Genomic DNA, 50,579 nt, shown 5'->3' with positions numbered 1-50,579 from the left:
GAGGGTGTCTTCCGCGAAGCTCCAGCGGAGCGGAAGACACCCTCAACCCCCGCAAGCCGGGGGGCGTGGGGGGTCGCCCCCCCACACACACAGAGCGGAAGACACCCTCAACCCCCGCAAGCCGGGGGGCGTGGGGGGTCGCCCCCCACAATGTCAGGCCCGAACGACGATCGTGTTGCAGATCTTGTCGGCGAAGGTCTGCTTGCGGTCGTCCCACAGCGGCCAGAGGAAGCCGATGTAGCACAGGAAGCTGTCGGCGATGTGGGCGATCTTGCGGACGAACGCCATGCCGAAGCCGATGGGCTGGCCGGTCTGCGCGCTCACCAGGCGGATGCCCATCTGGCGCTTGCCGATGGACTGGCCGGTGGTGCCCTCCTGGTAGCAGATCCACAGGCCGCCCGCGATGGACAGCGCCATGCCGACCAGCATGAACAGCAGGCCGAGCACCGCGGCGCCGCCGCTGCCGGAGCTGGTCAGCAGCATGCTGAGCAGGTAGAGGACGAAGACCGGACCGGCGAAGATCAGGTAGTCGATGATGTAGCCACCGGCACGCGAGCCCCACTCGGCCAGCTGGCCGGTCGAGCCGTAGTGGTGGTGGTGGACCTCCTGGTAGCCCGGCTGGGCGGGAGGCTGCTGGCCGTAACCCGGCTGCGCGGGGGGCTGCTGGCCGTATCCGGGCTGCGCCGGGGGCTGGCCGTAGCCCGGCTGCGCGGGCGGCTGGCCGTAACCGGGCTGCGCCGGGGGCTGGCCGTAGCCGGGCTGGGCCGGGGGCTGCTGGCCGTACCCGGGCTGTTGCTGCCCGTAGCCCGGCTGCTGACCGTACGGGTCGTAGGGGTTACCCACACTTGCTCCTTTTTGATTGACCCTGTGGTTATGTGACGCCCGCCGGACCCGGTGGGCTCCGCAAGTCTGGCCGAGGTTCGACTTCGGCTCAAACCCGCAGGACGTCCAACCGGACGAGCTGCCACAGCTCCGACCCCACGAGGGCGGTGCCGAGCATCCAGGCACGGGTCTTCGGCTGGAGTGCCCACCACCGTCGTCCCAGGCCCAGCGGTGCGGCGGCGACGGCGATCGCGCCGGTCAGGGCGACCGGGTTCGCGAGGACGGCCTGGACCGGACGGCCCGAGCCGAGCTCGATGAACACGGTCGTGCCCCCGCACATGGGACACGGGATTCCGGTGAGCGCCCGTAGGGGACAGAGCACGCCGGGGTCGTTGACGCGGTGGATCCATGACGCGCCGATGGCCGCGACGGCCATCGCCGCAACGCGCAGCGCCGTCCCCAGGGGGCCGTGCCGCGCTGCGGTGAGGGTCCGGCTGACGATCCCGCCGAGCGCACCTTGCGGTGCACCGGTGGCCGCCGCCCCGGGCGCTCCCCCCAACGAATCCTCCGCCTCGATGACATACAGGTGAGTGCACCCGTATATCGGGTGCACCCGGAGGCAGGTCAAGTGCGGGCAACGATCCGCGACAGGACCGTTACGGAGTGCACGGCGACTCCACCCCAGGGGTAAGAGTAAGACAAATGGGCAGGTACGTGGGCACTCTTTCTTGCTAAGAGTTTCATGAATCGTCGGCGGCGCACGCGTGGGGGAAAGCAGGGGCGCGAGAGGAACGCGCGCGGAACGCGCCGGCCGAGTTCACGGTGCCACGTACCGAGATCACGATGCCACGTACGGGGAGGACCCGACGTGCGGTGAGAACCCGACGTGCGGTGAGGGCCCCGGTGCGACGCGAGGCCCCGGGGGCGTCAGCTCTGCGCGGCGGCGCCGACCACAAGCGGACCGCCGGGGGCGGGCAGGTGCTCGGCCTCGACGACGTCGGCGATGACCGCGGTGATGTTGTCGGGGCCGCCGTTGTCGCGGGCCAGCTCGATCAGCCGGTCGACGGCGCGCTGCGGATCGGCCTCCGCCGACACGACCTCGTAGATCGCCTGCGCGTCGACCGGGCCGCTCAGGCCGTCCGAGCACAGCAGGTACCGGTCGCCGAGCCGGGCCTCGCGCAGGCGCAGGTCGGGCTCGCGGTCCTCCCGGCCGTCCAGCACCCGGTACAGCACGTGGGAGAGCCGCGACGTCTCGGCGGGGTCGGCCTGCTGGCCGGCCTGCTCCGCCTCCGCCTTCAGCAGCTCGTCCATCGTGTGGTCCTGGGTCATCTGGAACAGCTCGCCGTCGCGGAGCAGATAGCCGCGCGAGTCGCCGACGTGCGCCAGTGCCACGGACTCCCCGGACCAGAGCATCGCGGTGAGCGTGGTGCCCATCCGGCTGAGGTCGGGACGTTCCTCGCGGACGATGCGGAGCTTCTCGTTGGCCTCGGCCACCGCGCGGCCCAGCATGTCAACAAGATCGTCCTTGGGGGCAGCGGTGTCCAGCGAGCGCAGTGAGCCGATGACGGTCGAGCTCGCGACCTCGCCGCCCGCATACCCGCCCATGCCGTCCGCGACCGCGATCAACCACGCACCGGCGTACCCCGAGTCCTCGTTGTTCTCGCGGTTGCACCCGATGTCGCTGCCTGCTGCGTACCTGATTGCTACGTTCATACCAATTTCGATGACGATCCTGTCAGAGGAGTTGTATCAGTAGCGGACAGTGGATTCCCCGGTTTCCCCGGCGGAGCCGGACGATCCGACACCGTGCCGGACCGCGTACAGCGCCGCCTGCGTCCGATCCTGGACTCCCAGTTTCATGAGCAGATTACTGACGTGCGTCTTGACCGTCTTCTCGGACACCACGAGCGCGCGCGCGATCTCCCGGTTGGACCTGCCCCGCGCGATGTGCACGAGCACCTCCCGTTCCCGTTCGGTCAGCGCGGCCATGCCGCGGTCGTCGTCCCGCTCCGCCGTCCCGTCCCGCAGCATCGCCTCGGCCGCGTCCGGCGCGAACAGGACGTGCCCGTCGTTGACCGCCCGGATCGCCTGGACGAGCGCCTGCGGGTCGACGTCCTTGTACAGGTACCCGGCCGCACCCGCCTGCACGGCCGGCAGCACGTGGCCCCGCTCCGTGACGCTGGTGAGGACCAGGACCCGTGCCTTCACCCCACGAGCCCGCAGCTCCGTCAGCGCGGCCAGACCGTCGGCGCCCGGCATCTTGAGGTCCATGAGCACGATATCGGGCTCCAGCGATTCGGCCAGTGTCACGGCCGACGCGCCGTCCTCGGCCTCGCCGACGACCTCGATGTCGTCCTGGATGCCGAGGAACGTGCGCAGCCCCTGCCGGACGACCGGATGGTCGTCGGCGATGAGCACCTTGATGACACCCGGCTCCGCCATCACAGCGCCACCTCCAGCCGGACGGTCGTGCCCCGGCCGGGCACGGCGTCGATCGTGAGCTCACCGCCGATGGAGTGCGCCCTGGCGCGCATGGAGGCGAGCCCCAGCCCGCCCTGGGGCTCGGTGTCGGACGCGTCGAAACCGGTCCCGTCGTCGGCGACCTCCAGCACGGCCTGGCCGTCCGCCGTGGCGAGCCGTACCTCCACCGTGCTCGCGCGGGCGTGTCGCAGCGCGTTGTAGAGCGCCTCCTGGGTGATGCGGAACGCGACGGCCTCGTGCTCCTCCGGCAGGACGACGGCCTCGTCGGCGGAGAAGAGCACCTCGGCCTCGTGCGCCCGGTCGAGGACCTCGACGTGCTTGCGCAGCGACGCGACCAGGCCGTCCGCGAGGTCGGCGGGGCGCAGCTCGAAGATCACGGCGCGCAGCTCGGCGAGGGCCTCGGCGGCGAGCCGCTCGACCTGCGCGAGCTCCTGGACGGTCCGCGCCGGGTCGCGCTCGGCCAGCGCGGACGCCGTGCGCGCCGTCAGCCGCAGCGAGAACAGCTTCTGCGCGACGGCGTCGTGCAGCTCGCGGGCCAGCCGGTTGCGCTCCGCGACGACGGTCAGCTCGCGGTTGTGCTCGTAGAGGCGGGCGTTCGCCATCGCGATCGCGGCGTGCGCGGCGAACAGGGTGAGGAGTTCCTCGTCGCCCTCGGTGAAGCCGCCCGGGGTGCGCTTGTTGGCCAGGAAGACGATGCCGAGCACGTCCTCGCCGTCGCGTATCGGCACGCCCAGGAAGTCCTTCAGGACAGGGTGCGCGACCGGCCAGCCCTCGAACTCCGGCTCCCGGCGGATGTCGCCGAGCCGCTTCGGCACGTCGCCCTTCAGCATCGCGGCGAGCATGCCGTGCTGGCGGGGCAGCGGGCCGATCCGCTCCCACTCCTCCTCCGACACGCCCTCGACGACGAACTCGGCGAACGACCCCTCGTCGTCGGGCACGCCGAGCGCCGCGTAGCGGGCGTCCAGCAGCTGCGCCGCCGCCCGCACGATGACCTGCAGCACCTCGTGCACGGACAGGTGCCGGGTCACCGCGAGCACGGCGGAGCTGACGGCGTGCAGGGTCGCGCCCTGGTCGCCGCGGCACCCGTCGTCGGTCTGCATCCCGGCCTCTCGTCCTCCCGGGCCGCCCCTCGCGAGCGGCCCGGATGAGCTCCCCGCGGTGCTCACTGCTGAAGACCGTACTCTCTGGGCGGGTCTTCCCGAATCAGCCTGGACGAGTATCCCCGCCGCCGGAGCGGGACCCGGGTCCTACGACCATCAGACGAGCCGCCGGGGAACCGGCGGCCGATGCCGCCGGACGCCCCGGATTCCTAGCGTCGGTGACATGAAGACGGCACTGATCACAGGAGGCTCCCGGGGCCTCGGGCGGGCGCTCGCCGCCGAGCTGGCGCGGGACGGCTGGACGCTCGTCATCGACGGCCGCGACCCCGTCGCGCTGGCGGCCGCCGCCGCGGAGACGGGCGCGACCGGCATCGCCGGGGACGTCGCCGACCCCGCGCACCGGGCCGTCCTCGTCCAGGCCGTGTCCGGCGGGCTCGACCTGCTCGTCAACAACGCGAGCACCCTCGGGCCCACGCCAATGCCCCGGCTGGACGCGCTGCCGGTGGCCGACCTCGCGGACACGCTCGCGACGAACGTGCTGGCGCCGCTCGCCCTGATCCAGGAGGTCCTGCCGAGCCTGCGGGGGCGGCGCGGCGCGATCCTCAACATCACGTCGGACGCGGCCGTGGAGGGCTACGGGACGTGGGGCGGCTACGGGACGTCCAAAGCGGCGCTGGAGCAGCTGTCGAACGTCCTCGCGGCCGAGGAGCCCGACGTGGCCGTGTGGTGGGCGGACCCCGGCGAGATGAACACGGACATGCTGCGCGCGGCCGGCGAGGACGCGGACGCCGCGCCCCCGCCCGCCGAGGCCGCCGCCGCCCTGCACCGGCTGATCGCCGACCGCCGCCCGAGCGGCAGGTACCGCGCCTCCGACCTGGTGAGCGAGCGATGACGGCCGTCCTGGACCATGATCGCGTGGCTGATTCGGGGCGAAGTGTCCTTTCTGCAGGTTTTCGTGGTCCGACGTTCGGGATCGTGCTGGTCGTCACGCTGCTGGCGTTCGAGAGCATGGCCGTCGGCACCGTCATGCCGGTGGTCGCGTCCGACCTGGACGGCCTGGCGCTGTACGCGTGGGGGTTCAGCGCGACGCTGATCAGCAGCCTGCTGTCCACGGTCCTGGCGGGCGGCTGGGTGGACCGGTCCGGCCCGGCGCGGCCGCTCATGATCGGGCTGAGCACGTTCGTCGTCGGGCTCGTGGTCGCGGGCGCGGCGCCGACCATGGGCGTCTTCGTCGCCGGCCGCGCGGTGCAGGGCCTCGGCACCGGCGTCTCGCTCGTCGCGATCTACGTGGTGATCGCCCGCGTGTACCCGGAGGCGCTGCGGCCGCGGGTGTTCGCGGCGCTGTCGGCGGCGTGGGTGCTGCCGTCGCTGATCGGCCCGGCGGTCGGCGGCGCGGTGGCCGAGCACGCCGGCTGGCGGTGGGTGTTCCTCGGGCTGATCCCGCTGGTGATCCCGCCCGCGCTGCTGCTGGTGCCCGTGATCCGCCGCATCAAGCCGGTGGACGCCGCCTCTGGGGCCGGCGCAGGGGCGAGCAAGGGGCGGTACGTCGCCGCCGTGGCCGTGGCGGGCGGCGCCGGCGTCCTCCTGTACGGCCTCGACGGCGCGGGCTGGGTGATGCTCCCCGCCGCCGTGGCGGGCCTCGCCGGGCTCGCGTACGGCCTCCCCCGGCTGCTGCCCGCCGGGACGCTCCGGCTGCGCCGCGGCCTGCCCAGCGTCGTCCTCGTCCGGGGCCTGCTGGCGGGCGCGTTCGTCGGCACCGACGTGTTCATCCCGCTGGCGCTGACGAAGCTGCACCACTTCAGCCCGACGCAGGCGGGCATCGTCCTCACGGTCGGCGCGCTCGGCTGGTCGGCCGCGGCGCAGATCCAGGGCCGCTCGCGGCGCCCCCGCGAGTTCTACGCCCTCCTCGGCGCCGTGCTCGTCACCGCCGGGATCGTCCTCGCCGCCGTCGCGCTGCAGCTGTCCGGCTGGCTCGCCGCCCCCGCGTGGATCGTCGGCGGCGCCGGGATGGGCTTCGCGATCGGCAGCCTGTCCGTCCTGCTCCTCGCCCTGTCCCCGGAGGACGAGCAGGGCGTCAACTCGTCCGCGCTCCAGATCAGCGACACCCTCGGCTCCTCCCTCGTGGTCGGCGCCGCGGGCGCGCTCGTCACCGGCTTCGGCGTCGACCGGCTCGGCACCGGGCTCGCCGTCGCCGGCGTGCTGTTCGCCGCGATCGCCCTCCTCGGGGTCGTCGCCGCTCTCCGGCTGGAGGTCTCGAAATGACCGTCGACTTCACCCTGCCGCCCGCCCTCGAAGCCCACGAGCCGCCGGAGGCGCGCGGCCGGACCCGGGACGGCGTCCGCCTCCTGGTGTCGCGGCGCGCGTCCGGCGCGGTCTCCCACCACGCGTTCCGCGACCTGCCGGCGCTGCTCGACCCCGGCGACCTGCTCGTCGTGAACACCTCGGCGACGCTGCCCGCCGCCGTCCGGCTCGACCGGATCAGCGTGCACTTCTCCACCCCGGTGCCCGGCGGCGACGACCGGCTGTGGCTCGTCGAGCTGCGCCGCCTCGCCGGGAAGGCCAGCCGCCCCTACGCCGGCGGCTGCCCCGGCGAGTGGATCCCGCTGCCCGGCGGCGCCACCCTCACCCTCGTCGAGCGGCACACCCGCCGGCTGTGGCGGGCACGGCTCAGCACCGACGTCGTGCCCTACCTGCGGCGCCACGGGACGCCGATCAGGTACGGGTACGTCCGCCGCGACTGGCCGGCCGCCGCCTACCAGACCGCGTTCGCCCACGACCGGACGACCGGCAGCGCCGAGATGCCGAGCGCGGGCCGCCCGTTCACGCCCGAACTGGTGACGGAGCTGGTCTCGCGCGGCGTCCTGATCGCCCCGATCACGCTGCACACCGGCGTCGCGTCCCCCGAGGCGCACGAGCCGCCGTACGCCGAGCGCTACCGCGTCCCGGAGCCGACCGCGGCGCTGGTCGAGCACGTCCGCGCGCGGGGCCGGCGGGTGATCGCCGTCGGCACGACCGCCGTCCGCGCCCTGGAGACGGCCGTGGACGCCTCGGGACGCGTCCGCCCGTCCTCCGGGTGGACCGAGCACCTCGTGACGCCGGAGGGCGGCGTCCGAGCCGTGGACGGCCTCCTCACCGGCCTGCACGAGCCCGCGTCGTCGCACCTGCAGATGCTCACCGCCATCGCGGGCCGCGACCTGCTGGCCACCACCTACGCGGCGGCCCTGGCCGAGCGGTACCTGTGGCACGAGTTCGGCGACCTCAACCTGATCATGTAGCCGTCTCGCATGCCGGACCTGCCGCACGCCCCCCACGTCAGGGCCGGTACCGTGAAAACAGTTATGGACGGGTCAGCACAGCGCACGCTCCTCATCACACTCACCGGACGCGACCGCCCCGGCGTGACCTCGCGCCTGTTCCGGACGCTCGCCGACTTCCCGCTCACGGTCGCCGACGTGGAGCAGGTCGTCATCCGCGGCCGGCTCGTCCTCGGGGTCCTGCTCGCCTACAGCGAGGGCGCCGACATCGGCCGCGTCTGGAACGCCGCCGAGCACGTCGCGAACGACCTCGACATGGAGATCGAACTCTCCACGGGCCGCAACCGGCGGATGCCGAAGCGCACCGGGCGGCTGCACGTCACCGTCCTCGGCGCCCCGCTGAAGCCCGCCGCCATGGCCGGGATCTCCGGGCGGATCTCCGCGCACGGCGCCAACATCGACCGCATCGAGCGGCTCGCCCAGACCCCCGTCACCTGCATCGAGATGGACGTCTCCGGCGCCGACCCGGACGCGCTCCGCGCCGCCCTCACCGCCGAGGCCGCCGAGCAGCAGGTCGACGTCGCCGTCCAGCAGAGCGGGCTGAGCCGGCGCGCCAAGCGGCTGATCGTCATGGACGTCGACTCCACCCTCATCCAGGGCGAGGTCATCGAGCTGCTCGCCGAGCACGCCGGCTGCCTCGACGAGGTCGCCAAGGTCACCGAGGCCGCGATGCGCGGCGAACTCGACTTCGAGGGGTCCCTCCGCGAGCGCGTGGCGCTGCTCGCCGGGCTCGACGCCGCCGCCATCGACGACGTCCGCGAGAAGCTTCGGCTCGCCGCCGGCGCCCGCACCATGGTCCGCACGCTGAAGCGCCTCGACTACAAGTTCGCGATCGTCTCCGGCGGCTTCACCCAGGTCACCGACGCCCTCGTCGACGACCTCGGCATCGACTACTCCGCCGCGAACACGCTGGAGATCGTCGACGGCAAGCTCACCGGCCGCGTCACCGGCCGCGTCATCGACCGCGCGGGCAAGGCCACCGCGCTGGAGCGCTTCGCCCGCGAGGCCGGCATCCCGATCAGCCAGACGGTCGCGATCGGCGACGGCGCCAACGACCTCGACATGCTCCAGGCCGCGGGCCTCGGCATCGCCTACAACGCCAAGCCGGTCGTCCGCGAGGCCGCCGACACCGCCGTCAACGTCCCCTACCTCGACACGATCGTCTTCCTCCTCGGCATCTCCCGCGAGGAGGTCGAGGCGGCCGACGCCGCCGACGCCGCGGCCGACCGCCCGAACCCCGCCGCGTAGGCCCGCCGCCCCGCCAGGGGCCGCCGGCGAGACCGTCCTCGCGGCGCGCCTCGCCTGGACGCACGGGCTCCCGCTGGACGACCTCCTGCCCGCCCTGCGGGAACTCGCCGCGACCGACACGGCGGACTTCGACGGCTGCGAGCGGCGGATCGGCGCGGCCGAGATCGTCCTGGACCTCACCGGCGACACCGCCACCGCGCTGCGCACCGCCGAGGCGGTGCTGGCGGACGGCCGCGCGCCCGCGATCCGAGCCGCCCGGCTCGCCGGACGGCTCGGCGCGGAGGCCGCCGCCCTCGTGCCCGCCCTGCGCGCGATGGACGACGACGTCACGTTCCACTACCCGGCCGCCCTCGCGATCAGGGAGATCACCGGGGAGAGCGGTCCACTGGTCGACGCCGTCGCCCGCCGGCTCCTGGAGCACGGCGCGGGCCCCTGGCTCACCGAGGCCGCCCGCGAACTGGGCGACGCGTTCGAACCCCTCGTCCCGGGCCTGCGCCGGCAGGCGGGCATGGACCGCAACACCCTCCCGCCGACGTCCCTCGACACCCTCATCCCCGGGGACCTGGAGCAGCTGTCCGTCCTCGCGGACGTGCTCGCCGCCTGGGACGGCCGCGACCGCCCGGCCGATCCGGGCCTTTAGGCAGTGATCATCGGGGTACGGGTGAGGCGTGGGGAGAGGGCTCTCCGCGGGCGAGCAAGTGAAGGCGGAGGGACCGGCGGTGCTGCAGCGTGCGCGGGAGGCGTACGTTCAGGCGAACGGGCAGGCGACGCCCATGTACGGGGTCGCCGCGGCCGTCGCGGTGGCGGTGCCGCTGATCGCCGGGGCGCTGACCGGGCACGCCGCGCAGGGCTCCATGATCGCGCTCGGCGCGTACCTGGTGGCGCTGCGGGCGCCTGAGGGGCCCTACGGGGCGCAGGCCCGCAGCCTCACCGTCGGGGTGCTGGTCGTCGCGGTCGGGGCCGCGGTCGGCGGGCTGCTCAGCGGGCACCTGTGGCCGACCGTGATCGTGGTGCCGCCGCTGATCGCGCTCGGCGTCGCGGTGCCGCGGATCGGGTCCACGGCCGGGCTGGCGGTACTGCTCAGCGCCGTCCGGCCGCCGTCCGCCGACGTGATCGACATCGGGCTGCTGGAGCTGATCGGCGGCCTGTTCACCGCCGGGCTGCTGCTCGCACCGTGGCCCGCGCGGCGGCTGCGCCCGCTGCGCGCCTCGCTCAGCGAGTGCGCCGACGCCGTCGCCGAGGCGCTCGACGCGGTCGCCGAGGACGTCGCCCCGCACGACGCCGGACCGCTCGACGCCGTCGAGATCACCAACCCGGACCTGCGCGCCGTCACCCGGATCCCCGACTGGGAGGCCAAGCGGCGGGCCGCGTCCGAGTCGCTCACCGAGGCCCGCGCGACCTACCGCCTCTACCGGACGGGACGCGGCCGCAGCGACCCCACCCGTCCCGAACGGCTCATCGACGCGCTCGGCCGCGTCCTCCACGAGACGGTGACACTGCAGGCCGTCCTGGAGGCGGCGAAGAACTATCCGCCGGACCGCGAGTGGCAGCTGGAGACGCAGACCGCGATCTCCGCGCTCGCCGCGCGGCTGCGGCTGCTCGCCGGGGCCGTCGCGACGGCGGGCGAGGCGCCGCTCGGCCGGGAGGAGTCCGCGGCCGTCCGGCGGATGGGGCGGGCGGCCGAGCAGATCCGGCGCGCCGGGCTCGCCGGCGACGAGGACCTCGTCGCGGTCGCGCTGATCGGCCAGGTGCGCCGCTCCATCGACCGCATCGCGGGCGAGGTCGCCTCGACCCGCCGGATCGTCGCGAGCGGCCTGCGGATCGGGTTCGCGCCGCCGCACCTGCCCGGCGGCCTCGACCCGCTGCCGGCGTGGGACCGGATGGGGCACGCCGTCCGCACCCGGTCCCCGGCGTTCCGGCAGGTGGCGCGTGTGTTCGTCACGGCGGTCGTGTCGATGGCGCTGGCCGCCGCGCTCGGCCTCTCGCACGGGCACTGGCTGACGATCACCGCGATGCTGAGCCTGCGCGCCACCTACGGCGAGACCGTCGACCGGCTCGTGCAGCGCGTCGGCGGCACCGCGGCCGGGTCCGCCGTCGCCGCGGTCATCCTCACCCTGGCGCCGGGGCAGCTCACCGTCGCCGTGATCGCCTTCGCGTTCGCGATGGCCGGATTCGCGATGCGGTCGGTGAACTTCGCCTACTGGGCGCTGTTCGGCACGCCGCTCGCGATGATGCTGCTCGACTTCTCCACCCCCGCCGGCTGGGCCACCGCGGGGGAGCGGATCGCGCTGACCATCGCCGGGACCGCGCTGTCGTACCTCGCCGTCCGGCTGCTGTGGCCCGCCGGGCACCTGGAGCGACTGCCCACGCAGCTGAACCGGCTGCTGCGCACCCACGCCGACCTCGTCCGGGCGACGGCGGACGTCCTCGCGGGCGAGCAGGTCCGGCTACCGCACGACACGATCGTCGCGGCGGAGCGGGCGGCGGAGGCCGTCGCCGAGACCCGCACCCGGCTCGGCCACGAGCGGCTGCCCGACACCGAGCTGATCAACGAACTGCGGACCGCCGTGGACGCCGCGCACCGCACCCGCGACCACCTCATCGCCGTCGCGCGGCTGTCCCGGGAGAAGGCCGTCGACACCGGGCCCGTCCCCGAGATCCTCGACCGGCTCGCCGACGAGTTCGAGGAGACCGCCGTGCTGCTGGAGGAGCCGGAGGAGCTCGACCCGAAGCACGTCCCGCCGGTCGAGGAGCTGGGCGAGGAGCTCGCCGACCTCGACTCGCACCTGTCCACGCTCACCCGGCGGCGCCGCGCCGAGATCAAGGCGGGCATCGACCGCGACGAGGTCACCCCGCTCCGGCAGGCGCTGCTGCAGGTGTCGGGCACCCGCTACACGATCAGGTCGCTGCGCCGGGACGCCGGGACGGTCGTCGAGTCGTCTCTCATCGCCGCGGCGCCCCGCCCCTGAGGTCAGTCCTTCGGCGTGCGGACGGTGCGGAGCGTCCCGAGGCCGGGCCGCACCTCGCTCCACGCGCCCGGCAGGTCGATCACCGCGAGCGCGCAGGTGGGGAACGTGGCCGGCGACTCCCCGGTCAGGTCGTGGACGAACTGGTGCACGGACGGGTTGTGCCCGACCAGCAGCAGCGTCCCGGCGTCCTCCGGGGCCTCGGCGACGAGGCCGAGCAGCTCGTCCGGGTCGTTGGCGTAGATCACCGGCTCGTAGTCCGCCGGCGCGTCCACCGCCAGCAGGTCGAGCGTCTCCCGCGTGCGGGCCGCCGGCGAGCAGAGCACCCGGCCGGGGACGAGTCCGTTCGCGCGCAGCCACTCCCCGGCCGCCGCGGCGTCGCGGCGCCCGCGGTCGTTGAGGACGCGGTCGATGTCGGCCGTGCCGAACCCGGCGACGGCCTTCGCGTGCCGGAGCACGATGAGCGTGGGCATGACCGCAACACTAGGCGGGCGGTCACGGCGCGGCGAGCGCCGCCAGCCCCCACAGCACGAGAAGGATGCCGAGCATCCCGCAGATCACGAGGGCGAACCCCTTGGGCCCCGACATCGCCGGCTTGCCGCCGCCGCTCGTCACAGCGCCTCCCGATGGTCCCGTCCGGGGCCGGAGACGTCCGGCCCTCCCCCTCAAGCGTACGGCCGCCCACCCATGCTCCGAACCCGCCCCCGCCCGAGCCGGTGACCAGCGAACACGGGCGCTCCGAGCCGGGAGGCCCCCTCCAGGTTCTGGGACGCTTTCTCCCCCGGACATGCGGAAGGGCCGGCGGTGGCTGCGCCGCCGGCCCTTCCAGGGTGATGCGTCTAGCCGTTCTTCGCGGACTCCTCCTCGGAGGTCGCGGCGCCGTTGGAGTCGGCGCCGACGGCCGCCTCCTCGGGAGCGGCCTCCTCGACGGCCTCGGCCTTGCCGCCGTCCACGGACGCCTTGCCGGACGTCCCGCCCTCGACCGGCGAGCCGCCCCCGGGGGCCGCCTCGGCGATCGGGTCGGCGCGCCGCTTGGAGATCACGATCGCCGCGACGACGACCCCGACGGACAGCACCGTCACGCCGACGCGCAGCGCGGTGTTGCCCGCGTAGGTCACCACCGCGTCCGCGATCAGCAGCGCGACCAGGTTCATCACCTTGATCAGCGGGTTGATCGCGGGACCGGCGGTGTCCTTGAACGGGTCGCCGACCGTGTCGCCGATGATCGTCGCCTCGTGCGCCTCGCTGCCCTTGCCGCCGAGGTGGCCCTCCTCGACGAGCTTCTTGGCGTTGTCCCAGGCGCCGCCGGAGTTGGCGAGGAACACCGCCATCAGCACGCCCGCGGCGATGGCGCCGCCGAGGAACGCGCCGAGCGGCGCGTACCCGAGCGCGAAGCCGACCGCGATCGGCGCCATGATCGCCAGCAGCCCGGGGGTGGCCAGTTCGCGCTGCGCGTCCCGGGTGCAGATGTCCACGACCCGGTCGTAGTCGGGCTTCTCGGTGTAGTCCATGATCCCGGGCTTGGTGCGGAACTGCTCGCGCACCTCCACCACGACCCGGCCGGCCGCCCGGCCCACCGCCATGATCGCCACGCCGGAGAACAGGAACACCACGGCCGCGCCGACGATCAGCCCGATCAGCACGTTCGGGCTCGCGATCGACAGGTTGAAGTCGAGGAACTCGGCGCCGATCGCGTCCTTCGCGCTGCTGGACGCGTCGCTGAGCGCCGCGATCACCGTCGTCCGGAACGAGCCGAACAGCGCGGTCGCGGCGAGCACCGCCGTCGCGATCGCGATGCCCTTGGTGATCGCCTTGGTGGTGTTGCCGACGGCGTCCAGCCGCTCCAGGACGGACGCGGCCTCGCCCTGCACGTCCCCGGACATCTCCGCGATGCCCTGGGCGTTGTCCGACACCGGCCCGAAGGTGTCCATCGAGACGATGACGCCGACCGTGGTCAGAAGCCCGGTGCCGGCCATCGCCACCGCGAACAGCGCGACGGTGGTGTTGCCGAAGCCGAGCAGGAACGCCCCGTACACGGCGCCGCCGATGACGAGCGCGGTGTAGACGGCCGACTCCAGGCCGAGCGAGATGCCGGACAGGATGACGGTCGCCGGGCCCGTCCGGGCGCTGTCGGTGACCTCCTTGACCGGCTTGCGGTTGGTCTCGGTGAAGTAGCCGGTGAGCAGCTGGATGATGCTCGCCAGCACGATGCCGATGATCACCGAGCCGAGCGCGACCCAGCGCGGGTCGGCGTCCAGCCCGCGGATCGACTCGTCCGCGACGCCCTTCAGGTCGGCGAACGACGACGGCAGGTACACGAACGCGGCGATCGCCACGAGCACCGCCGAGATGCCCGCCGAGATGAAGAACCCGCGGTTGATCGCCGACATGCCGGAGCGGTCCCCGGCGCGGGGCGCCACCGCGAAGATGCCGATCACCGCGGTGACCACCCCGATCATCGGGACGATCAGCGGGAACACCAGGCCCTCGGTGCCGAACGCCGCGGTGCCGAGGATGAGCGCGGCGACCAGCGTCACCGCGTACGACTCGAACAGGTCGGCGGCCATCCCGGCACAGTCGCCGACGTTGTCGCCCACGTTGTCGGCGATCGTCGCGGCGTTGCGCGGGTCGTCCTCCGGGATGCCCTGCTCGACCTTGCCGACGAGGTCGGCGCCGACGTCGGCGGCCTTGGTGAAGATGCCGCCGCCGACGCGCATGAACATGGCGAGCAGCGCGGCGCCGAAGCCGAAGCCCTCCAGCACCTTCGGCGCGTCGCCCTGGTAGGCGAGGACGACGACCGCCGCGCCGAACAGGCCGAGGCCCACGGTGAACATGCCGGCGACGCCGCCGGTGCGGAACGCGATCCGCATCGCGGTCTTCTCGCCGTCCGCCTCGCGGGCGGCGGCGGCGACCCGGACGTTGCCGCGCACCGCGAGCCACATGCCGGTGAACCCGGTGACGGCGGAGAACAGCGCGCCGATGACGAAGAAGATCGACCGGCCGATCCGCTCGCTCGTCGAGTCGGCGGGAAGCAGCAGCAGAACGAGCGGGATCAGTACGACGAAGACCGCGACCGTTCGGAACTGGCGTTTCAGGTAGGCACTGGCGCCCACCTGTACGGCCCGCGCGATCTCTTGCATCTTGGCGGTGCCCTGGCCCGCGGCCAGGACATCGCGGACGAGACCCGCGGCGACGGCCAGTGCGAGCAGCGCGATCACGGCGACGACGACGACCAGGGAGAGGTCGCCGCCGCCGAGATCCACTTCTGCGCTGGCCGGGCTTGACAGGGAAAACCCGGACATCCGTCCTCCTCGACAGGGGCGTTGCGACTCGATCGTCACAAAGAAGACGATCTTTACCGCGTACCCCGCGAGTCATGATTTCGAACACCTCGCACGGCAACGCGGGTGCCGGGAGTCTACGCACGCGCAAGTCGAATGTTAAGGCCGCACGGCCCTTCACAGAGATGTCGCCGAAATGCAACGAGCAATACGCCGGGATTTGACCCATACGCCCGCCCAGCCGCCATCACCCCAGGTCAACCGGGGTTAACCGTCCCTTACCTCACCGTCACCCTGACGGGGGCATACGACATTGGACGCACCGGCCCGACGTCCGGCGTCCCATTCAAGCTAGGCATTAACACGGAATATGTCCAGACCCAAATCGGCCGAACCGAGATCAACTACAAGAGAATCTCACAACCCTCGCAACACCAGCCCCACCACCCCCAAATCCACAACCGGCCAACAGCCCCCACTAGACGAGAACAGCACCAACCCAGCAACGAACACGCCCCACCCCCACCGACCACGCGCAGCGGTGGCAAGAGAGAGCGTGTGCGTGGGTGAAGGGCGGGCTCTAGTCAGTGATGGGGAGCGTGCGGTGGGCGTCCCAGACGGGAGGTCAACGACGTCGCGGTCAGACCGGTCGTGAAGGTCGCGCTGCCGCGCGGCGGCTGAACGGCCGGGTGGGGCACCTGGGCGGCCGCGGACGAGAGCGAGTGGCAGGCGCGAGTGAGTGCGTACCGGTGCAGAAGAGCGGTGGGGAGGAGCCTTGGCGGCCCCGGCGGGCGGGCCGAGGGGTCACCGGGGTGAGGTGGGTGGGGACGACTGAGGCCCCGCCGGGGGGTGGCGGGGCCTTGGGTCGTCAGTGGAGGCGCGCGTGCTTCTAGATGGTCGCCTCGGCCTCGGCCGGCCAGCTCATCCGGATCTGGACTCCCTTGGGCGTGGCGGCGATCTCCACGTCGTCGGCGAGGCCGGCGATGACCGCCAGGCCCAGCTCGGCGGTGCCCTCGCCCCAGCCGGAATCGAACTCGCCCTCGTCCAGTGCCGCCGAGAGGTCGCCCGGCGTGTCGTCGCCGGGGACGGTGTCGCTGACGGTCACCTCGAAACGGCGGTCGGCGCCGTTCAGTTCGAGGCGGACGGGCTCGTCCGGGCAGTGCCGGCGATGCGCCTCCACGGCGCGCGAGCACGCCTCGCCGACCGCGAGCCTGACCTCGTCCAGCAGCGGCTCGGCGACGCCACTGCGGCGGGCCACGGCGGTCACGATCAGGCGGGCGGTCCGCACATGGACGGGCAGCGCGCTGAAGGACAGTTCAACGGTCGACATCTTCGAGCCGCGGGCCGCCTACTTGGCGCCCTTGCGCTTCTCCTCGGCCTCGGCGATCGAGTCGTGGATGCCGAAGACCTTGGTCAGCCCCGTGATCCGGAAGATCTTGAGGATGCGCTCCTGGGTGCAGACCAGTTCCAGCGAGCCGTCGTGAGCGCGGACGCGCTTCAGCCCGCCCACGAGGACGCCGAGCCCGGTGGAGTCGAGGAACTCCACCTTCTCCATGTCCACGAGCAGGTGGAACTTGCCCTTGTTGACCAGGTCGATGAGCTTCTCGCGAAGCTTCGGCGCCGTGTAGACGTCGATCTCGCCCTCCACGTTGATGACGGTGAGGCCATCGTCGGTGGTGTAGTCGTTCACCTTCAGGTCCACAGATCCTCCACGCGCCGTGCAGCACTATCCGATCTCGATGCCCGGTGGCCGGCCATCGAGACTTCGCCGTGATTCAACCACGCTCCGGCGTCGTACACGCACGTAATCGCCCACTCGGGCGAAAGTTCGCGCCATCCCGTCTGACCTGCTGATCTACCGGCCAGGTCGGGGGGACGGGCATACCGGCGCCGGGGCGTTCCCGTAGTTCTGCCCAGGCTGGCAAACTGAAAACCTGATGGGCGTCCAAAGATCTTCAACTCCCCTCGACCGGCTCCTCGCGGACCCTTCGCGGCGCGACCGCATCACCCATGTAGAGAGCGTTCCCGCACGTCAGGGCCGCCGGGCCGGGTGGCCGGCCTGGGCGCCGCCGCTCCTGGTGGAGCGGCTCGCCGCGGCGGGCATCGAGGCGCCCTGGGAGCACCAGGCCGCCGCCGCCGAGCACGCCCACGCCGGACGCTCTGTGATCATCGCCACAGGGACCGCGTCCGGGAAATCCCTCGCCTACCTGCTGCCCTGCATCGATGCCATCTATGCGGGAGAGGAGAATCCGCGCCGGGAGGGGACCGTCCTCTACCTGTCTCCCACCAAGGCCCTCGCCGCCGACCAGCTCCGCGCGCTCCGCTCCCTGCACCTCACGCGTGTGCGCGCGGCGACCTACGACGGTGACACCCCGCAGGACGAGCGGACGTGGGTCCGCCAGCACGCGAACTACGTGCTGACCAACCCCGACATGCTGCACCGGTCGATCCTGCCGGGGCACGCACGCTGGTCGTCCTTCCTGCGGCGCCTCAAGTACGTGGTCATCGACGAGGCCCATGGCTACCGCGGCGTCTTCGGGTCGCACGTCGCGCAGGTGTTGCGTCGTCTACGCCGGATATGCAAGCGGTATCACGCGTCCCCCACGTTCATACTCGCGTCGGCGACGACGTCATCGCCGGCGTTGGCCGCGTCCCGTCTCACTGGGGTGGACGTGGTCGCGGTAGACGACGATGCCTCGCCGCGCGGCCCCGCGACGTTCGCGCTATGGGAACCGCCGTTGACGGAGCTTCGCGGTGAGCGCGGTGCGCCCGTCCGGCGTACCGCCACGGCCGAGGCAGGTGACCTTCTGGCCGACCTTGTTGTCGAGGGTGTTCAGACGCTCGCGTTCGTCCGCTCTAGGCGCGGGGCAGAGTCGGTGGCGCTCAGCGCCAAGCGCGCGCTGCACGAGGTAAGCCCAGACTTGGCCGACCAGGTCGCCGCCTACCGCGCGGGTTATCTGCCTGAGGAACGACGTGCTCTGGAGGCCGCCCTCCGCTCGCGCTCGATCATCGGCTTGGCCAGCACGAACGCGCTGGAGCTCGGTGTGGACGTCTCCGGGCTCGACGCCGTCCTCGTCTGCGGCTGGCCGGGCACCCGCGCGTCCCTCTGGCAGCAGGCCGGACGTGCCGGACGATCCGGGCAGGCCGCCCTCTCCGTCCTCGTCGCCCGGGACGACCCGCTCGACACGTTCCTCGTCCACCATCCCGAGGCGATCTTCGGGACGCCGGTCGAGGCGACCGTCCTCGACCCGGACAACCCGTACGTCCTGGAACCGCACCTCTGCTCCGCCGCGTCCGAGATGCCGCTCACCGAGGACGACCTCCCGCTGTTCGGCCCGGCGACCGCCGACCTGCTGCCCAACCTCGTCCGCCGGGGCTTCCTCCGGCGCCGCCCCGCCGGCTGGTACTGGACGCGCCGCGACAAGGCCGCCGACCTGGCCGACATCCGCGGAGCCGGCGGCGCACCCATCCAGGTGGTGGAGCTGGCAACGGGTCGCCTACTCGGCACCGTGGACGAGGCTTCGGCGCACACCACCGTCCATGAAGGCGCGGTCTACATTCATCAGGGCGAGTCCTACATCGTCCAGACCCTGGACCTAGACGACTCTGTCGCGCTCGTAGAGGCGGCCGACCCCGACTATTCGACGACCGCCCGCGATGTCACCGACATCAGCATCGTCGAACGGCTGCGCTCGACCTCCTGGGGCGAGGCCACGCTCAACTTCGGAACCGTCGAAGTCACCCGTCAGGTGGTCGCCTACCAGATGCGCCGTCTGCAAACGGGTGAGATGCTCGGCGAGAAGCCTCTGGACCTACCGCCTCGCACCCTCCGCACCCGCGCCGTCTGGTGGACGCTCTCGGAGACGCAGGTTTCCGCCCTGGACGACGACCTCGACCTGGCGGGCTCTGCCCACGCCGCCGAACATGCCTCGATCGGCCTGCTTCCACTGTTCGCCACGTGCGACCGCTGGGACATCGGGGGCGTGTCCACGGCCGTCCACCCCGACACAGAGCTCCTTACCGTCTTCGTGTACGACGGCCATGAGGGCGGTGCGGGATTCGCCGAACGCGGCTACGGGGACGCCGCCTCCTGGCTGCGCGCCACGCGCGACGCGATCGCGTCCTGCGAATGCGACTCGGGCTGCCCGTCCTGCATCCAGTCACCGAAGTGCGGCAACGGCAACGACCCCTTGGACAAGCACGGCGCGATCACCCTGCTCGACGTCCTCCTGTCCGGAGCCTCCGAGTAGCCCTGCGCCGGGCCTCAGTTCGGCGCGACGCGCTGGGCCGGGACCGGCGGCTGGTCGTCCATGCCGCGGCGCGCCTGGGCGAGCGCCTGCTGCAGCTTCCGGCGCTCGAGTTCGAGCGTCTGCAGGGACTCCTCGTGCTCGTCCCGCAGGTCGCGCAGCTCCCGCCGCACGTTCATCGCCCGCCGGAAGCCCAGCGTCGCGACCATCATCCCGGCCATGAACACGATCGCGACCACGGCGCCGGCCATGAAGATGTGCCACTGCTGCGTGATCCCGGGAATCTCGTCGCCGAACACTGCCAACCGGGCATCACCGGTGTTGTCCAGCACGACGGCGACACTGGCCGCGGCGGCGGCGAGCGCGACGATCAGCCCCAGAATGATCATGCGGGGTCTCCTCTCCATCAGGCCCGGCGGGGACAGGGCCGAGGTCTCGGACGACAGGGACGCATTGCCGGACGATCCGGGCGATCCGACTGGCAAGGCAGCCTAGACCCTGCCCATACGCCCCGCCAGCCCACCTGATCAGCGGGCGTCCCGCCCGCCCCACGTCCCGCCACCGCGCTCCGCCCCCGTCGTCACAGCGCCCCAGGCAGGCTCAAAACGCCCAATGACCGGGCAAAAGACCTCCGATCAGCAGCCTCCCCACCCGGTCGGCGCCGCGCGCTCCAGCTCGTCGATGCCACCGGCCATGATCGTGCGGATGTGCTCGGTGATGTGCTGGAGCGGCCAGTCCCACCAGGCCAGGGCCAGGAGCCGCTGAATGTCGTCCTCGCTGTAGCGGCGGCGCAGAAGCCTCGCCGGGTTGCCGCCGACGATGCCGTAGTCGGGGACGTCGTCCACCACCACGGCCCCGGAGGCGATGATCGCGCCATGCCCGATACGGACACCGGGCATCACCATGGCGCGGTAGCCGAGCCAGACGTCGTTGCCGAGCACCGTGTCGCCGCGTCCGGGCAGGCCGCTGATCAGGTCCATGTGCTCGGCCCAGGAACCGCCCATGATCGGGAAGGGGAACGTCGACGGGCCGTCCATCCGGTGGTTGGCGCCGTTCATGATGAACCGCACGCCCTCGCCGAGCGCGCAGAACCGCCCGATGACGAGCTTCTCCGGCCCGTAGTGGTACAGGACGTTGCGGGTCTCGAACGCCGTCGGATCGTCCGGATCGTCGTAGTAGGAGAACTCTCCGACCTCGATCAGCGGCGAGGTGATCAGCGGCTTCAGCAGCACCACGCGCGGCTGGCCGGGCATCGGATGCACCACGGTCGGGTCGGCGGGGACAGACGGCATGAAGGATCGTCCTTTCTCGATAGGTATGCGGGGAGACGTCAGGCCCGGGCGCTGGACGTCCGATCCGCCCGCACGGCCAGCCGGGCGCCCCACCAGCGCCGGCTCAACCGGCGATCATGGCTGACGATGACGACGGCGCCGTCGTACCCGGTCAGAGCCGTCTCCAGCTCCTCGACGAGGGCGGGCGACAGGTGGTTGGTGGGCTCGTCGAGCAGCAGGACGTCCGCCGGCTCACTGAGCAGCCGCGCCAGCGCGAGCCGCTGGCGCCCGCCGGTCGACAGCCGGCCGACCGGCACCGCGAGCCGGTCGGCGTCGAACAGGCCGAGCGAGAGCAGCAGTTCGGCATGCTCGTCGGGCTCGCCCTTGCGTCCGCGGGCGAAGGCGGCCAGCACTGACTCGTCCGCGTCCTCGAATCCCGGTTCCTGCGGCAGGTAGCCGATCCGACCGCGCCGGGTGACACGTCCCGCATCCGGTTCAAGCTCACCCGCCAGGACGCGGAGCAGGGTGCTCTTACCCACGCCGTTCGGCCCCGTGACCAGCAGATGCTCGCCCGCAGAAACGGTGAGGCTCATGCAGTCCAGCCGACCGGCGACGGCAACACCGTCCGCCTCCAGCACGGCGCCCCGCAGCGAACGAGCCCCCAGCACAGGAGTGAAGCGCAGCGGCTCCGGCGGGGCCGGAACCGGATCGGCGAGGAGGCGGCGCAGCCGTTCCTCGGCGTTCCGCACCCGGCTGGCCAGGGACTGCTGCACGCGGCCGCCCGCCCGGTCGTAGGCCATCTTGTTGCCGTCCTTCATCGGACGGCCGGGAGCCACCTGCCGGGCCGTGGTCGCCGCGGTCTCCCGGAGCCGGTCGACATCGGCCCGCCACCTCTCGTGCTCCTGCGCCCAGCGCTGCCGCGCCGCGGCCTTCTCCGCGAGGTAGCCGGCGTAGCCGTTCCCGTACCGCACGACACGGCGCCGGTCGGCGTCCACCTCCAACAGGTCGGTGGCGACGCGTTCGAGGAAGGTCCGGTCATGCGACACCGCGACCGTCGTCCCCCGCCGGGTCCGCAGGTGCTCCTCCAGCCAGCCCAGCGCGCTCTCGTCGAGATGGTTGGTCGGCTCGTCCAACAGGAGCACCTCAGGCGCGGACGCGAGAAGGGCTGCCAGCCGCAACCGGATCTGCTCGCCACCGGACAGGCTTCCCGCAGTACGGTCGCGCCTCACCAGCCCGAGACCGAGCCCGTGCAGCGCACGCTCCACGCGGGCATCGGCGTCGTAGCCGCCGCGCAGCTCGAAGACGGTCAGCAGCTCGCCGTACTCGGCCAGCCCCGACTCGTCGCCGGCGGCCATCGCCGCCTCCAGGCGGCGCATCCGCCGCTCGACCTGCCGGAGATCGCTCAGCGCCCGGTCGATGACCTGCTGGACGGTCTGGTCTGGCGGCAGCCGCTCGTCCTGGGCGAGGTAGCCGACGCCGCCGTCGGCCTGGACGACGACCTCACCCCGATCGGGGCGTTCACGTCCGGCGAGCAGCCGCAGCAAGGTGGTCTTGCCGGAGCCGTTCTCGCCGATGATCCCGGTGCGCCCGCCGGCGGCGAGCGAGCAGGTCACCGAGTCGAGGACGACCCTGCCGTCAAAGGACTTGCCGACGGCGAGCGCGGTGATCTGTACGGGCAAGCGTGCACTCCAAAGCATTCGGGGACGGGACGGGGCGAACGCTTCGGATGAGCACCGACGACTCCACTAATACGACAACTGATGCATTAAGATGGTGCCACAGCCCATCCCTCCAAGCAATCGGACAACCGGCGATGACCTCCGCGACAGCCGGCCGCCGCCCCGGCGGCCGTACCGCCCGCGTCCGCGCGCAGGTGCTCGACGCCGTCCGCGCGGAACTCGGCGAGCACGGCTACGACGGGCTCACCATGGACGCCGTCGCCGCCCGCGCCGGCGTCCACCGCGCCACGGTGTACCGGCGCTGGACCGACGTCGGCGGCCTCCTCGCCGACGTCCTCGACGCGGCAGGCGACGACGACTGGTGCCCACCGGACACCGGCACCCTGGAAGGCGACCTGGCGGCCCTCAACCACGAGATCCAGGACGCCATGGCCGCCGAGCCCCCGATCATGGCGGCCCTGATCGCCGCCTCGTTCCGCTCGGAAAAGGCCGCCCGTGCCCAGCAACGCCTCTGGGAGGACCGCTACACCCGCTGCGAGATCGTCGTCACCCGCGCCATCGAACGCGGCGAAACCCCGCCCCGCACCAACGCCCGCCGCCTACTGATCTCCGCCACGGCCCCCCTGTACCACCACCTCGTCCTCCTCCGCACACCCCCCGACCCGCACCTCCCCGCCCAAGCCGCCAAAACCACCACCCTCGCCGCCAAGTCCGGCGCCTTCACCTGACCAGCCCCGTGTGCCCCCAGCCACATCACTCGCGGTTCGCACGCGGCACTAGCCCGTCGCCGCCCCACGTCACTAACACTGGACGTCCTACCGGCCCCAACCACAGCACGCAGGCCCACACGACAACACACAAACCCGGCCGCTAGCCCGCGCGACGACAGCCCAAGTCCGCCCGCTAGCCGCACAGACCCGCACGACGACAGCACAAGCCCACACCCTGACCAGCGCAAAAACCTCTAACGAGCCCCTACGAGCACGCGTGGCCAAGAGCGCACGCACACGCGTGGCCGAGAACGCACGCGTGGCAGAGAGCCCGCGTGTGGCCGGGAAAACGCCCGCGCAGCCGAAAACGCACGCGTGACCGAGAGCGCGGGCGCACGCGTGGCGGAGAGCGCGCGGGTGACCGAGAACGCAGGCATGACCGAGAACGTCCGCGTGGCGGAGAGCGCGGGCGTGACCGAGAACGCGCGGGTGACCAAGAACGCGGGCGTTACCGAGAACGCCCACGTAACCGAGAACGCCCACGTAACCGAGAGCGCAGGCGCACACGTGTCGGAGAGCGCGCGGGTGGCCGAGGGCATGCGGGTGGCGGAGAGCGCACGGGTGGCCAAGAGCGCGGACGTTACCGAGAACGCGGGCGCGCACGTGGCGGAGTGCCCCGCATGGTGGAGAGCGCGCGGGTGGCCAAGAACGCGGACGTTACCGAGAACGCTGGCGTGACCGAGAACATCCGCGTGGCGGAGAGCACGGGCGTGAGCCCGGAGCGCGGGCGTGGCGGAGACGCGGCGTGGCGGAGACGAGGCGTGGCGGAGAGCGCGGGCGTGGCCAAGAACGCAGGCGTGGCCGAGAACGCAGGCGTGGGCCAAGAGCGCGGGCGTGGCCGTGCTGTGGTTGCGCATGCCCTTCCGGCTGGCGGCACCGTGTGGCTGGCGCAACCGAGTGGGCTCGCGTCCCTGGACACGGCAATCGGCCCGCAAGCAACGACGACAGGCCAGGCTTGCCAGAGGGACCAGCGAGAGCCGCCGACTCCCAAGCATGGCTGGACGGAACTCGGCTAACGCATGCCCCGGGACGGACCTTGCGCCCCGGCCTAGCCGCAGCGCTTCATCAGTCTCTAGAAGGACAGCTGGCGGATCACTTGCGGCGGCGGCCGCCGCGCTTGGGCTTGTTCTCCGGGGCGGCAATCCGGACGTTCACGCCACTGGGTCCCTTGCCCGGACCCGCGTGGCGGCGGGCGGGCTTGGTCTTCGACGCAGGACGTCCAGCGTCCTTCGCCCCAGCCGGCTTGGCCGACGCGACAGCGGACATGACCGGGGCCGTCTTGGCGCGGGCCTCAGCGCGGGCGATCTGCTCGCGGGCCTTCTTGACCCGCTTGCGACCGGTTCCACCGCGCGCCATGCGGGCCGCCATGCCGTTGCTGCTCGTACCCGCTTGGGCGACGCGGAGGCGGCGCGTCCAGGTGCCGAGGTGCGCGGCGACGATCAGGAGCACCAGCGCGATGCCCACGCTCTTGCCCCACTGGAGCCGGTCGGTCGCCGCGACGTTCTGCGCCTTCGGCGTGTCGGTGGCGATCTGCGGCGCGGGGTAGGCGAAGCCGGGCGTCGCGCCTTCCGGCTGGACGGACGGCAGCGTGATCGGCGACTCGTTGTTGAACGGCGTCAGCGGCGTGCTGGCGCTGGGCACGCTGGAATTGGACGGCAGGGACGGAGCCGCACCGCCCGGAACCGTCGAGCCGACTCCGCCGCCCACCATGGCCGACGCCGTGGAGGTGGGGGAGTACAGCGATCCGCCGTCCCCGTTGGACCGCTGCGCCCGGACGCCCACGGAGACCACACCGCTCGACCTGGTCAGTGACAGGGTGGTGGAGCAGCTCGTCCCCTGGCAGAGAGAGGCCAGGGAACCGGACCTGGACTTCACGCCGGAACCCGAGAGCGCGTAGCCGGTGAGGTCGTCCTCAACGCCCCGGCTCCATTTCACGGCGAGCTTGCTGCCCGACACGGTCGCGCTGACGCCGCCGGGAGCCGCCGGGGCGATCCGCACGGTGAAGGTGTTGGAGTCGTAGACGTGACCGGTCTGCTTGCCCCGCAGAAAGACCTTGTAGGTCCCGTTCTGGGTGATCGGGAAGGTACCGGACATGTCACCAGAGAAGCCGCGCTCCGCGAGGAAGGTGTCGCCGAGCCCGGGGCCGCTCACCCGCAGCTGCATCGTGAACGCGAAGTCGAAGTGGGCCTTGGCCGTCACCTGGGAGCCGCTCGTGATCACCGCACCGTCCGCCGGGGTGATCACACTCGTCGAGGCGGCCTGCGCGGGCAGAGCGCCGAGGATCGGGAAGCTCATCGCAAGGGGCGCCGCGAGCGCGATCGCACCGATCCTGCGAATGATGGTCACGCCTCAGTCCCTTCGACAGTGTCCTGCTCGTCTCATCCCGCCGGGCCTCGCGGGGGCACACCGCTTCTGGTGATAACTATGCGCTTACGGCAGCGTAACGTACCACTGGGTAGCAGAAGTCACAGGACGATGACAAAGCGAAACGTGTTGGCATCCTCCGCGACTCCTCCCATCCTATTGACATTCAGTGCAACGATTCGTGTCGCGTCAGGGTACGCCGTCCCGTCCCACAGGACCAGCCCTGGCCCGAGAAATGACTCGCAAGTCCCCGATCCCCATCGGCACCTTTAGCCGGACGGTCACCGTGACCTCAACGTCGTCACCCCTGACCCGGCACTGTGTCAGCCGCGCACCGGAGCCGGCCGCAATCTCCCGGGCCCGTGCACATGCCGAACGACCACCATCCGCCACCCGCGCCGCCGCCGCCAACGCGGCCATATCGGCGGCCGCATCACCCCGCTGCCGTGCTCCCCGCACCCCGCCCACGGCAATCGCCGCCACCCCCGCAACCCACACGACAGCAGCAAACGCCACCACCCACACGGTCCCCGCCCCCCGATCCCCTCCGACCACCCGCCTCATAACCCCGCCCCCGTCCTCGTCCCGACGCGCCCGCCGCGCACCCGCTCCTAGCGCCACCACTCCCGCTCTCTCTCCCGTGCAGCCTGTCGATCATCACCGCCCAGCCCGCCCACACCCGCGCGATCACCCCTCGGCCTCGTCCTGGTGCACCACTGCGCACCCGCTCATGGACACCGCTCCCGACCCGATCCGCGCAGCCTGTCGATCGCCCCCTAGTCCCGCCCCGCACACCCAACTTCATCGCCCCCGGTACCGAGCCGGCTGGTGGCCGCCGCGTACCGGGACGGGCAGGACGCGGCCGACAAGGTCGTGCGGCTGGGTCGGGCGTCGACGTTTGCCTGCTCGCCCCCAGCCGTTCTCCGCTACCGCACCCGGGGCCCCTCAACGCACCTGCCTCGTCGCCACCACCCCCGGCCTCATCCCGCGCAGTCGTTCAGCGCCATCGTCACCGCCCCCGATCCGCCCAGGTGCCGCTGCGCTCATCACCGCCCCAACCTCATGCAGCCCTCCCCCTAACCCAGCCGGACGCATCCGGCCGTCGGCATCCCATCCGGCCCGGGCTCGTGCCGTGCCTGTCGTTACGGACGCATACGCGAGTGGTGCCTCCCGGCTGGCAAAGGCCGTGGCAGTTGCTCGACCGGGAGGGACGCGCACTTGAGGACGCCGAGTCCTCCTGCCCGCCGTCACCTGCAAGGCCGACACCGCCGACCAGCGCAAGTCGTCGGCCCGCCCGGTGGCGTGGCCGGGGCCATGGTCGCCTTGCCGTGCGGCGCGAACGCCAGCCCGTGTTCGCCGCAGAACGCGGCTAGCGCCGCGATGTTGTGGTCCAGCGCCGACCGTCGCGCCACCATGACCGGCCAGGTGAACGGCCGCCGGTCAGGAGGTTGGGTGCCGCGTCTGGCTGACCGGCGGGGAAGCGGCGTCGGGGCCTACACCGGGCTCGGTCGCGGCGGCCACATGAGCTTGGACCATCAGGGGTGGAAGGCCGATCGCGGCCGGGGGACGCACCGCGACGGAGACGTCCACGTGGACGGTGGCCTCGTCTCGGCGCACTCGCACGGTCGCGCCCTTCGGGACCGCCCGGATCACCAGTTCGCGCACTGCGGTGAGGGACTCTCCCCGGGCTGCCGCACGAGCCCCAGTGCGGGCGGCGTCCGTGCAGGTGAGCTGCACGGACACCGCCATCAGGCCCCACAGCGCGGCCGCAGTGATCAGCACGAGGGCGGGGAGAGCCACGGCGATCTCCGCCGTGGCCATCCCTCGGTCCCTCAGCTCGCGATCTTGAGGGCCTTCTCGATGATCTGTAAGAGCAGCGACCTCACCTGCGAGCTCGTCACAATCTTGAACAGCAAGCCGGCGAACGCCGCCGCGGCGATGGTCCCGACCGCGTACTCCGCGGTGGACATTCCTCGGTCCGCAGACATCCTGGACCATCGACGCATCACCATCTTCATCGCCCGCATGCGGGCTCCTTTCGCTCGTGATTCGACTTCAGGCTGCCGGGCGGGCACGCCAGCCGGTGAGCGAACCGAATTCTGTGGAAAACCCGGCTCACCTGGGCAGGAGGATCGTCGCGGCGATTCCCGCGACGGCCGGGACGACGCCGAGCAGCACGAAGGCAGGCAGGAAGCACAGTCCGAGAGGGGCGAGCGCCCGGATTCCGGCCGCACGGGCCCTGGTGGCGGCCGCCGTCCGGGCTACGCGACGCTGATCGCGCGCGAGGCGGCTGAGAGAGGGAGCGAGGGCCGCGCCTGTGGTCGTCGCTCGGACGGCCGTACGAGCAAGTGGCGCGAGCATTGGTTCTCTCGTGAGCGCAAGCCAGGCGTCCGCCGGGTCTGCACCGAGGCTGATCTGAACAGAGACGTCCCGAAGTTCGTCCCCCAACGGGCCTCCCACCGCGTCCGCGACCGCAGTGACCGCGCCATGCCAAGGAGCACCGCCGCACAGGCAGGCGGCTAACAGGTCCACCGCGATGGGAAGGTCAGCGATAAGGCGCGCACGTCTGCGCCGGTCCTCCGCACCTCCAACGCGGCCGAACCAGAACCAGACGGCCCCCGCGGCGCCGGCACCGACTACGGCACCGAGCAGACCGCCCAACAACACCAGGCACAACACGCCCGCGGAGCCCGCGGCTGCATGCCTTAGGGGAGCGTCGCGCCGTCGCCTCTCCTGTGAGTCGCCTTCCTTCTCACCGTCGGCCCGACCACGACCATCGTGCCCCGAGCCCCTGGGCATCAGAGCTCGCTCACCTGCGATGCCTTGCCTCGGACGAGAACTTTGGAACTGACCCTCCAGCCTCTTCTCGGCGGTGTTCATCCCCCTGGGAAGAAGAAACGCCGACAGCGCCGCACAAAGCACGGCCGCCAAGGCGATCATCACCTCACCTACTCCCTCTCACCCCATAGCCACCTATGACCTCCGTCCCGCCACATCAGGCCCCCATCGCAGGCAGGGATGCGGACCCCGGCCGTCGACTCACAACAGACAAACCCGTAGAGCTCCATGCGAGGCGATCAGCCGCGCGACAGCGAAGAGCACCTCCGCAAGGCACCGACACACCTGCTTGGCACGCCGCCGGCGTCACCGACGCGCCGTACCCCCCATCGCTGCCCTGCTCTACCAGGACGGCCGGACCGACAGCCTCGGCTTCATCGGCCTCGCCTCCATGCCTGCGGCAACAGGCGGTGCGGCGAGCTGCTGCTGTTCGGCTGCACCCTGTGGACGTGGTGCGGGTTAGGTGGGGGATTCGGCGGATCGGGCCAGGCGGCGGGTCCAGTGGAGGCCGAGCAGGTTGAGGGTCGTTCCTGTGATCAGGCACGCCAGGCCGGGGAGGGTGCCGCAGAGGAAGGGGATCGGGTGGGCGCCCAGGGCCGCGGCCATGCCCAGGCCGAGGAGCGGGAGGGCGGCGAGCAGGCGGGCCGTGGCGCGAGGGCCCGCCAGTTGGACCGACACGTCCTGGCGTTGGGCCTCTTCGTCGCGGAGAGCCCCTGCCAGGCCGTCCAGGACGGTGGCGAGGGTGCCGCCGCGTTCCGCGCCGATGCGCCAGCAGGCCGCCAAGAGGCGCAGACCTTCGGCCCCCGGACGCGTCGCCAGGTCGTCCAGGTGCTCGGGGGGCGCGCGAGTGGTTTGGAGGAGTTCTGCGGACACCTGAGGGTGGAGGACGGCTGCGGCGGCTGTGAACGCCTCATCCGGAGTTCGGCCGGCGGCGAGTTCGGCGGCCATGGCGTCGCAGAGTTCGATCACGGACGTCCGCCATCGTTGCGGTTGGGCTCTGCGCTCTTTCAGCGCATCGACTCTGGCTCTCAGCAGGTGAAGGGGGTGCGTCGAGCGAGGCGTTGTGAGGCGGTCAAAGCGGCGTCGGGCGGCAGGAGGTGCGAGGACCGTCCAGACGACGGCGGCCGAGCAGAGCGCCGCGAACGCGATGATCAACGGTCACCTCGCAGCCGGTCATGCAGCGCGGGGGCGCCGTCGGCCGGGACGACCTCGCCGGACGTGGTGAACGAGACCGCGGGAATCACGCCCACCAGCCCGTCGGGCGCTCTGTGCAGGACGCAGATCTCGGCCACGCGCCGCCGTCCACCGGCCGGGTCGCGCGCCAGGTGGACAACGATGTCCAGCGCGGCGGCCAGTTGGCTGTGGACCGCCTCCCGGCTCAAGCCCGCCGCGCAGCCCAGGGCTTCAAGCCGGGCGGGCACGTCCGCGGCGGTGTTGGCGTGGAGGGTGCCGCAGCCGCCTTCGTGGCCCGTGTTGAGCGCCTGCAGGAGAACAACTACCTCTGGGCCTCTGACCTCCCCGACCACCAGGCGGTCGGGACGCATGCGGAGCGCCTGGCGGACGAGATCGTTCAGTGTCACGCCTCCGGCGCCCTCCATGTTCGGCGGACGGGCCTCCAGCCTCACGACATGCGGATGGGACGGTTTCAGCTCGGCGGAGTCTTCGACGAGGAGGAGTCGTTCGGCCGGGTTCACCAGGGACAGCACGCTGCTCAGGAGGGTGGTCTTGCCGGTTCCGGTACCGCCGGTGATCAAGAACGCGGCGCGCGACTTGATCAGGGCGGCGAGGATTTCGGCGCCCTCGGGTGGGACGGTCCGGGCCGCTACCAGCTCGTCCAGGGTGAACGCGCGGCGCCTGGGCAGCCGGAGCGACAGGCACGTGCCACTCGCGGCCACCGGAGGCAGGACGGCATGGAGCCGGACCCCGCCCGGCAGACGGGCATCGGCGTAGGGGGCCGCGTCGTCGAGCCTGCGTCCGGCTGCGGCGGTGAGGCGCTGCGCCAGGCGCCGCAGCGACGCTTCGTCCGTGAAGCGGACCGGCGTGCGGACGAGACCGGCGCCCGTGTCAGCCCACACCTCGTTCGGGCCGTTGACCAGGACATCGGTGACGTCCGGGGAGCGCAGCAGCGGTTCCAGCGGCCCGGCGCCGACGAACTCGGCGCATAACTCGTCCGCCAGGGTCAGTACCTCACGATCACCGAGGAGGCGTTCTTCCGCCCGCAGCGCTGCGGCAACCCGGCCGGTCGTCGCCTCCCCGCCACTACCGGCGAGCCGATCCCGCACCGCGTCCGACAACCTCGTCATACCGCCTCTCCTCGTCTCCTTCTGAGCGGCGCCTTGTGGTGCACACCGTCGCCAGCGGGGTGGGTCAGGCTGCTTCTCGGTAGGCGTAGGGCTGGAGGGCCAGGTCGGCGAGGGTCTTGGTGCAGAAGTCGGCCAGGGGGCCGCGGCGGCAGGCTCGTTGGAGGTCGCCCTCTTCGACGGCTGCGGGGAGGCGGCGGTCGCGGTCGTAGGTGCCGGCGGACGGGATGTCGAGGGCGTGGGCGATCGCTTCGGCGGTGAGGCCGCCGGGGGCCGGGCCCTGGACGACCAGGCGCAGGTCGGAGGTGTAGCGGCGGAACGTCGCGGCTATGCCGGCGGCCGCGACGGTTGCGCGGACCTCGGCGGGGACGAGCAGGAAGGTGGCGGCGGCGGCACTGAGCGCGGCGCGGCCGATGTCGCCGGGGTAGCGAGGGACGTCGGCGATGACCAGGTCGAAGCCGCGGGCGGCGGCGTCGAGCAGGGCGCGCACGGCCTCGTCGGGGATCGGGACGGGTTCGCCGCGCCGCCAGGACAGGACGGACAGGTCGCCCGTGCCGGGGAGGGTCTCGCGGAGGGCGGCGGTGTTCAGGCGGCCGCGGCGTTCGGCCAGGTCGGGCCAGCGGACGCCCTCGTGGCCCTCCAGGCCCAGCATGAGGTCGATGCCGCCGCCGAACGGGTCGGCGTCGAGGAGGAGGGTGCGCAGGCCCTGGCCGGCGGCGGCCAGGGCGAGCGCGGCGGCGAGGGTGCTGGCGCCGACACCGCCGCGGGAGCCGCCGACGCAGACGGTGGTGGCCCAGCCGCCCTCGGGTTCGCAGGCGGCGGCGAACGCGTTGATCAGCCAGTCCTCGTGGTCGGGCAGCACGGCGACGTCCTGCGCGCCGGCCTCGACCGCGAGGCGGTACGCCTCCGGTGTGTCGCCGTCGCCGGTGACGAGGACGATGCCCTGGCGGCGCGGGAGGTCGGCGGACGCGACGTCCTCGGCCATGTCGGCTCCCACGAGGATCAGGGCGGGCCAGGTCCAGGCGGGTCTGGCCTCGTCGGCACCGTAGGCGACCTCGGCGTGGGCGTCGGCGGCGGCCGCGAGGCGGAGCAGGCCGTCGGCGAGGGCGGGGTCGCTCGTGACGATCAGTGCCGCAAGGTTCATCGGATGCTCCCTCGATGTTTCCGGAGACATCCACCTTGCGGAGCGGGGCGGCGACCGCGACGAGGTTCCTCGAACTGTGGATAACTTCGCCGGCGGGCGGGGGGGGGGGGGGGGGGGGCGCCCCCCCCCCCCCCCCCCCCCCCCCCCCCCCCCCCCTCGACGACTGGGCGACCCCCGCCGGGGGGGGAGAGCGGGGGTCGCCGGGCGGTCCGGCTCCGGGGGGGTAGAGCCGGTCCGCTTTCCCAGGAAAGTCTCAGTGGAGTTCAGGCCGAGCCGTGCGTAAGTCCGCCTATGGGAGAGGCAAACTCACTGACTCCAGTCTAGGAAGTACAACATATGCTGCCCGATCGTCGAGAGTTCCGTCGAGACGCAAACTCACCCGGCGCATGGCGATTTTCTCATCCGCCGGTACGACGCGCTCGCCGGGGCGCCCGCACGGCGCCCGTGCCCCTCCACGGCAGGGCCTCCCGCGCCCGCGCACGGCCCGCGTGCATCGGGGCGGAAGTGGGAGCGTACAGCAGAACTAAAGATTCTTCCGGCCACATGGCTGATCGGCCGCCAAAAAGAAACGATCACAGTGAGTGATCAATTCTCTGACCGGCATGGCGGTTACGGATAGCCCGGAATATCCCGCAGCGGCCGCACCGGGCACCGGCGTCCCGTTCGGCGCCGCCCGCGACCGCGGTCGGCACTTTGCGAATAGGGGCTTGTCAACAGGGGGAATGAGGCGTAGACAGGTTGTTAGGACCACGGTCCTGGCACGGCATCCGGGCACCCACGCGCGACCAGCCGCGGGAGGCGCGTCGAGACGGGCTTGACCCGATCCGACGGATTTGAGGTGCACGCTTGGTAACCCGGTGTGACGTGCTCGGCGGCGGCGCTCCCCGGTGGGGCGCCGCCCGCTTCGTGTCCGGCCGGCGCTAGTCGCGGACCTCCAGCCCGAGGGCCGTCGCCAGGGCGATCGCCTGGTGCGGGTCGATCACCGCGCCCTTCAGCACGGTGGCGGACGGGTCCACCGCCGAGAGGTCGCTGCCGCGCAGATCGCAGCCGGACAGGTCGGCTCGGTGGAGGTACGCCCCCGACAGGTCGACCCGGCGGATCTCCGCTTCGGCGCACCGCGCGCCCGTGAGGTCGGCCTCGCGCATGCGGACATCGGTGAACGACGTGCGCCGCAGGTCGGCGCCCGGCAGGCCGGTGAACGACCAGTCGCCGCCCTCCACCTTCAGCAGGTCGTACGTACACGAGTCGAACATGCTGCCCACGAGCTTGCAGCCCGCGAAGGTGGCGTCGAAGAAACCGCACCGTACGAAGGTGCAGTTCACGAACGCGGCGTCCGTGTGGGTGGACGCGTTGAAGCGCACCCCGCGGAACGTGCACTCGGTGAAGACGGCGCCGGTACCGGTGGCCTCGGTCATGTCCACGTCCACGAACAGGACGTTCTCGTGGTGCTCGCCCGTCAGGTCACGCGAGTCCCAGTTCGCCGACGCGATCGTGGTCTCGGTGGGTGCCGCCGGTCGTCCGTGCATGCGTTCGGCCATGCGGCCCAGCATGGCCGAACCCTCCGACAGAACTCAGCCCCGCATGAACGCTTCGCAGATGGCCTGCGAGTCCCGGGCGGCGGCGGCCACGGCCGTCGAGCAGTGGACGACCCACCGCGCGACGCCCTCGGACGTGCCCGACGAGTAGTCCCGCAGGGCGGGCGCGTAGTCGTCCACCAGTTCCAGGTGGCCGACCTCGGGTGCGACCAGCGATTTGGGGTCGAGCCCACGGGAGACCAGCGTGAGCCGCTGGGCGGCGCGTGCGACCAGCCCGTCCCCCCAACCGAAGGGGCGCAGCGTCAGCAGTTCACCGTGCACGATGGCCGCGACCACGAGCGCGGGGGCCTTCGTGGGAGAGGTCAGCAGCCCGCTGAGCGCGTCCAGGCGCGCCGCCACCTCGGACGGCGACGGCGGCTCACCGAGGCCGAGAACGTCCTTAACGGCGGCGTCGGTGGTGCGGGGGCGTCCGAGGTCGGCGCTGTCCACCACGTCGGCCGCCGCCAGGACGTGGAGCCGTGCGAGCGCCTGCCGGGGAGCGTTGCGCCAGACGTCCGTCAACGTCCCGAGCTCGGCCGACACGCGCAGCGAGCCCTGTACGACGGGGTCGGACGGACTCTCGGTGGTGCGGAGCTCGTCCAGCGTGACCGACGCGCCGTCGAGGACGGCCGAGGCCCTGGCGCCGCGCAGCGCGGACTCCGTGGACACCTCGGCACTGCGCCGCCGCAGGATGCGGTGGCCGAGCAGCCGGTCAACGGCCTTGCGCGCGTCATCGACGGCGCCGGCCACCCCGGGCAGTTGCGCTACATGAGCAAGGGCATCGGTCACGGCCCGACTTTATGCGGTCCCCATCCGCGCCCGCGCAACGCCCCGCGCTCCACATGCTCCGCCTGGGCGCTCGCGTAAGGCGCCGGGGAGGCGTAGAACGGAGACGGTTCCCGGATAGCGGACCTGGGAAGGCCCAGTCGTGTCGGGGATCACAACACGCCCGAGTCGTGGGAGCCGGTCGCGTTCGTCTTCCACTTCAGGGGGTCCGGCCTTGTGAAGACCGGGATGTTCCTGGTGAAGTGGGGATACCGGGCGACCCCGCATCACCTAGCAAGGAGTTCGCGTTGAGCCAGAGCCAAGAGACACTGTCGAACCTTCTGCAGGAGACGCGCCGCTTCGCCCCGCCCGCCGATCTCGCCGCCTCCGCCAACGTCAAGGCCGACGCCTACGAGCAGGCCGCGGAGGACAGCCTGGGCTTCTGGGCCGAGCAGGCCGAGCGCCTCACCTGGACCAAGCGGTGGGACGAGGTCCTGGACTGGAGCAATCCCCCGTTCGCCAAGTGGTACGTGGGTGGCGAGCTGAACGTCGCCTACAACTGCGTCGACCGTCATGTCGAGGCCGGGCGGGGAGCGAAGGTCGCCTACCACTGGGAGGGTGAGCCGGGGGACACCCGTACGCTCACCTATGCCGACCTCCAGCGCGAGGTGAACAAGACCGCCAACGCCCTGCTCGAACTGGGCGTGCGCAAGGGCGACCGGGTGGCGATCTACCTGCCGATGATTCCCGAGCTGCCGATCTCGATGCTGGCGTGCGCGCGCATCGGCGCGACCCACTCGGTGGTGTTCGGCGGCTTCTCGTCCGAGGCCCTCCGGACCCGCATCGACGACGCGCAGGCCAAGCTCGTCATCACCGCGGACGGCGGGTTCCGGCGCGGCAAGCCGTCCGACCTCAAGGGCATCGTGGACGAGGCCGTCGCGCAGACGCCGACGATCGAGCACGTCCTCGTGGTGCGCCGCACCGGCGAGCAGGTCGCCGAGAACGACCGCGACCTGTGGTGGCACGACGTCGTCGAACGGCAGAGCGAGGAGCACACCGCCGAGCCCATGGACTCGGAGCACCCGCTGTACATTCTGTACACCTCCGGGACGACGGGTAAGCCGAAGGGCATCCTGCACACCACCGGCGGCTACCTGACGCAGTGCGCCTACACGCACTGGGCCGTGTTCGACCTCAAGCCCGAGACGGACGTCTACTGGTGCTCGGCCGACATCGGCTGGGTGACCGGGCACTCCTACATCGTGTACGGGCCGCTCGCCAACGGGTCGACCAGCGTCATCTACGAGGGAACCCCTGACACGCCCAACAGGGGGCGCTGGTGGGACGTCATCCAGAAGTACAAGGTGTCCATCTTCTACACGGCGCCCACGGCGATCCGTACGTTCATGAAGTGGGGCGACGACATCCCCGCGCAGTACGACCTGTCGTCCCTGCGCGTCCTCGGGTCGGTCGGCGAGCCGATCAACCCGGAGGCCTACATCTGGTACCGCAAGAACATCGGCGCCGACCGGACGCCGGTGGTCGACACGTGGTGGCAGACGGAGACCGGCGCCATCATGATCAGCCCGCTGCCGGGCGTCACCGCGGCGAAGCCGGGGGCGGCGATGCGTCCCCTGCCCGGCATCGCCGCGGACGTGGTGGACGACCAGGGCCGGTCGGTGCCGAACGGCGGCGGCGGGTTCATGGTGGTCCGGGAGCCGTGGCCGGGCATGCTCCGCACGATCTGGGGCGACGACGAGCGGTACGTCAAGACGTACTGGTCGCGGTTCGAGGGCCTGTACTTCGCCGGTGACGGCGCCAAGAAGGACGAGGACGGCGACATGTGGCTCCTCGGCCGCGTGGACGACGTCATGCTCGTGTCCGGGCACAACATCTCCACGACGGAGGTGGAGTCGGCGCTGGTCGCGCACCCGAAGGTCGCCGAGTCGGCGGTCGTCGGCGCGACCGACCCGGTGACCGGGCAGGCGATCGTCGCGTTCGTCATCCCGCGCGGTGACGCGGGCGGCGACGTGGAGGGCGAGGACTTCCTGCGCGAGCTCCGCGAGCACGTGTCGAAGACGCTCGGCCCGATCGCCAAGCCGCGCCAGATCATGATCGTCCCGGAGCTGCCGAAGACCCGCTCCGGGAAGATCATGCGACGGCTGCTCCGCGACGTCGCCGAGAACCGCAGCATCGGTGACGTCACGACGCTGGCCGACAGCACGGTCATGGACCTGATCGCGGAGAAGCTCCCCGCCGCCAAGTCCGACGACTGACCGCCGCCGGCGTCCTCGCAGCACCGTGAGAACGGCCCGCGCCCACCCGGGGCGCGGGCCGTTCCGCGTCGCGGGAGGAGGCCCGGCTTGGCGGACGGGGTGATCCAGCAGGTAAAATGTCCTCTGGTGCGCCGGGAAGTCTGGTCGGCAGGAACGTCCCGTAGTGGTGTACGGGCCGTGCCTTGACCGACCGTCCGCCGACTTCCCAGGGGTTTTTCACATGGCGCGCCCGACCATGAGGCGCCGCGTCGCCGCGACGTGGCCCGTCCGTCCGACCGTCCGCTACAGCGGGCAGGTCGCCAGCGCGTTGCGCATGGAGACGATCGGCGGGGTCGTCATGCTGCTGGCGGCGATCGCCGCGCTGGTGTGGGCCAACACTCCCTGGGCGGACGCCTACGAGAGCCTCCGCACGTTCGAGATCAGCCCGCACTGGCTGCACCTCGGGCACATGGACGTGCAGCACTGGGCGTCGAGCGGTCTGCTGGCGGTGTTCTTCTTCATCGCCGGGCTTGAACTGCGCGAGGAACTGACGCACGGCGAACTCCGCAACCCGCGGGACGCGGCCCTGCCGGTGATAGCGGCGGCGGCCGGTGTGGTGATGCCCGCGCTCATCTTCCTCATGGTGAGCGCGGGGGAACCGGGGGCGTTGCGGGGCTGGGCCGTGCCGACGGCGACGGACATCGCGTTCGCGCTGGCCGTCCTCGCCGTGACGTTCACCTCATGCCCGGCGCCCCTGCGCGCGTTCCTGCTGACGCTGGCCGTGGTGGACGACCTGATAGCCATCGGCATCATCGCGCTCTTCTACACGGACACCCTGCACTGGCTGTTCCTGGGCCTCGCGGTGTTCCTCATCGTCGTCTATGGGGCGCTGCAGCGAAAGAACTTCCGCTCACCATGGGTGTACGTGCCCATCGCCGTCCTGGCCTGGTACTTCCTTCAGCGGAGCGGGATCCACGCAACGGTCGCCGCCGTGGCCCTGGGGATGCTCACCAGCCCCAAGGAGACCCCTGACGGACGGGCCACGAACGCGGAGCGCGCCGACCACTTCCTCCGGCCGTTCTCGGCCGGCGTGGCCGTGCCCGTGTTCGCCTTCGTGTCGGCCGGTGTCGGGCTCGGCGCGTCCCAGTTGGGCGCCGTGTTCACCGACCGGGTGGCCCTCGGCGTGGTCGCCGGACTGGTGATCGGTAAGTTCTTGGGGGTCTTCGGCGGCGCGTGGGCGGCGGTCAAGCTCAACCTGGCGACGCTCGGTGAGGACCTGCACTGGCATGAGATCGCGGGGGTCGCGCTCCTCGCCGGGGTGGGTTTCACCGTTTCGCTGCTGATCGGCGGTTTGGCCTATACCGACCCGTCACAATTCGAGAGAGTGACGACTGCGGTCCTGATCGCGAGCGTTCTCGCCTCGGCGGCCGCGGCCGTCGTCTTCCGGAGAAGGGTGCGTGTGCGCGCGCGCCCGGACTAAGGAGTAAAGCGATATGTCCGAGGCACTACCGGGCGAGCGCATGGAGGACAAGTCCGTCGGCGAGCTGGTCGCGTTGGCGTCGGGCAACGTCTCCGACCTTGTCAGGGCCGAGATGGCCCTGGCCAAGATGGAGTTGAAGGCCGACGCCAAGAAGGCGGCGCTGAGCAGCGTGATGGTCACCATCGCCGCGGTGATGGGCGGACTCGTCGTCATCCTGCTGTCGATCTCGTTCGCGCTCGGGCTCGCTGAACTGGGCATCTGGCCGTGGCTGGCGTTCCTGATCGTCTCGATCGTCTACGTGGGGCTCGCCGGGGGGCTGATGCTCCTCGCCAAGCGCTTCATCAAGCGGATCGAGGGCGCGAAGCGCACCCGCAAGACGCTGAAGGACGACTTCACCGCGCTGCGCCGCCGCGGCGACTCCGACGAGATCGAGGCCGGCGGCAAGGGCGCCGGCCTCGAGCCGACGGGCTGACCGACGCCATGTCCGGGCACGACGCGTCGCTGATCGAGGTCGACGGGCCCTGGGTCCACCGGCAGGTCAGCGCCGGCGGGACGCGGTTCCACGTCGCCGAGGCCGGCGAGGGCCCGCTCGTCCTGCTGCTGCACGGCTTCCCGGAGTTCTGGTGGTCGTGGCACAACCAGCTGGTCTCGCTGTCGGCGGCCGGCTACCGGGCCGCCGCCGTCGACCTGCGCGGGTACGGCGGCAGCGACAAGCCGCCGCGCGGCTACGACCTGGTCACGCTGGCCCGGGACGCCGCCGGGCTGGTCCGCGCGCTGGGCGAGGCGAATGCGATCATCGTCGGGCACGACTGGGGCGGGCTGCTCGCGTGGACGACGGCCGTCTACCACCCGAAGACCGTCCAGCGGCTGGCGGTGGTGAGCGCCCCGCATCCGCTGCGGCTGCGGCAGGCCGTCGCCGGGGACCCGCGCGGCCAGGGCTGGGCGACGCGGCACACGTTCGGCTTCCAGGTGCCGCTGTGGCCTGAACGGCGCCTTGTCCGCGACGACGCGGCGCTGGTGGGCAAGCTCCTGCACGACTGGTCCGGGCCAGGCTGGCCGGACGAGCGCACAGAGCAACTCGTGCGGAAGGCAGTGCAGATCCCTGGGGCGGCCCATAGCGCGCTGGAGTACCACCGTTGGCTGATCCGGTCGCAGGCACGTCCGGACGGCATCCGCTACGCGCACCGTATGCGCACCCCCATCCAGGTGCCCACGCTCCAACTGCACGGCGCGCTCGACACGTGCACCCTCCCGGCCAGTGCACAGGGCTCAGGCCGCTACGTGTCGGCCCCCTACCGGTGGAAGCTCATCGAAGGCGCCGGCCACTTCCCCCATCAGGAACGTCCTCGGGCGTTCGACGCGCAGCTGCTCGGCTGGCTGGCCGACCCGGAGCCGGAACGCTGACCCCCGGGCGTACGGTGGAGCCATGCGCGATCGGGACGAGTCTGGACGCCCACGCAACGCACGCCCGCGGGACGCCTACGGACGTCCACTGCCCCACGGCGCCACAGGCATCCCCACCATGCCGGACGACCTCGACATGCCGCCGGCGGACGCGCTGGCCGAGGCGCAGCGCCTGCTGGACGCCGACCGCCCGTTCCACGCCCACGAGGTACTGGAGGCGGTCTGGAAGGCCGCTCCTGAGGCCGAACGGGAGCTCTGGCGGGGGCTGGCGCAGGTCGCCGTAGGGATAACCCACCTTCGCCGGGGAAACGCACGCGGCGCCGAAGCGCTCCTGAGCCGCGCCGCCGACCGCCTCGTCCCCTACGAGGCCGATGCCCCGCACAACATCGACGTGCAGGGAGTCGTCAAGCAGGCACGAGAGCTGGCCACAAGCCCAGAGGAAGGCCCCATCACCCTCCGCCTCACCCCCACGGCCTGAGCACGGCCTGAGCACGGCATGAGCTAGACCCTGCTCTGACCCGCCCAGCTCGACCCGGCCATGCCCTAACCGGCCCTGCTCTGAGAGACCTGCCCTGACCAGCCCTGCCCTGACCAGCCCCGCTCTGAGCAGCCCTTGTCTGACTGACTAGCCCTGCCCTGAGCAGCCCTACGAGCCGCCCCAGCGGCCCTCAGCCTCAGTCAGAGCAGTTCTGGGTGGAGACCGGGGTCGTGGCCTGGGCGCCCACGCGCGCGTCGGCGGCGACCTCCTCGGCGGTGAGCGCGTAGCCGGTGGACGGGGTGTCCAGCGCGGCCGCGAAGATGACGCCGTAGACGCGGCCGTCCGTGGACAGCAGCGGCCCGCCGGAGTTCCCCGGCTCGACCTTGCCGCGGATGGCGTAGATCTCGCGGCTGACCTGCCCGGAGTGGTAGATGTCCGGGCCGCGCGCCGTCTGCCGGGCGCGGATCCGGGCGGCGCCCGGCGTGAACGGCTGGTTCTTCGGGAACCCGGCGATGATCGCGTCGTCGCGGACGCGGGCCTCCTTGGCGAACTGCAGTGCGGGCGCCCGCAGCCCCGGCACGTACAGCACGGCGACGTCCCGCTTGGGGTCGTACAGGACGACCCGCCCGCGCTCGCTGTCGCCGTTGATCAGCGACACCTTCGAGGAGCCGCGCGCCCCGGCGACGACGTGCGCGTTGGTCATGACGTGCTGCGGCGCGAACACGAACCCGGTGCCCTCTATGCGCCGCTGGCACTGCGGCGCGGTGCTGACCACCTTCACGATGCTGTTCTTGGCGGCTTTCAGCCCCCGGGTGCTCAGCACGGACTCGTCCGGCGGCGGCACCTGCACCACCGACTCGCCGCCGAGGCCGTTGAAGACCTGGGGGAACTCGCTGCTCTTCACGAACCCCTGGAACGAGGTGAACCAGGTCTGCGCCTGCCCGGGCATCACGTCGTTGATGCCGTTGATGATCGAGGAGCCCTTGACCTGCGTCCGGACGGGCTTGAACTCGGAGTTGGCGACCAGGCTGCCGAAGAACCAGGCGACGATCAGCAGCGACATCGCGCTGACGAAGGTGCCGCCGACCGCGTCCGCGGTGCGGGCGTTCATGCCGGTCACCCGGTTGCGCAGGACGGCGCCGACCGAGGAGGCGATCAGCTGCCCGAGGGTGGCGGACAGGAACGCGACCACGATGGCGAGCAGGGCCTGCTGCGCGGCGCCGTCGACCGCGGCCTCCGCGATCGGCGGCGCGATCAGCACTCCGATGACGCCGCCGCCGACGAAGCCGGCGAAGCTCAGCAGGCTCACGATGAAGCCCTGCCGGTAGCCCGAGACTCCGAACAGCACGACGAGCACGAGCAGGATCAGGTCGAGAACGTGGTCGTGCAGCACCGCTCAACCGTATAGTGCCGCGCCGCCGCCGCACGTCCCCTCGATGTACCAGATTGGGGTGCGTCGGGTAGCCGTCAGGGGTGACACGCGGCCGTGACCATGGCCATGCTCTCCGGATACGGCGCTGTGACCTGCGGATCCCGCCCGCCCGTCAGCTGAGATTCTCACCCGCGTGAGGCGAGGTCCACGTCCTCGGGCGGCAGGTCCTCGACATGAGACATGTCCCACGGCCGGTTCCAGCCCCCGGCGTCCAGCACCTGGATGAGCAGCGCGGCCGTGAACCCCCAGACGAGCATGTCGCGGACGCGGAACGCCGGCCCGAGCCTGGTGCCGGACGGGTGCCGGATCATCAGCCGGTTCGCGGGGTCGACCAGCTCGCCGATCGGGACGCGCGCGACCATCGCGACCTCGCCGGGGTGGCCGGGGGCGATCTCCGACGGCTCCCGCCACCAGCCGGCGACGGGCGTGACGCGGTGCTCGCTGTGCGGCAGGTACAGCTCGGGCAGCGTGCACAGGACGTCCACGCCGGACGGTTCGACGCCGGCCTCCTCCCACGCCTCGCGCAGTGCGGCCGCGACCGGGCCGTCGTCCTCGGGGTCGATGCGGCCGCCGGGGAACGCGGGCTGTCCGGCGTGCTTGTTCAGGGTGGCGGCGCGCTCGGTGAGCAGCACGTCGGGGCCTTCGGGACCGTCGCCGAACAGGATCAGGACGGCGGCGGCGCGGGCGGCGGGCGCGGGCCGGAACATCGGCGGCACCTGCATCCGGGGGCCTTCGACACGGAAGCGGGCGAGCCAGTCGGGAGTGTTGGGGGCGGTCTCGGTCACATCCGTCCCAACTCCGGAACACCCGCGTTCCTTCCCGCCGCCTTCCCGGCGCCTCGGGCCGTCATGAGAACGGCCCCGGCTTGACGAGCTTGCGGGCGGTCTCCTCGTCGGTCGGCCCTTCACCGAACGACGGGCAGAGGCGCGCGAGCGGGCACGCACCACAGGCAGGACGGCGGGCATGGCAGATCCTTCGGCCGTGCCAGATGAGCCTGTGGGACAGCATCGTCCAGTCCTTGCGCGGGATGAGTTCGCCGATCTCCTGCTCGACCTTCACGGGGTCGTCTTCGGCCGTCCAGCGGAACCGCCGTGCGAGGCGGCCGAAGTGGGTGTCGACGGTGATTCCGGGGACGTCGAACGCGTTCCCCAGGACGACGTTGGCCGTCTTGCGTCCGACACCGGGCAGCTTGACGAGGTCTTCGAGCCGCCCTGGGACCTCGCCGTCGAACTGGTCGCGCAGTGCCGCGGACAGCCCCATCACCGACTTGGTCTTGGCGCGGAAGAACCCGGTGGGCTTCAGGATGGCCTCGACGTCCTCGGGGTCGGCGGCGGCGAGGTCTTCAGGCGTGGGGTACTTGGCGAACAGCTCCGGCGTCGTCAGGTTCACCCGCATGTCGGTGGTCTGCGCGGACAGGACGGTCGCGACGAGGAGCTGGAACGGGCTGCCGAAGTTCAGCTCGCAGTGCGCGTCCGGGTAGGTCTCGGCCAGGATCCGGTTCATCCGGCGCGCCCGCCGGACGAGCCCCAGCCTCGTCTCGTCCTTCCACTTCCGAGCACGCGCCTTCGGGGTCGCCTCCGTCGCCATACCGGCCAGCCTAGAGCGTCCGCGGCCGGATCCGGCCGTACCGGGGTTTTCGGCCGATGCGCGTAATCGGGCCGGGGGCGCGCCGTCTCCCCTGCACGTCGTTCCCCGAAGGAGATCCAATGTCCGACCTCAGCCAGGTGGTCCGTCTGCCGGTGCGCCGGATCGAGCTCGACCTGTCGTTCGAGGGCGCCGCCCGGATCGCCGAGGATCTCCGTGACCATGTGCCGGGCATCGCCGCGGAGGCGGTGCGGCGGATCGAGCAGCGGCTGCCGGAGTTCGTGCGGCCGCACGACCCCCGCTACGCCAAGGCGATGGTGCTGGGCGTCGAGTGCGCCATCGGCCATTTCCTGGAGCTGATGGCCGATCCCGGCGCGCCGTCGGCGGAGGTGGTGGAGTTCTGGCGGCAGATCGGCGTCGGGGAGGCCAGCGAGGGGCGGACGCTGGACGCGTGGCAGGCGGCGACGCGGATCGGGACGGGCCTCGCGGTGGAGCAGCTCACCGAGTGCGCCGAGCGGCTCGGGCACCGGACGAGCCCGGCCAACATCGCGGCCATCGCCAACGCGGCCCTCGACTACCTGAACCAGGTGGCGGCGATCGTCGCCGAGGGCCACGCGGACGCCGCCGCCCGCGCCGCGGGGGCGCGCCAGGAGCACCGTCGGCGGCTGCTGGAGCTGCTGCTGGGAGAGGCGTCCGCGCAGGAGCTGCGCGGTCCGGCGCGGGAGGCGGACTGGGCGCTGCCCCGCACGGTCGCCGCCGTCGCGCTCCGCGAGCACGGGTCCGACGCGCGGCATCCGGCGCTGCCGCCGGACGTCCTGCTGGGCCTGCACCTGGCGGAGCCGTGCCTGATCGTGCCCGACCCGGAAGGCCCCGGCCGCGCCCGGATGCTGGAGCGGCACCTGCACGGCTGGACGGCGGCGATCGGCCCGGCGGTCGCGCCGGCGGACGCGGGCACGTCACTGCGGCTGGCGCGCGAGGCGCTGGGGCTGGCCTGCCAGGGGCTGATCACGGCCGCCTCGCCGGTGGTCGCCGAGCGGCACATGCCGATCATCGTGATGATGCGGGAGCGGGTGCTGATCGAGAAGGTGATCGACCGGCGGCTCGCGCCGCTGCTGCGCGCCCGCCCGGCGCAGCGCTACCGGCTGGCCGAGACGCTGCTGACGTGCCTGGAGTGCGGGTTCAACGCCACGGAGGTGTCAGGCCACCTGCATCTGCACCCGCAGACCGTCCGGTACCGGCTGCGGCAGTTGGAGGACCTGTTCGGCGACGCGCTCCACAGCACGTCCGACCGTCTTGAGCTGCACATGGCGCTGCGTGCATGGCTCGCCCTCAACGCCGAACCCGCCGCCGCGCGGGACGACCTCAGCTACGGGTAAGCGCCGATGTGGTCAGCGCGTGCCCTCGATGGCCCAGCCCTGGGCGGCCATCCCCGCGTAGGAGGCCGGCTTCAGCGACACGGGTTTCAGCCCGGACCAGCTCGCTTGCAGGTAGTAGCCCTCGCCGTTGCTGAGCCGGAAGACCGACGGAGCGGTCTGCGCCATCGTCCAGACCTGGTGGGCGCCGCCGCAGGGCGCCATGACCACCGAGTACTCGCTTCCGCCTTCCCAGGGCACGCCCGCCGACGCCTCGCCCCGGGCCATGCACTGCCCGGTGGACGAGCTCGTCAGCGTGAAACCGCCGCCGGTGTTCTCGCGCTTCCAGCCGGTGGTGGAGTCGGAGCAGGAACGCTGCACTACCGCTGTCCCGCTCGGTGCCAGGCACGATTGCAGCGTCGTGTTGCGCACCCGATAAGGGCCCGCGCCCGAGGCCGCACCGGGAGTAGCGCCAGCGCCAGGTACCGTGCCGCCCCGCCCAGGGGTCTGTGTAGCAACGGCATAGTCGGACCGGTGGACGTCCTGCGGCGCCACAGGAGTCTGCGGGGCAGGCACAGCGGACGGCCGGATGGCCTCCGGGGGCGCCTGGGCCCCGTCCCCTCCCGTGCTGAACATGATGATCGCGAGCCCGGTGGCGATGCCGCCCGCCACGGCGATGGGCAGCGCCCACCCGGCCCCGGACGCCGCCGAGCCGAGTGGAGCAAGCGGGCTGAACGGCGCCGAAGGCGCGCCCAGCAGCACGGCACCGATGGGCAGAGCGCGCCGCAGCCGCCCGTTGAGATCGGTCATCTCCTTGGACGCGCGCCTGCATTCATCGCAGGACTCCAGGTGCCGTCGCAGCGCGCGTGTGCGACGCCGGCCTGGGCGGCGGACGTTCGCGGCGAGCTCGGCGGTGAACTCCGCGCATTCGGGACGTCCTCCGGCACTGGCCGCAAGGAACGCCTGGCGAAGCCCCTCGCGCGCGCGGAACGACAGCTGGGAGACCGCTCCCTTCTCCATGCCGAGCAGTTCCGCGACCTGTGCGATGGGCTCGTCCTCGATGACCGTGTACCAGAGGACGGTCTGCCACCGCTCGGGCAGGGAGCGGAAGGCGCGCACGAGCGCGTCCAGCTCGTCGACGTCCGGCGGAGGGTCGTCCTCGGGGGCGGAGGCCCAGTCGGCGACCTCGTCGGTCACGACGGTGCGGCGGTCGCCGCGGGCCCAGTCGGTGGCCGTGTTCCTGACCACCGTGTAGAGGTAGGGCCGGCAGGCGTCGCGCGGCCCGTGGCCCTGGCGCATCGCCGCGAACGTGCGGGTGAACGCCTCGCTGGTGAGGTCTTCCGCGAGGTGCTGGTCCCGGACTAACCCGCGCGCGTACCTCAGTACGGCCGTGTGGTGTCGCCGGAACAGCTCCTCAGACGCGTGCTCGTCACCGTCCGCGGCTGCCGCCAGAAGGTCGGCGTCCGGCCGCGCCTCCACGCCCGCTACCACCACGCCATCCAACCTGTGGCCCGCATGTCACCACAACCCTCATAGGTCGCCTGTCACCGCACGAGGAGACGCCGGTTCCGTACCGCCATTACGGAAATCTGCAGGGAACCTTAAAAGAACGAGTGTGTTCATTAATGTTAGAGTCGCGGCATGATCCTTGATTCCACCCGGTGGGACTCGTCCCCCTGGCCGGCGACCCTCGCCGGCCGCCGCGTGCTGATCACCGGCGCGGCGCGGGGCATCGGCGCGGCCCTCGCCGCCCGGCTGCACGAGCGCGGCGCGCGCGTCGCGCTCGCCGGACTCGAACCCGACCTGCTCGCCTCCGTCGCCGCGGACTGCGGGTCCGCCCCCTGGTGGACGTGCGACGTGACCGACCGCGGCAGGGTAGAGGAGGTCGTGAACAGCGCGGTGCAGGAGTTGGGCGGCCTAGAAGTGGTCGTCGCCAACGCCGGTGTGGCCGCGCAGATGCCCATCATCGGCGGCGACCCGTCCGTCCTGGAGCAGAGCCTCAAGGTGAACGTGCTCGGCGTCTACAACACGCTGCGAGCGGCCGGACCCCACATCAGCCACGAGCGGGGTTACGCACTGGCCGTGGCATCCCTCGCCGCAGCCGTGCAGGCGCCTCTGCTGGGTGCGTATAGCGCGTCCAAGGCGGCGGTGGAGGCCATGGGTAACACGCTCAGGTCCGAACTGAAGCCGTGGGGTGCGAAGGCGGGCGTGGCCTACTTCGCCGAACTCGACACGGACATGACGCAGCGGGGCTTCAGCACCGAGGCCGCGTCCGCCCTGACGAGCGCGAGGTCGGCGAGCAGCTTCATCTCGAAGGTCACGCCGCTGCGGGTCGGCATCGACGCGCTGGAGCGCGGGATCGCCCGCCGTTCCAAGCGGGTCGTCGCCCCCTGGTGGGTCGGCGGCGTCCTGCCGGTCCGGATGCTCGCGCAGCCCGTGGTCGACCGCGCCGTCCAGCGCGACCTGCGCCGCATCCTCGACGTGGCGCGGAAGGAGCACGTCGAACTGACCACGCCGCAACCGGACTCGGCGCGGTGACGGCGCCGCGCGCCACGCCCGGCCGGCTCCGCGACGTCGGCGCGCTGAACTGGGTCATCTGCCAGGCCGCGGGGCGTGTCGCGGGAACGAGCCCGCCCAACCTCTTCCTGACCCTCGCGCGCCGCCGCGGGCTCTTCCGCGGCTGGCTGTGGTTCGCGGGACGGCTCATGCCCGGCGGCACCCTGCCCCGCCGCGAGACCGAACTGGTGATCCTCCGCGTCGCGCACCTGCGCGACTGCCGCTACGAGTTCGACCACCACGTCCGCCTGGGGCGCCGCAGCGGCGTCCGCGCGCCGGACGTCGAGCGCGTCAAGGCGGGGCCGTCCGCCGGCGGCTGGACGCCCCGCGAGCAGGCGATCCTCACCGCCGTCGACCGGCTCCACGCCGAGCGGGACCTGGACGACGAGACCTGGACACGGCTCCGCACCCACCTCACCGAGGGGGAGTGCGTCGAGCTGATCATGCTCGCCGGGCACTACGAGATGCTCGCCACCGCGATCACCGCCCTCCGCGTCCAGCCCGACGCGCCCCGCCGAGGCCCGCGACCCCGCCGCCCCGGAGGCAGCTGACCCCGGAACCGTCTTCGCAGGAGGTCCCCCCATGCCCCCAGCCCCCGTCTCCGCCGCCCGTCCCTCCGAACCCATCCGCACAAGAGCGAGGCGCACGGCTGCTGGGAAGCGCCTCACCGCGGTCGTACTGGCGGCCGTGACGGCCTCGGCCGGGCTGACCATTCCGGCGCAGGCGACGGAGAGCGGTGTCCGGTTCTCCGACGACAGCGGCATCCAGGTCGTGAACGTGCGGCGCATCGACGACCGGCAGTACGCGGTCCGGGTGCGCACGGCCGCGCTGGGACGGGCCGTGGACGTCCGCATCCTGCTGCCGGACGGCTACGAGCGGCGGACGAGCGCCCGCTACCCCGTCCTCTACCTGTTCCACGGGACGTCCGGAAGCGCCGCCGACTGGGTCGAGAAGGGCGACGCCGCGAAGACCACCGCCGGACGGCCGCTGATCATCGTCATGCCGGACGCGGGCTTCGACGGCAACGGCGGCGGCTGGTTCACCGACTGGGCCGACCCGGGCACGAAGCTCGGGCCGTCCAAGTGGGAGACCTTTCACGTCGGCCAGCTGATCCCGTGGATCGACCGCAACCTGCGCACCGTCGCCGGCCGCGGCGGACGGGCCGTCGCGGGCCTGTCCCAGGGCGGGTTCGGCGCGATGAGCTACGCCGCCCGGCATCCCGAGCTGTTCGTGTCCGCCGCGTCGTTCTCCGGCGCGCCCGACATCTCCTCCGACCCCGTGGTGGCGGTGGGCGCGACGGCCGTCGTCTCCTACATCGCGGTCGCCCTCAACGGGGTGAGCCCGGACGCGATCTTCGGCTCCCGGCTCACCGACGACGTCAACTGGCGCGGCCACGACCCCGCCGGCCTGGCGTCCAACCTGCGCGGCATGCGGCTCGCGCTCTACACGGCCACCGGCCTGCCGGGCCCGCTCGACCCGCCGGCGCCGGACCCCGCCGCGATCGGCATCGAGGCGCTCACGCACACCTCGACGGTCAGCTTCCACCGGCGGCTGGAAGAGCTGAAGATCCCCAGCCGGTACACCGACTACGTGTTCGGCACCCACATCTTCCCGTACTGGGCGCGTGACCTGCGGCAGCACATCGACCCGCTGATGCGGACGTTCGCCGCGCCGCCCCCGCCGCCGGCGAAGACGTCCTACCGGTCGATCGACCGGACCTGGACGCAGTGGGGCTGGACGGTCTCGCTCGACCGGCGCAAGGCCCGGGAGTTCAGCGCGCTCTCCGACGCGTCCAGGGCGGGCTTCACGCTGCGCGCCTCCGGGACCGCCACGGTCACCACCCCCGCGAGTTACCGTCCGGGCACACGTGTCGTCGTCGGTGTAACGCAGGGGTGGAAGCACCGCGTCATCAAGACGACCGCCGGGCCGCACGGACGGCTCACCATCACGCTCCCGCGCGCACACGGCGTCGCCACCACGCGAGTGAGCATCACCACACCTCAGACGGCCGGATAGCGCTTCAGCGCAGGTCAGGAGTCCAGAACACCCGACCGGACGAGGAGGCGCACGTGCTCGGTGATCGGGGGGCCGATCGCCTTCAGCGCCTCCACATCGCCCGTCGCGATCGCCGGCGTCACCATCGAGCTCACCGCCGCCACGACGACCTTGCACGCGAACTCGCCCGCCGGACTGGTCACGCCCATGAGCCCGGTCAAGGCGCCGACCAGCGCGCCCTGTATGGCGGCACGCCGCTGTACGGCCTCCGGCCCGGCCGCGTACACCTCCACCAGGAACAGGCGCGCGTACCCCGGCTCGGACGACAGCGCCTCCAGATAGGCGGTGACGGCCCGCTCGAAGCGGATCGCCGGGTCGCCCTCGCCCCCGCCCGCCGCGGCGGCGGCGCCCACGGCGCCCTCCAGGCGGTGCATGAGCACCTCGCCGGCCTTGTCGAACGCGGCCATGAAGCAGTCGAGCTTGGACGAGAACAGCCCGTAGAAGCTCTGCCGCGACACTCTCGCCCGTTTGAGGACGTCCTCAACCGAGGTTCCGACGTACCCTTTCTCCAGCATCGCCGCGGCCATGGCCGCGCAGAGGCGGTCACGGTGCACCCGCTCGACCTCCGAACGGGACAGCGCGTGACGGCCCCGCGGCAGCCGGCGCGGTGCGGGGCCGGATCCGGAGCTCTGCATCCGCTCAGGTTAAGGCACCCGCGCCCCTTGCCCGGGTCGTCCGTTAACAGGTGATGAGACCGGTGTGATGGCATTCACCCAGTGGTCCGTACACTGGGCGAACGGGACCGTGGCCCGCCGCGGGACGGAAGTTCCCCGGTCCCGCGTTTCGGCGCGCCGTGACCCTGCCTTCACGTCCGCGGTGGGACGTACGTCACACTAGGCATGTAGGTGTTCGAGGAGGAGAAGCGTGACCGATCGCGACGTGGACGTTCTGAGCAGAGCCCCGCTCTTCGAGGCCCTCGACGAGCAGGGCGCCAAGGCGCTGCGCGCCAACGTGACCGAGGTGCGTCTCGCCCGCGGTCAGACACTGTTCAACGAGGGCGAGACGGGAGACCGGCTGTACGTCGTCCTCGAGGGCAAGATCAAGCTGACCCGGACGGCGCCGGACGGCCGGGAGAACCTGCTGAGCGTGCTCGGCCCGAGCGAGATGTTCGGCGAGCTGTCGCTGTTCGACCCGCGCCCGCGCACCGCCAGCGCGATCGCGGTCACCGAGTGCCGCCTCGCCGGGCTCGGCCACGACGACCTGCGGCCCTGGCTGACCGGGCACCCCGAGGTCGCCGTCCAACTGCTCCGCGCGCTGGCGCAGCGGCTCCGCAAGACCAACGACGTGATGGCCGACCTGGTCTTCACCGACGTCCCCGGGCGCGTCGCCAAGGCGCTGCTCGACCTGGCGGAGCGGTTCGGCCAGCCGTCGGAGGCCGGCCTGCACGTGCACCACGACCTCACGCAGGAGGAGCTGGCGCAGCTCGTCGGAGCCTCCCGCGAGACCGTGAACAAGGCGCTCGCCGACTTCGCGCAGCGCAACTGGCTGCGCATCGAGGCGCGGGCCGTCGTCATCCTCGACATCGAGCGCCTCCGCAAGCGCTCCAAGTAAGTCCCTGACGGGCGGCGCCTCAGCGGACCCCCTGCGGGCCCCAGCGGCCTCAGCGGGAGTTGAGGTAGTCGAGCTGCGACTGGACCGACCATTCGGCGGCGGGCCAGAGCGCCCTGTCGACGTCGGCGTACACCCGCTCGACGACCTCGCGGGCCGTGCGGGCGCCCGCCGCGACGGCCGCCTCGACCTGCGCGAGGCGCTCGCGGCGATGGTCGATGTAGTGGTCGAGGACGGCGATCGGATCGTCCAGCCTGGGGCCGTGGCCGGG

Annotated in this window: 47 protein-coding genes (1 of these 47 only partly in view); 19 read left to right on the top strand and 28 right to left on the bottom strand. The window is 72.0% G+C overall.

What is annotated here, in order from left to right; translation table 11 throughout:
• Window positions 1-153: 153 nt before the first annotated feature.
• The 5 genes from ACGFI1_RS25330 to ACGFI1_RS25310 form a co-directional block, all read right to left on the bottom strand.
• Window positions 154-843, bottom strand: a complete 690-nt coding sequence (locus ACGFI1_RS25330) for an RDD family protein (protein WP_138639534.1) — start codon at window positions 841-843, stop codon at window positions 154-156.
• Between the two features lie 88 nt (window positions 844-931).
• Window positions 932-1,381 (bottom strand): DUF2752 domain-containing protein, encoded by a 450-nt coding sequence (locus ACGFI1_RS25325; RefSeq protein ID WP_240808288.1) that lies wholly within the window; start codon window positions 1,379-1,381, stop codon window positions 932-934.
• A 368-nt stretch (window positions 1,382-1,749) separates the two neighbouring features.
• Window positions 1,750-2,535 (bottom strand): PP2C family protein-serine/threonine phosphatase, encoded by a 786-nt coding sequence (locus tag ACGFI1_RS25320; RefSeq protein WP_138639535.1) that lies wholly within the window; start codon window positions 2,533-2,535, stop codon window positions 1,750-1,752.
• A gap of 36 nt (window positions 2,536-2,571) precedes the next feature.
• Window positions 2,572-3,264 carry a response regulator gene (locus ACGFI1_RS25315; RefSeq protein WP_386871921.1) on the bottom strand — a complete coding sequence of 231 codons (693 nt, stop codon included), beginning with the start codon at window positions 3,262-3,264 and terminating at the stop codon, window positions 2,572-2,574.
• Window positions 3,264-4,403: a GAF domain-containing sensor histidine kinase gene (locus ACGFI1_RS25310; RefSeq protein WP_392788461.1), complete on the bottom strand. Its 1,140-nt coding sequence runs from the start codon at window positions 4,401-4,403 to the stop codon at window positions 3,264-3,266. The genes ACGFI1_RS25315 and ACGFI1_RS25310 overlap by 1 nt, the downstream gene beginning before the upstream one ends.
• Window positions 4,404-4,626: 223 nt before the next feature.
• Between ACGFI1_RS25310 and ACGFI1_RS25305 the strand changes: the two genes are divergently transcribed.
• The 6 genes from ACGFI1_RS25305 (at window position 4,627) to ACGFI1_RS25280 (ending at window position 11,934) form a co-directional block, all read left to right on the top strand.
• Window positions 4,627-5,295, top strand: coding sequence for an SDR family NAD(P)-dependent oxidoreductase (locus ACGFI1_RS25305; protein WP_392788458.1), 669 nt, complete (start codon window positions 4,627-4,629; stop codon window positions 5,293-5,295).
• Window positions 5,296-5,378: 83 nt separating this feature from the next.
• Complete coding sequence (locus tag ACGFI1_RS25300; protein WP_392788455.1) at window positions 5,379-6,665, top strand: MFS transporter; 1,287 nt, start codon at window positions 5,379-5,381, stop codon at window positions 6,663-6,665.
• The gene (locus tag ACGFI1_RS25295; protein ID WP_392788453.1) at window positions 6,662-7,678 is read left to right on the top strand and encodes an S-adenosylmethionine:tRNA ribosyltransferase-isomerase; all 1,017 of its coding nucleotides are present in this window, start codon (window positions 6,662-6,664) and stop codon (window positions 7,676-7,678) included. The genes ACGFI1_RS25300 and ACGFI1_RS25295 overlap by 4 nt, the downstream gene beginning before the upstream one ends.
• 63 nt (window positions 7,679-7,741) lie before the next feature.
• Window positions 7,742-8,965: a phosphoserine phosphatase SerB gene (gene serB, locus ACGFI1_RS25290; RefSeq protein ID WP_138639541.1), complete on the top strand. Its 1,224-nt coding sequence runs from the start codon at window positions 7,742-7,744 to the stop codon at window positions 8,963-8,965.
• Window positions 8,966-9,182: 217 nt separating this feature from the next.
• Window positions 9,183-9,605 (top strand): hypothetical protein, encoded by a 423-nt coding sequence (locus tag ACGFI1_RS25285; RefSeq protein ID WP_392788451.1) that lies wholly within the window; start codon window positions 9,183-9,185, stop codon window positions 9,603-9,605.
• Window positions 9,606-9,684: 79 nt separating this feature from the next.
• On the top strand, window positions 9,685-11,934 hold the full coding sequence (locus ACGFI1_RS25280; protein WP_392788449.1) for an FUSC family protein: 2,250 nt from the start codon (window positions 9,685-9,687) through the stop codon (window positions 11,932-11,934).
• A gap of 2 nt (window positions 11,935-11,936) precedes the next feature.
• Here the strand turns inward: ACGFI1_RS25280 and ACGFI1_RS25275 are convergent, their stop codons facing one another.
• The 4 genes from ACGFI1_RS25275 to ACGFI1_RS25260 form a co-directional block, all read right to left on the bottom strand.
• Window positions 11,937-12,404 (bottom strand): SixA phosphatase family protein, encoded by a 468-nt coding sequence (locus ACGFI1_RS25275; protein WP_392788447.1) that lies wholly within the window; start codon window positions 12,402-12,404, stop codon window positions 11,937-11,939.
• Between the two features lie 366 nt (window positions 12,405-12,770).
• Window positions 12,771-15,233, bottom strand: coding sequence for a sodium-translocating pyrophosphatase (locus ACGFI1_RS25270; protein ID WP_392788445.1), 2,463 nt, complete (start codon window positions 15,231-15,233; stop codon window positions 12,771-12,773).
• An 868-nt stretch (window positions 15,234-16,101) separates the two neighbouring features.
• Complete coding sequence (locus ACGFI1_RS25265) at window positions 16,102-16,542, bottom strand: ATP-binding protein (protein ID WP_138642076.1); 441 nt, start codon at window positions 16,540-16,542, stop codon at window positions 16,102-16,104.
• A gap of 18 nt (window positions 16,543-16,560) precedes the next feature.
• Complete coding sequence (locus ACGFI1_RS25260; protein WP_021597910.1) at window positions 16,561-16,914, bottom strand: STAS domain-containing protein; 354 nt, start codon at window positions 16,912-16,914, stop codon at window positions 16,561-16,563.
• A gap of 235 nt (window positions 16,915-17,149) precedes the next feature.
• Between ACGFI1_RS25260 and ACGFI1_RS25255 the strand changes: the two genes are divergently transcribed.
• Window positions 17,150-19,462 carry a DEAD/DEAH box helicase gene (locus ACGFI1_RS25255; RefSeq protein ID WP_392788444.1) on the top strand — a complete coding sequence of 771 codons (2,313 nt, stop codon included), beginning with the start codon at window positions 17,150-17,152 and terminating at the stop codon, window positions 19,460-19,462.
• A 14-nt stretch (window positions 19,463-19,476) separates the two neighbouring features.
• On the opposite strand, the gene ACGFI1_RS25250 is transcribed toward ACGFI1_RS25255, so the two are convergent.
• The 3 genes from ACGFI1_RS25250 to abc-f form a co-directional block, all read right to left on the bottom strand.
• Window positions 19,477-19,848: a hypothetical protein gene (locus tag ACGFI1_RS25250; RefSeq protein ID WP_392788441.1), complete on the bottom strand. Its 372-nt coding sequence runs from the start codon at window positions 19,846-19,848 to the stop codon at window positions 19,477-19,479.
• Between the two features lie 246 nt (window positions 19,849-20,094).
• The gene (locus tag ACGFI1_RS25245) at window positions 20,095-20,751 is read right to left on the bottom strand and encodes a CatB-related O-acetyltransferase (protein WP_392788440.1); all 657 of its coding nucleotides are present in this window, start codon (window positions 20,749-20,751) and stop codon (window positions 20,095-20,097) included.
• Between the two features lie 38 nt (window positions 20,752-20,789).
• Window positions 20,790-22,427 carry a ribosomal protection-like ABC-F family protein gene (gene abc-f / locus ACGFI1_RS25240; protein WP_392788438.1) on the bottom strand — a complete coding sequence of 546 codons (1,638 nt, stop codon included), beginning with the start codon at window positions 22,425-22,427 and terminating at the stop codon, window positions 20,790-20,792.
• Window positions 22,428-22,543: 116 nt separating this feature from the next.
• Between abc-f and ACGFI1_RS25235 the strand changes: the two genes are divergently transcribed.
• Together ACGFI1_RS25235 and ACGFI1_RS25230 are read left to right on the top strand one after the other, a co-directional pair.
• Entirely contained in the window at window positions 22,544-23,137 is a 594-nt protein-coding gene (locus ACGFI1_RS25235; RefSeq protein ID WP_392788435.1) for a TetR/AcrR family transcriptional regulator, read from the top strand.
• 357 nt (window positions 23,138-23,494) lie between these two features.
• On the top strand, window positions 23,495-23,857 hold the full coding sequence (locus ACGFI1_RS25230) for a hypothetical protein (protein WP_392788433.1): 363 nt from the start codon (window positions 23,495-23,497) through the stop codon (window positions 23,855-23,857).
• A 414-nt stretch (window positions 23,858-24,271) separates the two neighbouring features.
• On the opposite strand, the gene ACGFI1_RS25225 is transcribed toward ACGFI1_RS25230, so the two are convergent.
• From ACGFI1_RS25225 to ACGFI1_RS25180, 10 genes are all read right to left on the bottom strand, one after another.
• Window positions 24,272-25,525: a hypothetical protein gene (locus ACGFI1_RS25225; RefSeq protein ID WP_392788430.1), complete on the bottom strand. Its 1,254-nt coding sequence runs from the start codon at window positions 25,523-25,525 to the stop codon at window positions 24,272-24,274.
• 207 nt (window positions 25,526-25,732) lie between these two features.
• Window positions 25,733-26,107, bottom strand: a complete 375-nt coding sequence (locus ACGFI1_RS25220) for an Rv3654c family TadE-like protein (protein ID WP_392788428.1) — start codon at window positions 26,105-26,107, stop codon at window positions 25,733-25,735.
• An 876-nt stretch (window positions 26,108-26,983) separates the two neighbouring features.
• Window positions 26,984-27,364, bottom strand: a complete 381-nt coding sequence (locus ACGFI1_RS25215; protein ID WP_392788425.1) for a TadE family type IV pilus minor pilin — start codon at window positions 27,362-27,364, stop codon at window positions 26,984-26,986.
• 11 nt (window positions 27,365-27,375) lie between these two features.
• Window positions 27,376-27,570 carry a DUF4244 domain-containing protein gene (locus ACGFI1_RS25210; RefSeq protein WP_138641052.1) on the bottom strand — a complete coding sequence of 65 codons (195 nt, stop codon included), beginning with the start codon at window positions 27,568-27,570 and terminating at the stop codon, window positions 27,376-27,378.
• A gap of 88 nt (window positions 27,571-27,658) precedes the next feature.
• Window positions 27,659-28,483, bottom strand: coding sequence for a type II secretion system F family protein (locus tag ACGFI1_RS25205; RefSeq protein ID WP_392788421.1), 825 nt, complete (start codon window positions 28,481-28,483; stop codon window positions 27,659-27,661).
• Window positions 28,484-28,840: 357 nt separating this feature from the next.
• Window positions 28,841-29,350 carry a type II secretion system F family protein gene (locus ACGFI1_RS25200; protein WP_392743974.1) on the bottom strand — a complete coding sequence of 170 codons (510 nt, stop codon included), beginning with the start codon at window positions 29,348-29,350 and terminating at the stop codon, window positions 28,841-28,843.
• A 182-nt stretch (window positions 29,351-29,532) separates the two neighbouring features.
• On the bottom strand, window positions 29,533-30,684 hold the full coding sequence (locus tag ACGFI1_RS25195; protein WP_392788418.1) for a TadA family conjugal transfer-associated ATPase: 1,152 nt from the start codon (window positions 30,682-30,684) through the stop codon (window positions 29,533-29,535).
• 64 nt (window positions 30,685-30,748) lie between these two features.
• Window positions 30,749-31,825 (bottom strand): septum site-determining protein Ssd, encoded by a 1,077-nt coding sequence (gene ssd, locus ACGFI1_RS25190; RefSeq protein WP_392788414.1) that lies wholly within the window; start codon window positions 31,823-31,825, stop codon window positions 30,749-30,751.
• Between the two features lie 920 nt (window positions 31,826-32,745).
• Entirely contained in the window at window positions 32,746-33,363 is a 618-nt protein-coding gene (locus tag ACGFI1_RS25185; protein WP_138641058.1) for a pentapeptide repeat-containing protein, read from the bottom strand.
• Between the two features lie 33 nt (window positions 33,364-33,396).
• Entirely contained in the window at window positions 33,397-34,188 is a 792-nt protein-coding gene (locus ACGFI1_RS25180) for a Fic family protein (RefSeq protein WP_392745084.1), read from the bottom strand.
• Window positions 34,189-34,472: 284 nt separating this feature from the next.
• Here ACGFI1_RS25180 and acs point away from each other — a divergent pair, with 284 nt between their 5' ends.
• From acs to ACGFI1_RS25155, 5 genes are all read left to right on the top strand, one after another.
• Window positions 34,473-36,440 (top strand): acetate--CoA ligase, encoded by a 1,968-nt coding sequence (acs, locus tag ACGFI1_RS25175; protein ID WP_138636937.1) that lies wholly within the window; start codon window positions 34,473-34,475, stop codon window positions 36,438-36,440.
• Between the two features lie 220 nt (window positions 36,441-36,660).
• Window positions 36,661-37,899: a Na+/H+ antiporter NhaA gene (gene nhaA, locus ACGFI1_RS25170; protein ID WP_386871877.1), complete on the top strand. Its 1,239-nt coding sequence runs from the start codon at window positions 36,661-36,663 to the stop codon at window positions 37,897-37,899.
• 13 nt (window positions 37,900-37,912) lie between these two features.
• The gene (locus tag ACGFI1_RS25165; protein ID WP_138636938.1) at window positions 37,913-38,371 is read left to right on the top strand and encodes a phage holin family protein; all 459 of its coding nucleotides are present in this window, start codon (window positions 37,913-37,915) and stop codon (window positions 38,369-38,371) included.
• Window positions 38,372-38,379: 8 nt separating this feature from the next.
• The gene (locus ACGFI1_RS25160; RefSeq protein WP_138636939.1) at window positions 38,380-39,303 is read left to right on the top strand and encodes an alpha/beta fold hydrolase; all 924 of its coding nucleotides are present in this window, start codon (window positions 38,380-38,382) and stop codon (window positions 39,301-39,303) included.
• A gap of 22 nt (window positions 39,304-39,325) precedes the next feature.
• A complete protein-coding gene (locus ACGFI1_RS25155) occupies window positions 39,326-39,781 on the top strand; it encodes a DUF309 domain-containing protein (protein ID WP_392788409.1) in 456 nt (151 codons plus the stop codon).
• A 196-nt stretch (window positions 39,782-39,977) separates the two neighbouring features.
• Here the strand turns inward: ACGFI1_RS25155 and ACGFI1_RS25150 are convergent, their stop codons facing one another.
• From ACGFI1_RS25150 to nth, 3 genes are all read right to left on the bottom strand, one after another.
• Window positions 39,978-41,174: a MarP family serine protease gene (locus ACGFI1_RS25150; RefSeq protein ID WP_171069032.1), complete on the bottom strand. Its 1,197-nt coding sequence runs from the start codon at window positions 41,172-41,174 to the stop codon at window positions 39,978-39,980.
• A gap of 164 nt (window positions 41,175-41,338) precedes the next feature.
• Window positions 41,339-41,998, bottom strand: a complete 660-nt coding sequence (locus tag ACGFI1_RS25145; RefSeq protein WP_386871872.1) for an NUDIX hydrolase — start codon at window positions 41,996-41,998, stop codon at window positions 41,339-41,341.
• A gap of 61 nt (window positions 41,999-42,059) precedes the next feature.
• Window positions 42,060-42,800, bottom strand: coding sequence for an endonuclease III (nth, locus tag ACGFI1_RS25140; protein ID WP_138636941.1), 741 nt, complete (start codon window positions 42,798-42,800; stop codon window positions 42,060-42,062).
• Window positions 42,801-42,919: 119 nt separating this feature from the next.
• On the opposite strand from nth, the gene ACGFI1_RS25135 reads away from it, so the two are divergent.
• Window positions 42,920-44,173: a PucR family transcriptional regulator gene (locus ACGFI1_RS25135; RefSeq protein WP_386871870.1), complete on the top strand. Its 1,254-nt coding sequence runs from the start codon at window positions 42,920-42,922 to the stop codon at window positions 44,171-44,173.
• Between the two features lie 12 nt (window positions 44,174-44,185).
• On the opposite strand, the gene ACGFI1_RS25130 is transcribed toward ACGFI1_RS25135, so the two are convergent.
• A complete protein-coding gene (locus ACGFI1_RS25130; RefSeq protein ID WP_392788406.1) occupies window positions 44,186-45,643 on the bottom strand; it encodes a sigma-70 family RNA polymerase sigma factor in 1,458 nt (485 codons plus the stop codon).
• A 147-nt stretch (window positions 45,644-45,790) separates the two neighbouring features.
• On the opposite strand from ACGFI1_RS25130, the gene ACGFI1_RS25125 reads away from it, so the two are divergent.
• The 3 genes from ACGFI1_RS25125 to ACGFI1_RS25115 are packed head-to-tail and all read left to right on the top strand — an operon-like array spanning window position 45,791 to window position 48,721.
• On the top strand, window positions 45,791-46,687 hold the full coding sequence (locus tag ACGFI1_RS25125; RefSeq protein ID WP_392788403.1) for an SDR family NAD(P)-dependent oxidoreductase: 897 nt from the start codon (window positions 45,791-45,793) through the stop codon (window positions 46,685-46,687).
• The gene (locus ACGFI1_RS25120; RefSeq protein WP_392788401.1) at window positions 46,684-47,256 is read left to right on the top strand and encodes a carboxymuconolactone decarboxylase family protein; all 573 of its coding nucleotides are present in this window, start codon (window positions 46,684-46,686) and stop codon (window positions 47,254-47,256) included. Before ACGFI1_RS25125 ends, ACGFI1_RS25120 begins: the two co-directional genes overlap by 4 nt.
• Window positions 47,257-47,287: 31 nt before the next feature.
• On the top strand, window positions 47,288-48,721 hold the full coding sequence (locus ACGFI1_RS25115) for an alpha/beta hydrolase (RefSeq protein ID WP_392788398.1): 1,434 nt from the start codon (window positions 47,288-47,290) through the stop codon (window positions 48,719-48,721).
• Between the two features lie 14 nt (window positions 48,722-48,735).
• Here ACGFI1_RS25115 and ACGFI1_RS25110 read toward each other — a convergent pair whose 3' ends face one another.
• Complete coding sequence (locus ACGFI1_RS25110) at window positions 48,736-49,395, bottom strand: TetR/AcrR family transcriptional regulator (RefSeq protein WP_138636947.1); 660 nt, start codon at window positions 49,393-49,395, stop codon at window positions 48,736-48,738.
• A 229-nt stretch (window positions 49,396-49,624) separates the two neighbouring features.
• Here ACGFI1_RS25110 and ACGFI1_RS25105 point away from each other — a divergent pair, with 229 nt between their 5' ends.
• Window positions 49,625-50,311: a Crp/Fnr family transcriptional regulator gene (locus ACGFI1_RS25105; protein ID WP_067483689.1), complete on the top strand. Its 687-nt coding sequence runs from the start codon at window positions 49,625-49,627 to the stop codon at window positions 50,309-50,311.
• Window positions 50,312-50,360: 49 nt separating this feature from the next.
• Here the strand turns inward: ACGFI1_RS25105 and ACGFI1_RS25100 are convergent, their stop codons facing one another.
• Window positions 50,361-50,579: the final stretch of an MBL fold metallo-hydrolase gene (locus tag ACGFI1_RS25100; protein ID WP_240807665.1), read on the bottom strand. It continues 684 nt past the right edge of the window; only the last 219 of its 903 coding nucleotides appear in the window; its start codon lies beyond the right edge, outside the window; it ends in the stop codon at window positions 50,361-50,363.

Origin of the sequence: Actinomadura geliboluensis (genome assembly GCF_043197915.1) — a bacterium.
Taxonomy (GTDB): domain Bacteria; phylum Actinomycetota; class Actinomycetes; order Streptosporangiales; family Streptosporangiaceae; genus Spirillospora; species Spirillospora geliboluensis.
Note: the sequence above shows the minus strand (reverse complement) of the source record. Positions and strands in the feature narration are given on the sequence as shown.

Excerpts from the sequence above, each read along its gene's own strand:
- ACGFI1_RS25310 (WP_392788461.1), bottom strand. The coding sequence starts at position 4,403 with ATGCAGACCGACGACGGGTGCCGCGGCGACCAGGGCGCGACCCTGCAC.
- nhaA (WP_386871877.1), top strand. The coding sequence starts at position 36,661 with ATGGCGCGCCCGACCATGAGGCGCCGCGTCGCCGCGACGTGGCCCGTC.
- ACGFI1_RS25270 (WP_392788445.1), bottom strand. The coding sequence starts at position 15,233 with ATGTCCGGGTTTTCCCTGTCAAGCCCGGCCAGCGCAGAAGTGGATCTC.
- ACGFI1_RS25295 (WP_392788453.1), top strand. The coding sequence starts at position 6,662 with ATGACCGTCGACTTCACCCTGCCGCCCGCCCTCGAAGCCCACGAGCCG.
- abc-f (WP_392788438.1), bottom strand. The coding sequence starts at position 22,427 with ATGCTTTGGAGTGCACGCTTGCCCGTACAGATCACCGCGCTCGCCGTC.
- ACGFI1_RS25155 (WP_392788409.1), top strand. The coding sequence starts at position 39,326 with ATGCGCGATCGGGACGAGTCTGGACGCCCACGCAACGCACGCCCGCGG.
- ACGFI1_RS25320 (WP_138639535.1), bottom strand. The coding sequence starts at position 2,535 with ATGAACGTAGCAATCAGGTACGCAGCAGGCAGCGACATCGGGTGCAAC.
- ACGFI1_RS25165 (WP_138636938.1), top strand. The coding sequence starts at position 37,913 with ATGTCCGAGGCACTACCGGGCGAGCGCATGGAGGACAAGTCCGTCGGC.
- ACGFI1_RS25110 (WP_138636947.1), bottom strand. The coding sequence starts at position 49,395 with ATGCAGAGCTCCGGATCCGGCCCCGCACCGCGCCGGCTGCCGCGGGGC.
- ACGFI1_RS25250 (WP_392788441.1), bottom strand. The coding sequence starts at position 19,848 with ATGATCATTCTGGGGCTGATCGTCGCGCTCGCCGCCGCCGCGGCCAGT.
- nth (WP_138636941.1), bottom strand. The coding sequence starts at position 42,800 with ATGGCGACGGAGGCGACCCCGAAGGCGCGTGCTCGGAAGTGGAAGGAC.
- ACGFI1_RS25315 (WP_386871921.1), bottom strand. The coding sequence starts at position 3,264 with ATGGCGGAGCCGGGTGTCATCAAGGTGCTCATCGCCGACGACCATCCG.
- ssd (WP_392788414.1), bottom strand. The coding sequence starts at position 31,825 with ATGAACCTTGCGGCACTGATCGTCACGAGCGACCCCGCCCTCGCCGAC.
- ACGFI1_RS25265 (WP_138642076.1), bottom strand. The coding sequence starts at position 16,542 with ATGTCGACCGTTGAACTGTCCTTCAGCGCGCTGCCCGTCCATGTGCGG.
- serB (WP_138639541.1), top strand. The coding sequence starts at position 7,742 with ATGGACGGGTCAGCACAGCGCACGCTCCTCATCACACTCACCGGACGC.
- ACGFI1_RS25275 (WP_392788447.1), bottom strand. The coding sequence starts at position 12,404 with ATGCCCACGCTCATCGTGCTCCGGCACGCGAAGGCCGTCGCCGGGTTC.
- ACGFI1_RS25235 (WP_392788435.1), top strand. The coding sequence starts at position 22,544 with ATGACCTCCGCGACAGCCGGCCGCCGCCCCGGCGGCCGTACCGCCCGC.
- ACGFI1_RS25185 (WP_138641058.1), bottom strand. The coding sequence starts at position 33,363 with ATGGCCGAACGCATGCACGGACGACCGGCGGCACCCACCGAGACCACG.
- ACGFI1_RS25205 (WP_392788421.1), bottom strand. The coding sequence starts at position 28,483 with ATGATCGCCTTGGCGGCCGTGCTTTGTGCGGCGCTGTCGGCGTTTCTT.
- ACGFI1_RS25115 (WP_392788398.1), top strand. The coding sequence starts at position 47,288 with ATGCCCCCAGCCCCCGTCTCCGCCGCCCGTCCCTCCGAACCCATCCGC.
- ACGFI1_RS25305 (WP_392788458.1), top strand. The coding sequence starts at position 4,627 with ATGAAGACGGCACTGATCACAGGAGGCTCCCGGGGCCTCGGGCGGGCG.
- ACGFI1_RS25135 (WP_386871870.1), top strand. The coding sequence starts at position 42,920 with ATGTCCGACCTCAGCCAGGTGGTCCGTCTGCCGGTGCGCCGGATCGAG.
- ACGFI1_RS25245 (WP_392788440.1), bottom strand. The coding sequence starts at position 20,751 with ATGCCGTCTGTCCCCGCCGACCCGACCGTGGTGCATCCGATGCCCGGC.
- ACGFI1_RS25210 (WP_138641052.1), bottom strand. The coding sequence starts at position 27,570 with ATGCGGGCGATGAAGATGGTGATGCGTCGATGGTCCAGGATGTCTGCG.
- ACGFI1_RS25125 (WP_392788403.1), top strand. The coding sequence starts at position 45,791 with ATGATCCTTGATTCCACCCGGTGGGACTCGTCCCCCTGGCCGGCGACC.
- ACGFI1_RS25215 (WP_392788425.1), bottom strand. The coding sequence starts at position 27,364 with ATGGCCACGGCGGAGATCGCCGTGGCTCTCCCCGCCCTCGTGCTGATC.
- ACGFI1_RS25195 (WP_392788418.1), bottom strand. The coding sequence starts at position 30,684 with ATGACGAGGTTGTCGGACGCGGTGCGGGATCGGCTCGCCGGTAGTGGC.
- ACGFI1_RS25160 (WP_138636939.1), top strand. The coding sequence starts at position 38,380 with ATGTCCGGGCACGACGCGTCGCTGATCGAGGTCGACGGGCCCTGGGTC.
- ACGFI1_RS25255 (WP_392788444.1), top strand. The coding sequence starts at position 17,150 with ATGGGCGTCCAAAGATCTTCAACTCCCCTCGACCGGCTCCTCGCGGAC.
- ACGFI1_RS25220 (WP_392788428.1), bottom strand. The coding sequence starts at position 26,107 with ATGAGGCGGGTGGTCGGAGGGGATCGGGGGGCGGGGACCGTGTGGGTG.